Here is a 57416-nt window from a genome sequence, read left to right on the forward strand (position 1 = left end):
ACGTCCGGCACCGTCTCCAGCGCCAGCACATCGGGTCCGGCGGCGGCCAGGGCCTCGATCCGGGGACGATGGAAGCGCTCCAACTCCCGGGCCGTGAGCCCGTACCGGCCGCGGTACTCCGCCCCGTCCGCCGTTACCGCCCCGTACGGGCCGACCGAGGCGGCGACCCAGATGTCCCGGTCCACCGCCCCGGCCGCCCGACGGGCCAGCTCCACGCTGCGGGCGAAGAGCCCTGCCGCCTCCGCCCGCCCGATCCCGCGCTGCCGGAACCCTTCGAAACTCGCCTGATAGCTGGCGGTGATGAGGACCTGCGCGCCCGCCCGCACATACGCCGTGTGCGCAGCCTCGATCTGCTCCGGCCCGTCGGCGAGCAGCCGAGCGGACCACAGGGCGTCGGACAGATCGCAGCCCTGCGCCTCCAACTGGTTGGAGAGTCCGCCGTCGAGCAGGACCGGCCCCTCCGCGAGGGTGGCGGCGAGGGTGCGGGAGGGCGTCCCGGAGGGGCGGTGGGGATGGCGCGCGGGGGACACAAGGGGCTTCTTTCTCGGTTGAGCTGGGACCGGTTTCTCAGTTGAGCTGGGACTGGACCTGCGACGAGATCAGCTCCAGGTGCTCCAGATCTTCGAGGTCCAGTACCTGGAGGTAGATGCGCGACGCTCCGATCGCGCCGAACCGGCCGATCTTGTCGACGACTTCCGCCGGCGAACCGGCCAGTCCGTTCGCCTTCAGCTCCGCCACGTCCCGCCCGATGACGGCGGCCCGGCGCGCCACCTCCGCGTCGTCCTTGCCGACGCAGACGACCAGGGCGTTGGAGTACACCAGGTCGTTGGGACCGCGGCCTGCTTCCGCGGCTGCCTGCCTGACCCGGCCGAACTGCCTCTCGCTGTCCTCCAGCGAGGCGAACGGGATGTTGAACTCGTCGGCGTACTGAGCGGCGAGCCGCGGCGTCCGCTTCGCGCCGTGCCCGCCGATCAGCACCGGTACCTTGGCCTGCGCGGGCTTGGGCAGCGCGGGCGAGTCCGTGAGCTGGTAGTACGTGCCGTCGTAGCTGAACGTCTTGCCGACCTCCGTGGCCCACAGACCGGTGACGATCGCCAGCTGCTCCTCCAGCCGGCCGAACTTCTCCTTGGGGAAGGGGATGCCATAGGCCTTGTGTTCCTGCTCGAACCAGCCTGCGCCCAGGCCCAGTTCGACGCGGCCGCCGGACATCTGGTCGACCTGCGCCACCTGGATGGCGAGCACCCCGGGAAGCCGGAACGTCCCCGCCGTCATCAGTGTGCCGAGGCGGATCCGCTTGGTCTCACGCGCCAGCCCGGCCAGCGTGATCCATGCGTCCGTCGGGCCGGGAAGGCCATCGCCCTGCCCCATGCGCAAATAGTGGTCGGACCGGTAGAAGGCGTCGAAGCCGAGGTCCTCGGCCGCCTTCGCGACGGTGAGCAGTGTGTCGTAGCTCGCCCCTTGCTGGGGCTCGGTGAAGATTCGAAGATCCATGCATCCATCCTGCACCTCCGGATGCCGCGCACTCATCTTCGGCCGGACTCCCCACGCCGCCGCGCGCCGGGCAAACCCGATGCCGGACGCTCAACCGACATCGGCGGCCGGGCCCACCGGTCCGTGCAGAACGCCGTGCGGGCCGGCCCGCTCCCGGCCGCGCTCCAGATCCTCCCGGCGCTCCCGGTCACGCTCGTCCAGCAGTCGGAGCATGCCGTGCACCCGGTCCGTCGACTCGTCGGCGGCGTCGATCGCCTCCATGCACTGCCAGTACAAGCCCTGCTCATCGGTCTCGCACGCCACTCCGACCAGTGCTATCCCCACTTCCCCGAGCAGCGCCCCGAGGCCGGACAGGGCCGCTCGCGGATCGGCGACGCCGGAGAGCTGGGCGGCCCGGGCCACGCCGGCCCGGGCCGCCGGGTGGTCCAGCGCTCCGTTGCTCCGGCCGCCGATCTCACTGAGTCCGCTCGCCTCGCCCCGTAACTCCTTGGGGCCGCTCGCCGCCAGCCGGCTGCCGATCGCCTGCGCGAGCGCCTGGGCCTGCCATGCCTCGGCGATGATGTCCGGCGTGCCCCGGCTCTGCGCCAACGCCCACCGGATGACTGCTACAAGCCGCTCCGCTTCCATCCCTTGCCCCCGTCCGATCCGAAAACCCGCTCACCTCTTTCATTACCCACAGTGAGGGCGGTGGTACCGAAAGGCCAGGGGATTTCGGAAATCTGTGGACACGAAATCGACTGTGAACAATTCGATCACTCCGAAGAGTGACGGAAAGGGGGATCTGACGGCTGCGGCAGCGGAAAGCGCCCCTCGTTCCGCTCGATCTTGGCCGCCAGCGCCGCCAGCACATCGATGCCCAGCACTTCGCAGAACTGCAGCAGATAGGCGAGAACGTCCGCGACCTCGTCCGCCACTCTGGGCGCCGTGCCTGGGTCCTCCATCACCCGCGCCGACTGTTCCGGTGTCAGCCACTGGAAGATCTCCATGAGTTCGGCGGCCTCGACGCTCAGCGCCGACGCGAGGTTCTTCGGGGTGTGGTACTGCTGCCAGTCGCGTGCGGCCGCGAACGCGACGAGCCGTTGCTGGAGCACCTGTACGTCGAGTTCTGTCACGGCCCCAGGTCTACCACCGCCGCTCAGGCGGGAGACGGGCAGGCGGCAGACGGGCAGGCGAGAGACAGGGAGTCGGCGCTCCGGCCGGCCGCGCCCGGTACGGCGTCCCGGATCCCACGCCGTACCGAGCACAGTGCCGTCCCGAAGCCGGGCCCTCCTGACGCCGGGCCCTCCCGATGCCCGGCCGTACCGAAGCCCGGCCGGCACCGAAGCCAGTCCGCACCGAAGCCCTGCCGTGCGCGAAGCCCTGCCTCAGCGGATGCCGGCAGGGCCGGAAGAGCGGCTATGCCCCCGGTACGCCCGCCGCCGTCACACCCTCGACCTCCATGCCGACCGGGGAGAGCAGGAAGACGTTCCGGTCGACGCGGTGCATCCCACTGCCCAGCCCGAAGACGACCCCACTGGTGAAGTCCAGGATCCGCTTGGCCACATCGCTCTCGGCACTGGTCAGATCGAGGAGCACCGGGATCTGCGCGACCAGGTACTCGGCGACCTCCCGCGCGTCCGCGAAGATCTGGACCCGCAGCACCACCATGCGCCGCTGCTCGGCCCGCTCCTGCTCGTCCTGGACCGTGCGGTGGTCCACTCGGGAGGGCCACTCGTTGCGACTGCGCAGCGGTACGACCTGGGCCAGCCCTTCCCACTGCTCGTCCGTGACGTCATACCTGTCGTACCTGCTCACCGGACCACCCCGTCTGTGCATCGGTTGGCGTTGCGCCGGCTGCGCTCTCTGTTCATCGGGCGATTCTCTCGCTCCTCACCCGTTCGGCCTACCAGCGACACGGTTCAGGGACCGATCGGAACCGCCGGCTGCCCTTCGGGCTCCCGCTCCGGGTCGACGGACGTGGTGGTGTCGAGGGGGGTGAAACGTACGGGAAGGTGCACCAGGGCCCGATGGAACGGCCCCGGCCGCCAGAGCAGTTCGCTCACCGGGACAGCTAGTTCCGCGTCGCACAGCTGACTGGTGAGCTGCTCGATCGCGGTCATCGCGATGAGCAGGGCCGGCTGCTTCGCCGGGCACCGGTGGGGGCCGGCCGACCAGGCCAGGTGGGCGCTGCCCCCGGAGCGCACCCCGGTGTCCGAAGTGGGCTGTCCCGACTGGGTGTTGGCTGCGCCGAAGGAGACCAGCACGAGCTGCCCGGCGCGCAGCCGGACCCCGTGGAACTCGGTGTCGTGACGCGGGTAGTGCGCCGCCAGATTGGCGATCGGCGGGTCCTGCCACAGGACCTCGTTGACCGCCTCGTGGGCGGTCATCGCGCCTCCGTGCAGTGAGCCCGCGTACCGCTCGTCGGTGAGCATGTGCAGGGTCGCGTTGCCGATGAGGTTGGTCGTCGGGTCGTGACCCGCGCTCATCAGCAACGTGATCTGACGCACAGTCTCGTCGTTGTCCAGGTTCGCCGGATGTGCGAGGAAGTACGAGGTGAGGTCGCGGCGTGGGCGGGCGCGCCGGTCGGCGACGAGACGGGTGACGACGTCGACGAGGTCGGCGTACGCGGCGGCGGCACCCTGGGCCGAGTTCATCATGCCGCCGATGCCGTCGACGATCCGTTCGGCGTCCGCCGGATCGACGCCGAACCAGGTGACGAAGACGTGCAGCGGGAGTCGCCGGGCGTACTGGGCGATGAGGTCGCCGCTGCCGGACCCCGCGAACGCCCCGATGAGCTGCTGGGCGACCCTGGCCACCTCGGCCCGCAGGAGGTGCGGCTCGATCAGGGCGAGGGTGTCATTGATGGCGTCGCGGTAGCGGGCGTGCTCCGCACCGTCGCTGAACAGCGCGGTGGGGCGGTGCCCGAGCACGGGCAGCACCGGGGAGTCCGCGGGGACCGTCTCCTGCCAGGCGCGCGGATCCTTGCTGAAGGTGTGGGTGTCCCGCAGCAGGTCGACTGCCGCCTGGTAGTCGGTGACGAGCATCGCCTCGACGCCGGGGGCGATCCGGACCGGCGCGAGCGGGCCGTGCTCGCGCAGTCTGCGGTAGTGGCCGTGCGGGTCGGCGGCGAAGTCGGGGCCGTACAGCGCCAGGGGCTGCGGCGGCTGCGGGTGCGGTGTCATGACGCGTCCTCGGGCTGCGGCAGTCGGGTCAGCACGTGTTCGGCCAGCGCGATCAGGGCGTCGATGCTGCCGCGTCGCTCCCTTGCGTCGCACTGGACCAGCGGGGTTCCGGAGTCGAGGTCCAGGTGCGCGCGCAGGACCTCGTCGCTGTGGGCGGGGGCGTCGGGGAAGTGGTTGACCGCGACGGCGTACGGCAGTCCCTGCTCCTCGACCATGTCCATGACGGCGAAGGAGTCGGCGAGCCGTCGGGTGTCCACGAGGACGAGCGCCCCCAGTGCCCCGCGCGCGATGTCCTCCCACAGGGGCAGGAACCGTTCCTGGCCGGGGGTTCCGAACATGTACAGCACGAGGTCGTCCAGCACGGTGAGGCGCCCGAAGTCGATCGCGACCGTGGTCGTGGTCTTTTCGGGGAGTCCGGCGGTGTCGTCCAGCAGGGTGCTGGACTGGGTCATCGCCTCTTCCGTGTGGAGCGTGGGGATCTCCGAGAGGGTACGGATCAGGGTCGTCTTGCCCACGCCGAAGGGACCCGTGACGACGAGTTTCATCAGGGTCCGGGCGGCAGTCGGCAGATAGCCGACGTCCGTCCGGTCAGTGGAGGGAGCGGAGTCCAACGAGCAGCCTCTCGACGAGCGACCGGTCGATCTCCCCGGCACTGGGTATCGGCGGTCGCGTGAGCAGAAGTCCGGCGGCCGCGAGGTCCGTGGCCAGGAATACGGTGGCGCTGACCGGCAGGTCCAGATGAGCCGCGCACTCGACGACGGTGAGGGCGCCCGGCTCCAGCAGGTCGCAGAGCCTGCGCTGCTCCGAGCCGGTGTCCTGCGGCAGGGCCTCCTCGGTGCGCACGAGCACGGCGAGCCGGTCGAGCGCGGGACCGGTGGGCCGGGACCGGCCTCCGGTGACGAGGTAGGCGGGGATCAGACGGCGTCCTGGGCCCGCGGTCATGGCCGGGCGGCGGTGTCCGGTTGGCGGGCGGGCGCGTGCATCGCCCGCGTCAGCGCGGTGACCTGCACCTGCATCTGGTAGGCGATGTCGCCGAGCTTGGCGCCGGGTTCGGCGAACAGGGCGAGCGTGGTGTTCTTGCCCGCCGGTACGACGATGGCGAAGCCCAGGTCCGATTCGACGACCGTCTGGGCCAGCTGCGGTGCCTCCGCGTCGGTGAAGGCGGTGGTGAAGGCGCGGGCCGCGGCGTGCAGCGTGGCCGTCATCGCGGCGACCCGTTCGCCGGAAGCCCGGTCGAGTCCGGGCGAGGCGCCCTCCACGAGGCCGTCGCCGGTGGCGACCACGGCGTGCTGGACTCCGGGCAGTTCCAGCAGCGGGGTCAGCACCCATGCGAGGTCACCGGTGCTGGGGCTGGGTGCGCTCACTTCTCGTCGTCTCCTTGGTCGTCCTGGTCTCCCAGGTGGTCGTGGCCGTCGGCATCCGGTGCGGGGGCCCGCCCGGTGACGCTCCTGCCGATCAGGGTGCCCTGCTGGAGTGCCGCCCAGGAAGACTCGGCCTGCTCGGGTGTACGGGACACCTGTTCGGCGGCCGGGGCGGCGGGGGCCGTTACGGCAGCCGCGGGCCGCGGTGCGCGCCGGCGTCTGCTGGGCAGTCCCGAGGTCGCCGCGGCGGGCGGCGGCTCCTGCGGTCCGGGCTCCGTGGGAGCAGCCGGCCTGTCCGGAGCAGGGGCGGCCGACACGGGCACCGGAGCCAGGACGGAAAGGGTGTGGTCGTCCTCCAGCACGGTCAGCAGGTGGGCGGGGACCCGCAGGATCGTGCGCATGCCGCCGAACGGCGATGCCTCGATGTGGCAGTGGAAGCCGTACTGCACGACCAGCCGCCCGACGACCGCGAACCCGGTCTGGGGCGGGTCGCCCAGCTCGGTCAACAGGACCTGGGCGGGCCCGGCCAGCAGCGTACGAGCACGGGTGAGTGCGTCGTCGTCCATGCCGATGCCCGCGTCGTCGACCACCAGGAACGCTCCCCGGCCGCCGCTCTGCTGGACCGTCACCTGTACATCGGTGTCGGGGTGGGAGTACGCGGTGGCGTTGGCCAGCAGTTCGGCGAGGGCGATCGCGAGGGGTTCGGCGGCCCGGGCGGCGAGCGCGAGGCGCTCGTCGCGCAGGTGGTTGGCCACCTTGATCCGCTCGTAGCCGGCGACCCGGGACTGTGCGCCGAGCACGATCTCGACGAGGGGCGAGCTCTGCCGGGCCAGGCCCGGCCAGGCGTCGCAGAGCACGGCGGTGGACTGGGTGCGGCGCAGCGCGAGTTCGTTGCGGAAGTCCAGTTGCAGGATGCGCGGGTCGTCGTACTCGTGCTGGAGTTCGTGCAGGAGCTGCTGGGACTGGTTGAGCAGGGACTGGATCTTGGCCGAGGTGCCGCGCATCGCCGCGCGGGCGGCGGCGTCGACGCGCTGCCGCTCCTCCATGACCGCGGTCCTGGCCGCCTGGACGGCCTCGGTGAGCAGCCGGGCCGCGCCACCGTCGACCTCGGCCGCCTCGCGCAGCCCGGGGACCTGGGCGCTGGGGTGGGAGAGGGCGAGCGCGGCGGCGGGGATCCGCTTGTGTGCCAGCTGCCGGATCTCGTCGACGAGGGCCGCGGTGCGGGCCTCGGCCGCCTTCGCCTGGCGTTCGGCCAGCTCGGCGTGGGCGACGGCCAGCTGTTCCGAGCGGGCGGCCCGGTAGAAGCGGGTCGTTGCTGCCACGGCGGCTATGACGGCGACCACCGCCACGATCCATCCCATGCCGTTACCGCGTTTCTGTCGTCGGGTCGGTCCTGTGGCCGGGGCGGCGGAAGCCGGTCCCGTGCCCGGGAGGGCCAAGGCCGGTCCCGGGGCGGGGGCAGCGGTGTGCCGGGCGGTCAGTCCGCCCGGGCCGCCGTCTCACGGGCCTGCTCCACTTCTTGCGCCACCGCTGCGACGTCGGTCATGACCTGGAGCACGCCGGGGAGTTCGGAGCCGTCGAGCTGCCGGTACTCGCTGCCGATCGTGACCACCAGCCTCTCGGGGAGTCCGAGTTCGGGGTGACGCCCCTCCCCGATGACCCGGCGGGCCGCCTCCACGGCCGGCACCCCGGCGGCGTGGAAGGCGTGGGCGCGCTCCCGCACGTACTCCAGGTAGACGATGTGGTCGCGTACGCCGGATCGGTCCAGGACCGGGCCATGCCCCGGCACGACGGTGTCGGCGCCGGTGTCCAGTACCTGTTCGCAGGCCGCGATCACATTGCTCAGCGGGCCCGCCCAGTGGATGGGGTGGTCACCCGGCTGCTGCGGCGTCGAGGAGAAGATGATGTCGCCACTGAACACGACCCCCTGTGCGGGCAGGTGGACCATGAGGTCCCCCGTGGTGTGCGCGGACGGCAGTGACGTGATCCGGACGGGGTACTCCCCCAGGGTCAGTTCGAGCTCCCCGGTGAAGTAGGTCGTCGGCCGGACCGGTTCGGTCTGCGACCAGTCGAACGGGCCGAAGTGGCGTCCGAGGTACGCGCCGAGCGCGGTGGCCGGATCGCTCCCGTTGACCAGGGCGTGCTGCTGCTGCGGAGTGGGCTCGTAGTGGATGTGCTCGCGGGCCTCACGCGTCGCGATGATCTCCGCGTCCGGGAGTACTCCGGCGCCCCAGAAGTGGTCCCCGTTGGCGTGCGTGACGATCACGCGGTCGATGGAGACACCGTCGGGCAGTCGTTTCGTGCTCTCGGCCAGGAACTGGCCCGCCAGCACCGTGTCGTACGGGGTGTCGATCCAGAGCGCGCCGCGGGGCGAGACGAGCAGGCCGCAGTTGGCCAGCCCCCAGCCCCGTTTCGGCGGGAGCCATGCGTGCAGGCCCCGCCCCAGGTCAACGACGTCTCCACCCGTGATCGACATGGACGCGATTATGCCGACCGGTTTCCGGTCTCGCGTTCGAACCCGGCCAGGGTGGCACCCGGTTGGCGTGAAATCGACCCTCTACCACTCCGGAGACGACCGACTGGTGACCGTACGAGAGCAATCGAGCCGGACACCGCGGGGAACCATCGGAATACTTCCTCTCAAATCCCCTGGATGCACGCTCCCCGGTCACCGATGTACAGCGGCCCGTCGTCAAACCGGCAGAGGCCGATTACCCACCGAGCATGGCTCAAAACAGACGCAGAAAACCCCCGGTCGAGACCGCTGGAAGCGGCCCGCCGGGGGCTTGTGGCTCACGTACTAGTAGGTCGCGGGCACGTTCCACTGCTGGTTGGCGCCGCCGTGGCAGTCCCACAGGCCGAGCGGGGTCCCGTCCGCGGTGGCGCTGCCCGGGACGTCCAGGCATCGGCCCGACGCCTTGTTGACGAGGGTGTGCGTGGAGCTGTTGTACGTCCACTGCCTGGCCGGGTCGGTGACGGCTCCGCCGGTACCCGTACCCGCACAGTCACGTACCCGTACGGCCGCGCCATTGCCCGTGCCGCCTGCGGTGAGGCAGTAGTCGGAGGGCAGCCGCAGGGTGCCGTCGGCCGCTCTCACCCAGGCCTGGTTGGCGCCGCCCGAGCAGGTGTACAGGTCGGCGACGGCGCCGTTCGAGACGCCTCCCGCCGCGTCCGCGCACTTTCCGCCCAGCCCCGTCACCGGGCCACGCACCGAGTTGCCGATCGCGAGATTCTGCACCGTGGAGCCGGCGACGACGTCGGTCCGGGTCGTGGACGCGCACGCGTTGCCGCTGTTGGACGTGCCCGAGACCGCGCCGGTGACTGCGCCGCCGTTTCCTGTGGGCGTCCCGAAGCGAGCGTCGCTGAACGGCTGGTCGTAGCAGTTGGCGCGGGAGTCGTTCCATTCGAAGTACTCGGTCCAGTCGACCATCCCGTTGGGCGAGATGGCGGTGGCCGGGGTCTTGATGGTGCCGAGCTTGTACGAGGCGCCCGTCGTGGTGTCCGCGACGGTGGCCCCGAACCAGCCGTCGCCCTCGGCCGCGACCTTGAAGGTGTAGCGGTGGCCCGCTGTCCAGGCGAGGTTCATCCGGCAGCTCATGCCCTCACCCTCGCCGCCGAAGCCCTGACACCAGCTGCCGGTGGAGCCGGCCTTGGCCTCGGAGACGTCCCAGGCGGAGAAGAGGAGCACCCGGCTCTTGCCTCCGTTGGACTGCATTCCGATGTACGCGCCGTTGCCCTGGTCGAAGCCGAACTGGTGGCTCCAGAAGACGTTCGCCTGGTATCCGGGGTCGTGCAGGACGGTGGTGGACCAGGTGACGTCGGTCAGCTTCGGCGCACCGGGGAACGAGTAGTTGGTGTAGGTGCCGGGAGTCGTCCCGATACCTGCTGCCTGCGTGGGGGCGGCCGTGCCGAGCAGGGCCAGAGCGGCTGCGGCGGCGGTGGCGGCGATGGTTCCGAACAAGTGGCGCAGAGTCATGCGTTGCACCTGCTTCTGATGGGGGGGATGGGGATCGTTGCCTCGCATGCACCGGACCGGTGCACTTCTTGCGGTGAAACCCGCCGGACAGGGCGTTGACCCTGTCCGGCCCTTCCCGGTCAGATCCCTCGGGAGCGGACCTGCCCGCGTTCGAAGTACGCGACCAGCTCGGGGTCGAGTGCCGGTACGTCGTACGGCGCACCGCCCTCGCGCAGGGAACGGGTCGCGAGGACACCGGCGGCGACGCTCATCCGGGCGGCGACCGGCGAGGTGTCGGTGACGCCCCCGTCGCGCACGAACCGGCAGAACTCCTCCATGATCCGGGTGTCGCCGCCGCCGTGCGAGCCGCCGGCCTCCGGCACCCGGTAGGTGATGTCGGCGTCGGCGCGGTATCCGCTCGGGCCGGTGTTCCAGACCTTGACCTCGTCACCGGGGCTGTCGCCGAAGTTCTCCAGCCGCCCCTCGGTGCCGATGACGGTGTAGTTGCGCCAGTAGTCGGGCGTGAAGTGGCACTGCTGGTAGGCGGCCACGACGCCGTTGTCGAGCTGCATGTTCATCACCGAGACGTCCTCGACGTCGACGATGTGGTGCAGGTCCTTGCGTGCCGTCGGCGGCCAGTCGAACTCGCGCAGCCAGTTGTCCGGGCGCGGGGTGTCCGCCTCACGGCGCGGCAGGCTGCCGTAGACGAGCAGGTCGCCCAGCGCGTTGACGCGCTGTGTGTAGCCGCCGGCCAGCCAGTGCAGCACGTCGATGTCGTGCGCGGCCTTCTGCAGGAGCAGCCCGGTGGTCCGGGTCCGGTCGGCGTGCCAGTCCTTGAAGTAGTAGTCGCCGCCGTAGCCGACGAAGTGCCGCACCCAGACCGCCTTGGGCTCCCCGATGTCACCACGGGCGATGATGTCGCGCATCAGCCGCACGACGCCCATGTGCCGCATGTTGTGGCCGACGTAGAGCCGGGTCCCGGTCTCGTAGGCGGCGCGCAGGACGTTGTCGCAGCTCTCGACGGTGATTCCCAGCGGCTTCTCCACGAAGACCGCCTTGCCGGCGCGCAGCGCGTCGATCGCGATGACCTCGTGGGTGTCGTCCGGGGTGGCGATGATGACCGCGTCGAGGTCGTCCCGGTCGAGGAGCAGCTTGTAGTCCTCGACCGCGACATCGGTGCCGAAGCGCTCGGCCTCGCGCCGGCGGACCTCGGGGTCGAGGTCGCAGACGGCGGTGACCGCCGATCCCTGCCCGGGGTGGTGGGCGGACGTCGCGATGGAACGGCGCAGGCCGAGTCCGATGACGCCGAGGCGCAGGTCTGACACGGGAGTCCCTTTCTCTGGTTGTGCTGGTCGTGCGGGCGGAGACTACTTACCGGCGAGCGAGGCCTCGAACTCGGCGCGCATCTTGTCGCCACCGCCGGAGCGCCACTTGCGCAGCTGCTCCTTGTAGGCGGAGATCGGCTTGCGGCCCGCGATGATGTCGAGCTGCACATCGGCCATGGCGGTGGTGAGCGAGGGGCTCTTGCTGGTCGACGTGTCGGAGAAGTGCCCGCTCGTCGGGTTCGTCTGGCTGATCTTGAGGAGCTCCTGCTGCCAGCCGTGGATGTTCCCGGCGAGTTCCGACTTGCCGGGCAGGTAGACGTACTCGGGGCCCGCGGCGAGGAAGGCCAGCGGCATGGCCGTGGTCACCGCCTCCGAGTTCCCCTTGGCCGTGAGCTTGACGTCGCCCTTCGCCGTGCGGGTGAAGTGCTTGCCCTCGATGCCGTTGTCGAGGAAGAGCCGCTCCTCGGTGCCGAAGGGGGCGGCCAGGTAGTCCATGACGCCCAGCAGCATCTTCACGCGCTGCTCGTCCGCCTTCTTGTTGATGGCGGTGTAACCGACCGAGCCGTAACCCATGTTGTACCTCGGCTGCGCACCGGCCTTCGCGGCGAAGGGCACGATGACGCCGAACGGGAAGTCGTACGTCTTGGCGTCCACCAGGAAGCTGGGGAAGGACTGCACATAGGCGCCGAGCGAGCCCTGGGCCATCTTCTCCATCGTGGTGCTGAGGTTGGGGTCCGGCCAGAAGAGTCCGGCCTTGGCCACCTTGACGGCGAAGGCGACGGCCTCCTGGTACTCCTCCGTCTCGTACATGTGGGTCAGCTTTCCGCCCTCCAGCCGCCAGCCGCTGGGCGCGCCGAACCACTGTCCGAACATGCCGATGTGGTTCACGTACGCCGGTTCCAGCACGTACTTGTTGCGTTTGGCGTCCAGGAGCTCCCTGCCCTTGGCGAGGAAGTCCTCGGCGCTGCTGAACTCGGCGCCGCCGACCGGCTTCCAGAAGTCCTGGTTGACCACGTAGACCTGGCCCATGGAGCCGTACGCCACGGTGACCCCGCGGATCTTGCCGTTGACCACGGCGGTCTTCCAGGCGGTGGTCGGCAGGTTCGCCAGGTTGGGGTACGCCTTCACCGCGTCGCCCGAGAGGTAGGGAGTGAGGTCGTGGAACTTGGCGTCCAGCAGCTCGGGCACGCGCTGGATGCCCTGGTTCGGCGGGAACCAGACCAGGTCGGGTATGTCGCCGCCGGCCATCATGGCGTTGAACTTGGTGAGGTACGCGTCGACGCCCTGGTCCACCACGATCGTCATGTCGAACCGCGCGCCGAGGCGCGTGTTCAGCTCCTGCCAGTAGGCGTTCCTGGCCTGTGGCGGGGCGGGGGTGGTGAAGGTCTCGGTGAGCGCCGTGATGCTGCTGCCGTCACCGGGCGGCTTGGCCACCGACCTGGTGAGGGCCTTGGGGTAGCGCAGATACGTGGCGTCCAGACCCGCGGCGTTGCCCGCCAGGTCCGCGGGGGCGGTCTGCGCGGCCACGTACGTGGGCAGCTTGAGCTTGGCCGACGCCTTGGCGCCACCCTTGCTGACGGTGGCACCGCTGCCGCAGGCGCTCAGGGTCGAGAGACCGGCCACGGTCAGACCGGCGATTCCCGCGGCGCCCATGAATCCGCGCCGGGACATGTGGGTGGACATGGGGCTCCTAGAAGTAGGTGAGGTGCGTGGGTGGGGCGATGCCGGGGTGGGCGGATCAGCCCTTGATCGCCCCGGTGAGGACGCCCTTGACGAAGAACTTCTGCAGGAAGGGGTAGACGCAGAAGATGGGCACGATGGCGATGATCAGCACGGCCATCTGCAGCGAGGTCGCGGGCGGCACCGCATGGACGCCCATGGCCGAGGCGTTGATGCTCTGGCCGTTCAGCACGTAACTGCGCAGGATGACCTGGATGGGGAACTTGCTGGAGTCGTTGAGGTACAGCACCGCGTTGAAGAAGCTGTTCCAGTACCCGACCGCGTAGAACAGGCCGACCACCGCGAGAACCGCCTTGGACAGCGGGAGGACGATCCGGAAGAGGACCGTGACCTCCCCGGCACCGTCGATCCGCGCCGCGTCGTAGAGCTCCTCGGGGATGCTCTGGAAGAAGGAGCGGACGACGACGATGTTGAACGCGTTGAGCAGCACCGGAAGGATCAGGGAGGCGTACGTGTCCAGCATCTTGAACTGCTGGACCGCCAGGTACGTCGGGATGATGCCGGGGGCGAAGAGGAACGTCCCCAGCACCAGCAGCAGGATCGGCTTGCCGAGAACCGTTCCGGGGCGCGAGGTGCCGTACGCGATCATCACGGTGCAGGCCAGGCTGAGCGCGGTGCCGATCAGCGTGATGAAGATGGAGACCAGTGCCGCCTGTGTGACGATCCCGCCGGAGAGGATGACCCGGTAGGCCTCCAGCGTCGGGTGGTGCGGCAGGAGGACGTAACCACCGTTGGCGTTCAGTTCCTCGCGCCCGGCCAGGCTGGTCCCGATGGCCAGGACGAACGGGTAGAGCACGATCACGGTGAGGACGACCAGGGCCGCCGCCTTCGCACCCTGTCCGTACCAGTGGGGCTGCTCCATCCACGGCGGCCTGCCGTGGGAGGCGCGGGGGCCTGAGCCGCCCCGCGGGCCGAATCGCGCCCTGCGAAGCCGGCCGGCGACGGACTGCTGACTCATCGGTACACTCCCTGCTCGCCGAAGCGGTGGGCCAGCTTGTTGGCGGCGAGGATGAGCGCGAATCCGATGACGCCCTTCATCAGCCCTGCGGCGGTGCTCATGCCCCAGTCGCCGTCGACGACGCCGTGGAAGTAGACGTAGGTGTCCATGACTTCGGAGGCGTCCGGGCCCACGGCGTCGCGTTGCAGGATGATCTGCTCGAAGCCGACCGAGAGGATGTCGCCGAGCCGCAGGATCAACAGCATCAGGATCACCGGCCGGATGCCCGGGAGAGTCACGTGCCAGATCCTGCGGAGCCAGCCGGCGCCGTCCATCGCGGCGGACTCGTACTGGCCCATGTCGATCGAGGCGATGGCGGCCAGGAAGATGATCGTGCCCCAGCCACAGTCCTTCCAGATGGCCTGGGCCGTGATCAGCAGCTTGAACGTGCCGGGATCCGTCATCACGTTGCCGATGCCGATGCCGTGCTCCATCAGCAGTGTGGTGACGGAGCCCGCGCCGCCGAGCACCTGCTTGAACATGGCGACGACGACGACCCAGGACAGGAAGTGCGGGAGGTAGACGACGGTCTGGATGAACCGCTTGATCTTCTCGCTGATGAGCGAGTTCAGCAGCAGCGCCAGGGCGATCGGCGCGGGAAAGTACAGCAGCAGCTGGATCGCGGTGATCTGCAGGGTGTTGGAGACGGCGCTCCAGAACTCGGGTTCGGCGAGCAGCGCGGTGAAGTTCGCGAGGCCGACGAACGGGCTCTGCTTGAAGCCCAGGAACGGCTGGTAGTCCTGGAAGGCGATGACGTTGCCCGCGAGCGGCAGGTAGAAGAAGAGCGCGAAGTACAGCACACCCGGCAGACAGAGAAGCAGAAGCGCCTTGTCCCGTTTCAGCCGGTATCGGAGCGGCTGCCTTATTCGGCTCTTCCTGCGCTTCTTCCCGGCGGGGTGGTCCGCGTCGCCGGGGGCGCGCGGCTGCGGTACGGGCGACCGCACGGCTGTGACCGGCGTATCTGCCATCGTCACAGGTACCTCCAGGGCTGATGAAGAAAGAGAGCGTTGGCGTCCTCGGAGGTGGCGCACACCTGTGGCGGGCGCGTCCACGACTCCTTCGCGGCGATAGCCACATAGTTCACGACCACCTCCTCCGATGGCAAGAGTTGTTCATTTCACAGAGATAACGAACATCTATTGGCATTCAAAAATCGCGGTACACGCACGAAGGGTGGCGACGGGTCCGCCAAACAGGCACAGAAGCGGCACAGGGACGTCGCGAAGAGGCCCTCACGCGTCTGCGGGACCGTCAGAAGGGGGCTCACCGTGCATGGTTGTGGATGTTGTTGCACGCATGTGCGCACCTTGCAGCATGCGACTGGCCTACAGGAGGCACGCATGACGGCGGGCCGCCCACATGTCGTGTGGCGGCCCGCCTTCATGCGTGCGCGTCAGGGCGCGTTCGGTGTGCGTCAGACGGCGATGACCGTCACTCCGGCCTCGGTGAAGCGCGCGGAGGCCTCGGGCGAGATGCCCTTGTCGGTGACCAGGAAGTCGACCGCTCCCAGGCCGCAGACCCGGGCGAAGGCCCGCTTGCCGATCTTCGACGAGTCGGCCGCCACGACCACGCGCTGGGCCTGCTGGGCGAGGAGCCGGTTGATGCTGGCCTCGCCCTCGTGGTGGACGTACGCACCGCGTTCGGTGTCGATCGCGTTGACGCCCAGCACGGCGACGTCCAGCGTGATCTCACCCAGCACGCCGCTGGCCAGCGGGCCCGTCAGTTCGTACGACTGAGGCCTGGCCACGCCCCCGGTCACCACGATCTTGATCTGCGGCCGGATCACCAGTTCGTTGGCGATGTTGAGGGCGTTGGTGACCACCGTCAGCGTCGGCTGACCGGACGACCCGCCCGCGCCCTCACCCACGAGGTCGGAGCGCACGGCAAGCGACCGCGCCACCTCCGTGATGGTGGTGCCGCCGGTCAGCCCCACCACCTCGCCGACCGCGACCAGTTCGGCCACGGCACGACCGATGGCCTGCTTCTCCGGGGCGTTGCGCCCCGTCTTGTAGCGCAGCGCCAGCTCGTAGCTGACACCGTGCGCAACCGCGCCGCCCCGGGTACGGGTGAGCAGGTGCTGCTCGGCCAGCCGGTCCAGGTCCCGGCGGATGGTCGCGGCCGAGACGTCGAGGGTGCCGGCGGCATCCTCGACGTCCACCCTGCCGTGTTTACCGACGAGCTCCAGCAGCGCGTTCCACCGGGCATCCCTGGACAAGAGAACTCTCCTTTACGGGTCCGGTCTGCGAGCACCCATCCCCTTGGGCGCGATCACCGGACACGCGCAAGCGTCGCACAAGGCTCCGGCGAGTCAAGCCATCTGCAAGGAAGATGCTTGATAATGCGCGCGCATCGCAGGTAACGTGCGTAACCGAGCATCCCATCCCCAGTACGGAGTGCAAAAGTGTCATTTGTCGAGATCGAGACAGCCAGCCAGCCGGCCTGCTGGCGCCGCGCCGCAGACCTCGCTCCCAGCTACGCCGCCGCGCTGCCCGCCCCCGGGGAGCGCATCGCCGTGGTCGGCTGCGGCACCTCGTTCTACATGGCTCAGGCGTACGCCTCGCTTCGTGAGGAATCCGGGCAGGGCGAGTCCGATGCCTTCGCCGCCTCTGAGTTCCCCGCCCGCCGCCGCTACGACCGGGTCGTCGCCCTCACCCGCTCGGGCACCACGACCGAGGTGCTCGAACTGCTGGACCAGCTGCGTGGGACGACCCCCACGGTGGCCATCACCGCCGACCCGAACACGCCGGTGATGGCGTCCGCCGACACCGTCGTGGTGCTCGATTTCGCGGACGAACAGTCCGTGGTGCAGACCCGGTTCGCGACCACCTTGCTCACTCTGCTGCGCGCCCACCTCGGCCTGCACACCGACGCCGTGGTCCGCGATGCGGAGGCCGCGCTGGCCGAGCCGCTGCCCGAAGGGCTGCTGGACTGCGCCCAGTTCACCTTCCTCGGCCGTGGCTGGACGGCCGGCCTCGCCAACGAGGCGGCCCTGAAGATGAAGGAGGCCTCGCTGTCCTGGACCGAGGCGTACGCCTCGATGGAGTACCGCCACGGCCCCATCAGCATCGCCACCGACGGCACCGCGACCTGGACGTTCGGCGCCGCCCCCGAGGGTCTGCGCGAACAGGTCCTCGCCACCGGCGCCCGCTGGGTGGAGAGCGGCCTGGACCCGCTGGCCGATCTGGTCCGTGTCCAGCGCCTGGCCATCGCCCGCGCCGCCGCCCGCGGCCTGGACCCGGACAGCCCGCGCCACTTGACGCGTTCGGTGGTCCTGGCCGAAGCCTGACACTGATCGGGACATGGAGATCGCAGAACGCACGGTGCGGGCCGGACCGGGCGGCGGTGCGGACGCCTGGACGGGTTTCCTCGCCGCCCCCGCGCACGGCAGCGACGTCGGTGTGCTCGTCCTCGCCGGGTCCAGCGGCCGCACGGAGGACGCGCGGTGCCGGCTGCTGGCCCGGGAGGGCATGACCGCGCTGTCGGTCCAGTGGTTCGGAGGCCCGGGTCAGCCGCCGGGCATCTGCGAAGTCCCGCTGGAGACCCTCGTGTCCGCGATCGAGTGGCTTCGCAGGGAGGGCGCGCGGCGCGTCGGGGTCCTGGGCACCTCCAAGGGCGCCGAGGCCGCCCTGCACCTGGCCGGCCACCACGGCGGCGTCAACGCCGTCGTGGCGCTCTCGCCGACCTCCGTGACCTGGGCGAACGTGGGACCGGGCCGCGACGGCAGGGCCCAGCCCCCTCGGTCGTCCTGGAGCCTGCGGGGCACGCCCTTGCCGTTCGTCCCCTACGACGACACCTGGACGCCTGCCGAGCCCGCGGGCGCGCCCGTATCGATTCTCGGCTGGTACGAGCAGAGCCTGCGGACCTGCGCAGACCGCGTCCCGGCCGCGGCGGTCCCGGTGGGCGGCCCCGGCACCGAACTCGTGCTGGTCACCGGAGGCCACGACCTGATGTGGCCCTCGCTCCGGTTCGCCGAAGAGCTGGCCGCCCGTCGCAGGGCGGCCGGTCTCCCCGTACGCCTGGTCTCCCGTGCGGACGCGGGACACCGCCCCCGACTGCCCGGTGAGGGCCCCGCGGCCCCGTCCGACCGCTACCGGTACGGAGGTTCGCCCGCCGCCGACGCCGCGCTCGGGGCGGAGGCCTGGCCGCACCTGCTCGACGCACTGCACGGGGTCCGTCCCGCCGGCCGGTCAGGCCCCCCGCGCTCCGGGCACCCTTCCGCAGGCAGGACCGTCGGGCCTCAGGACTCCTCGAAGTAGGCGTCCAGCACCGCGTCGAAGCCCTCCGTCCACTCCTTGAGGCTGCTCCGGGCAGGCGCCTCGACCTCGGCGTTGAACCAGCGCCGGGTCGACATGTGGACCGTCATCGTGAACCGCCGCCCGAACCGGGCCGGCTTCAGTTCGACGGCGCCGATCTCGTCCCAGTGGAAGTCGGCCTCCTGGTCGTCCAGCGTGTACCGGATGCCCGCGCGGTCCGCGGAGATCGAGCCACGTCGGTCGCTCACTTCGAACGACGGGCCGTCCTCGGCCTCGTTCTCGCTCGTGTCCTCCTCGTCGTCCGCCGCCGCGCCGGCGGCGGGCTCGCCGTCGGGCACGGCATCCTCGAATGCGGCCTCCACGACGGCATCTTCGGGTGCGGCACCCTCGGGTGCGGGCACCTCGGTCTGTTCCGGCTCCTCGTCCGCCTTCGCGGCGGTTCGGGGGGCCGTGAGACCAGGTATGTACGCCGGGTCTGTCCCTGCGGCGTACGCGGGCTGAGTGTTCGGATCTATGCGCTGCTCCACGGCGGGCAGTATGGCCGACGAACCTGTACGGGGCCAGTGAAGCCGCCGTTCACCGGGGGCCGGGGCCCGAGTCGGAGCCGGGGAGATGGACGGCGCGGCCCGGGGCGGGCCCATGCGCTCGGCCCGCCCCTCCCCCCGTCCCCCGTTCCCGCTCCGCCCGTCGGTCAGCCGGTGGAGCAGGTTTCGTCCCCCAGGGCGAACGCGGCCGGCACGGCGTTGCCTCCCGTCAGCGTGCCGGTGAAGCCGAAGCCCACCGAAGCGCCCGGCGCCACCTTGCCGTTCCAGGAGATGCTGGCGGCCGTCACCTTCGCCCCGTCCTGCGCGGGGGTCGCGTTCCACATCTGGGTGACCTTCTGACCGTCCGCGAACGTCCAGCCGAGCTGCCAGCCCTCCAGGGCCGCGGTCCCGGTGTTGGTGAGCGTCACATCGGCCTGGAAGCCGCCGGACCACTGGTTGGTGACCTTGTACGTCACCGAACAGGCGGCGTCCTCGGGCGGGTTGCCCGGGTCGGTGCCTGGATCCGTTCCCGGGTCCGTACCGCCCCCGTCGCCGTCCGAGGAGTCGCCGTACATGATTCCGCGCCCGTTGGTCGAGACGTACACCCGCCCGTAGATCCTCGGATCACCCGTGATGGACGCACCGATCCAGCCCCACTGGTGGGCGTCGTCGTTGATCCGGGTCCAGGTGGTGCCCGCGTCCGTGGAACGGAAGACACCGCGCACGCCACCGATCTTCGCGGTGACGAAGAGCGTCTGGTACGAGGCTCCCGCGGCCGCCTTGCCGAAGCCGACCGAGTCCGCCTGCTCGATTCCGGGCAGCTTGGTGAAGGTCGCTCCCGAGTCGGTCGAGTGCCACAGGCCGTAGGTCCCGGTCGCGCTGCCTCCGGCGAGCCACACATCTCCCTCGGTGCCCGGCACGGCCTTGAAGCGGACGTTGCCCTCGGCGGGCAGACCGTTCGACGCCTTCGCGGTGAAGGTGGTACCGCCGTCCGTCGAGACGTAGAAGGTGCCGGCCTTGTACCCGTAGAACTTCTTCGGGTTCTTCCGGTCGGACTCGACGGTCGCCCCGGCCGGTATCCCGGTGGAGGCCGACCACGAACTCCCGTACCCGGTGGTGTGGTGCACGCCCGCACCCTCCGGGCTCCACACGAATCCGCTGCCGTCCGCCGCCGCCGCGACCGTGCCGCCTCCGGTCACTCCGGCGGGCTCGGAACCCTGGAACCAGTTGGACCCGTTGTCCGTGGAGAAGCCGATGTGCGGGGCGGCGTCGGCGCTGCCGACCCGTACGACCGTGTTGGGGCTGCTCTCCGCGAAGTCGAGGCTCGTGGTCGAAGTGAGGTTGGGCGAGGTGAACATCATGCCCGGCACGGCGTCGAGGTCGGTGTGGCGGAAGCCCCCGATGTCGCCGAGCGCGCTGAGCAGCGGGGCGCCGGAGGGCGGGCTCGCCAGGTCGTTGACGGCCGTCTCCTCAAGGCCCTTCACCATGGGGGTGATCTTGAACTGGCTGCCGGCGTCCCAGTTCTTGAGGTTCTCCGTTCCGTAGATCGTGGCGCCGGTGCCATACATCATCCGGTTCGAGTCGAACGGGTCGATCTCCAGCGCCTCCGTCATCCAGCCCAGCTTGGGCGAGGTCTCCGGCGGCGTCGGGTTGGCACCCCAGGTCAGCCAGGGCACGGAGGAGACGTCCTGGGTGAAGCGGTTGGTGCGGTTCGGGTAGCTGCTGTAGTCCCAGGCCTGCGTCCACGTCGCCCCGCTGTCCGTGGAGCGGAAGATCTGGGTGTCCGGCCACCAGGAGCTGTACGCCGTCGCCATCAGGGTGCCGGGCCGCTGCCGGTCCACGGACAGCCCGCTGAAGCCGTAGTAGGTGTCCGCCTCGGCCACCGGGCTGACGTCCTTCCACTCGCCGGTCGCGGTGGTGTACCGCCAGATCCGGCCCTTGCCGCCGTCGTACGGACCGCCGGTGTCGCTCAGCGTCAGGTACAGATAGCCGTTCTCCGAGTCGAGCACCCCCTTGTGGGCCAGGTACCCGGTCGGCTGACCGGCGATCCGCGACCAGGTGGCTCCGCCGTCCGTGGAGCGGTAGACGGTGTTCTCCTTGTCGGCGACCCCGACGTAGATGTCCTTGGTCGCGCTGCCCGCGCTGCCGGTGCGCTCGTCGAAGGTCACCCAGACGATGCCCTGGTTGTCGCTTCCGTATCCGCTGGTGTCGGTCGGGTCCTGGGAGTAGTTACCGGGGTTGGGGAAGGCCGTCACCTGGGACCAGGTCACTCCCGAGTCGGTGGAGCGCCACAGGCCCTTGCCGCTGGGCGCGCCCAGGTACAGCACGGAGTTCTTGTTCGGGTCGACCGCGAGGCGCTCGCCCATGCCCCGGCCCGGCATGTTGCCTCCGAGCTTGAAGGGCAGGGTGCCGGCCTTCCAGCTGGCGCCCCGGTCCGAGGAGCGCAGAACCGCACCGTTGGTCGGGTCCCAGCTGTTGGTGTACGTACCCACGGCGGCGTACACGTTGTCCGGATCGGCCGAGTCGGAGGCGAGACTCACCACTCCGGACCAGCCCCAGTGGTCCCAGTCCACCCAGTCGAGCAGCGGAGTCCACTGCTTGCCCGACTGGTCCCAGCGGTAGGCGCCGCCGATGTCGGTGCGGGCGTAGGCGAGGTTCTTCTCCGACCGGTTGAAGACGATACCGGGGACGAAACCTCCGCCGTCGATGCGGACGTTCTTCCAGTCGTACGTGTCTGCGGCCAGGGACACATCGGATGCTTCGGCAGCCGACACGAGCTCGTTGGCTCGTGCCGATGCCGGGGAGCCGGCAGCGAACAGGCCGGCGGTGAGAGTGAGTGCCGCCAGGAGGGTGGCAAGGGGTCTAGCGCTTGAGCGCACGGAAACGTCCTCTCCGAACGAGACCGCCGACAGCGGCGGTACAGGGCGGGTACAGATGTGGGAGCGCTCCCATTCGCGTCCCGATGGTAGCGGCGCGGGCCCGCCGGGAGAAGGGTGAAGGGGAGGGTTCATCGGATGACTTCGCGACCCCGCGGAGAGACCATTGCGGCAGCGTCAGGCAATTCACCCGTCACACGGTCAGCGAAGCTTCGACCGGTGGCCCTCCACGCCAATTGCCGGCGGGAACAACCGTGTTGCCGATATCGGCCCACCCCGACGAAGGCGCCCAGGTCGCCCTCGCCCGGTGCGGCATCGGAGAGTCCGGCTGCCCGTCCGGGGGCCGCCGGGACCGGACGATCCTCACCCCGAGGGCGTACGGCCCAACCGGCTAGGGTTCCTCCGCGTGCATGTGTGCAACAGGGGGTGTGGATGGGTGAGGTCGCGTTGATCGATGCGGTGCGGAGCGGGGACGCGGGGGCCGTGAGCAGGCTCCTGGAGGCGGGCGCCGACCCGGAATCGGCCGACGCGCGGGGCGTCCCGGCTCTCTGCCTGGCCATCGCGGCGTTCGACGAACCGGTTGCCACCGCCCTGACCGAGGGAGGCGCCGATCCGCAGCGCCCCCTCCCCGACGGGTCCACTCCGCTGCTCCGGGCAGTCGACTGCGGCACGGTCTCGGTCGTCCTGGCGGTGCTGCCCGGCCTCGGGGAGCACCTCACCGAGACCGGGCGGGCGGAACTGCTGGCACGCGCACGGCACTGGCACGAGGCAGGCGCGGTAGCCGAGTTGCGTCGCAGAACGGGCGACTTGGGCCCGCCGTGCCGGACCCGGGTGCGGGACGGCGACTGGTGGACCGACTACGACGAGATCACGCTCGGCGGCCTGACCGTGCGCGACGGGCACGCCGCAGTACTCAGCAATCTCGAAGAGTGGTTCGAGCGACATCGGCCCATGGATGAACTGCTCGCGCGTGCCCTCGCGCATCCCGATCCGGAGCACGCCGACTGGTCCGAGACCGTGAACGTTCTCGCCCGCCGCAACGACGAGGAGACCTGGGCGGCGGCGGTGGGGCTGCGGTCCCACCCCGACCCCCTTCACCGGCTGTTCGCCGCGGATGTCCTGCGCGGCCTCGTTCTGCGGGAGGCGTCGGCCGATGCGCGGCCGGTCGTGTTCGAACCGCGGGCACCGGTGGTCTTCCTCCCCTGGGCCGTCGAGGAAACGGACCCGGCCGTCCTCCGCCTCGTCCTGCGTGCACTGTCCGAGTCGGACTCCCCGGACCCTCGGGTCGAAGAGGTGGGACTCTCCTGCGTCACCCACCCGGACGCGGAGGTGCGGCGCGAGGCGGCCTCGCTCCTCCAGCGATTCGAGGGCTCTTACACCCTCGTGGCGCTGCGGGCGCTGTTCGCCCTCACGCGCGACGCCGACAACGGCGTGCGGGCACACGCGTGTGCACTCCTCGGCGGCCATCAGGGCCACACCCAGGACATCACGGACGTACTGGCCGAACGCCTCGGCGACGAGGACCAGATGGTGCGCATCTGGGCCGTCTACGGGCTGGCCGAACGGGATGACCCGCGATGCCTGGCGGGCAACGAGCACGAGGGGCCGGTCGACTGGCGGTCCTGGCCGGACAGCCACATCGTGGAGGCCGGTCGGCGATACCGGTGGCGGATGGGCGCCGGAGCGGGATCCGAGGGACCTCGGACCGCCCCGGGCGCGCGGCCCTGATCCCTTGCACGCCGCGACGAGCTCCCAGGCGGTGACGGCCGCACCGGGGTGCTCACCCTGCCGCAGGTGGAGTGCGCCTGCGCCGCCCCATTGCCCGCCTCGAACGCGGAGGAGATCCCTGACCCGCTGGAGCGGATCCATACGGACGGGGCCGTCTTCGACTCCGAGGTCGTACGCCGGTTGGTCACGCGCACCCCGCACGGCGACCCCCTGTCGAGGCCGACGCCGTGCGAGCGCATCGCCCTCGCGGCGCCGGGCTCACGCGTACCAGTCGGCCATCCCGGGCGGATCGCACAGTTCGAGTACCACCTCGCCCGCCTCGGACGTCATGCCTCCGAAGGGGCGCACCCTGTCGCCGACGCTCACCAGGTGCGGAGCCGCGCCCACGATGCGGCACCGGTACACGAAGCCTTCCGGGAACCTGACCAGGGACTCGTTGCGCATGACACGCGAGTACCGGTTGACGACACTGGACCGCACGACGACACCGTGGCCGTCGCTGCGCTCCGCCTCCAGATCGCTCGACGCGCAGACGGGACACAGGAGTTTGCGGAAGGAAGCGGTGCCGCACCACCGGCACACCTGGTACACCAGGCCTTCCGTACTGTGCGACCCCGCTACGTCGTGAGCAGTGGGTTCCACGTCGATTCCGGTCATGGACACGTCTCGGCCTCCCGCGCTCGGCTCGGTGCGCCGCACCTGCGGCGACGGCACTTCGGCACCGTATGGCACTTGGTTCCACGAAGTAAAGGTACTGAGTGCCGAGGAGTGGTGAACCGCCGAGTGAACTACCTCTCAGTCGGGCCTCGTTCCTCTCCCAGTGCCGATTCGATGCGCTGCACCACCCGCCACATCGGGGCACCTTTCGGCGCGATCATCACGATCACCTCGTCCTCGGCGGCCGGCGCGGGGGGACGCTCGACCGCCGCCCCCCATACGGAGCGGACCAGTTCGAGCGCCCGGTCCACCTCTGCGCCCGCATCACCCCGTCCGCCCGAACGCAGCCAGGACCGCAGCCCGTTGTTGTGCGCCGCGACCACCGAGGCCGCGATCACCTCGGCACGCAGGGCCGCGTCCGGAGCCCCCGACCACCGCCGCTCCAGATACCCGGCCATGGTCCGCTCGTAGCGGCGCACCACGGAGAGTTCGTACGTACGCAGGCCGGGCACCTCACGGGTGAGCCGGTAGCGCTGTACGGAGAACTCCGGCTTCTCCGCGTACATCCGCAGGACCAGCCGGGCCGCCTCGCACACCGCCTCCACCGGCTCGCCCTCCCCGGCCGCGTCCAGGAACGCGGTCATGTCCGCGAGGCACCGCTCGTGGTCGGGGAAGACTGCATCCTCCTTGGAAGGGAAGTAGCGGAAGAACGACCGCCGGCCCACCCCCGCGCTGGCAACGATGTCGTCCACCGTGGTCCGCTCGAACCCGCGCTCCATGAAGAGTGCGAAGGCGGCCTCGGCGAGCACGTCACGCATGGGGGGCTTCTTGGCCGGCCCGCGGTCATCGGTCATGCCGGAAACGTAGCACCGGAAACGCATATCCGGCACTGAGTACCTTTACGCGGGGTACTGGGTATCATAGGGTCGTCGCAGAGTCACCACGAAGTACAGGGAGAGCCGGCGTGAGCTTGAGGATCGTTGTCTGTGTGAAGTACGTGCCCGACGCGACCGGTGACCGGCATTTCGCCGATGACCTGACGTTGGATCGTGAGGATGTCGACGGTCTGCTGTCGGAGCTGGATGAGTACGCGGTCGAGCAGGCGTTGCAGATCGCGGACGCGGCGGACGATGCGGAGGTCACCGTGTTGACGGTGGGTCCGGAGGACGCCAAGGACGCGTTGCGCAAGGCGTTGTCGATGGGTGCGGACAAGGCTGTTCACGTCGAGGACGACGATCTGCACGGTACGGACGCGATCGGTACGTCGTTGGTACTGGCGAAGGCGCTCGAGAAGACGGGTTACGACCTGGTGATCTCGGGGATGGCGTCGACGGACGGCACGATGGGTGTGGTTCCGGCGCTGGTCGCGGAGCGTCTGGGTGTGCCGCAGGTGACGCTGCTGTCGGAGGTGTCGGTGGCGGGCGGTGTCGTGCGGGGCCGTCGTGACGGCGACTCGGCGTCGGAGCAGCTGGAGGCGTCGTTGCCGGCGGTGGTGTCGGTGACCGACCAGTCGGGCGAGGCGCGCTACCCGTCGTTCAAGGGGATCATGGCGGCGAAGAAGAAGCCGGTCGAGTCGCTGGATCTGGATGATCTGGGGATCGACGCGGACGAGGTGGGCCTGGCCGGCGCGTGGAGCGCGGTCGAGTCCGCGGCACAGCGTCCGGCCCGCACCGCGGGCACGATCGTCAAGGACGAGGGCGAGGGCGGCAAGCAGCTGGCCGAGTTCCTGGCCGGCCAGAAGTTCATCTGAGCCCCGGCTGTTCCCTCACCCCCGCCTACCTCGCACACGCAGGAGATTGAAGTCCCATGGCTGAAGTTCTCGTCTATGTCGATCACGTGGACGGTGCCGTCCGCAAGCCCACCCTGGAGCTGCTGACGCTCGCCCGCCGCCTCGGCGAGCCCGTCGCCGTCGCTCTGGGCGCCGGTGCGGCGGACACCGCCGCGGTGCTCGCCGAGCACGGCGCGGTCAGGGTGCTGACCGCCGAGGCCTCCGAGTTCGCCGACTACCTCGTCGTGCCGAAGGTCGACGCGCTCCAGGCCGCCTATGACGCGGTGTCCCCGGCTGCCGTGCTGCTGCCCTCCTCCGCGGAGGCCAAGGAGATCGCGGCCCGTCTGGCGGTACGCATCGGCTCCGGGATCATCACCGACGCCGTCGACCTGGAGGCCGGTGATCAGGGTCCGGTCGCCACGCAGTCCGCTTTCGCCGCCTCGTACACCACCAAGTCCCGTGTCTCCAGGGGTGCCCCGGTCGTCACGGTCAAGCCGAACTCGGCCCCGGTCGAGCCGGCACCGGCCGCCGGCGCGGTCGAGGCCCTCACGGTCTCGTTCTCCGAGCAGGCCACCGGCACCAAGGTCCTCTCCCGCACTCCGCGTGAGTCGACGGGGCGTCCGGAGCTGACCGAGGCCGCGATCGTCGTGTCCGGCGGCCGTGGCGTCAACGGCGCGGAGAACTTCCACGTCATCGAGGCGCTCGCGGACTCGCTGGGTGCCGCGGTCGGCGCCTCGCGTGCGGCGGTCGACGCGGGCTGGTACCCGCACACCAACCAGGTCGGCCAGACGGGCAAGTCCGTCTCGCCGCAGCTGTACATCGCCTCGGGCATCTCGGGCGCCATCCAGCACCGGGCGGGCATGCAGACCTCGAAGACGATCGTCGCGATCAACAAGGACGCCGAGGCCCCGATCTTCGACCTCGTCGACTACGGCGTCGTCGGCGACCTCTTCAACGTCGTCCCGCAGCTCACCGGCGAGATCACCGCCCGCAAGGGCTGACCCGCCGGCCACACACGCACACGGCACGGCCAACGGCCCGGGGCCGCACGGTGGAACCCACCGCGCGGCCCCGGGCCGTTTCCGGTCGATCAGCCCAGCAGTTCCTCGATGAGGCCGGCCGCCCGCGGGGTGCCGCCCTCGGCCCGCGCCTCGGCCCTCAGCCGCGCGGAACGGCCGGCGACCTCCGGATCGGCGAGAAGTTCGGTCAGTGCCGTACGCAGCGCCTCGGCGGTGGCGTCCGCGGTGTCGAGGCGGCGGGCGACGCCGAGTTCCACGAGCCGGTCGGCGTTCATGAACTGCTCGGCACCCTGCGGTACGGCGATCATCGGAACCCCGGTGTACAGCCCTTCGGAACTGCCGCCCATCCCGGCATGGGTGACGAAGGCGTCCGCCTGCTCCAGGATCGCGAACTGCGGTACCCAGGAATGCACTTCGACGTTGTCGGGGATAGCACCGAGCTCCGCCCGGTCGGTGTGCCTGCCGACCTGCAGAACGACATGCCAGCCGGGCAGGTCCCCGTACGCGGCCAGACACTGGCGGTAGAACTCCGGCCGGTTGGTGTACGCCGAACCCAGCGAGACCAGCAGCACCCGCTCCGCGTCCGTCGGGCGGGCCCAGGTCTGCTCGGCGGCACGCCCGCCGAAGCAGGGGCCGACGAACGTCACGGTGTCCGTGTCGACGTTCTCCCCGTGCGGCTGCATCGCCCGGGGGATCAGGGCGAGGGTGTGCTGGGGGCGCCCGGAGAAGGCGTCCATGTCGGTGGTGGACGCGCCGCAGCCGGCGAGCCACCGGGTGAACTTCGCCCGGTACGCGTCGGCACCGGGAAGCGCCCACAGGTGGGCCGCCACGTCCTGCTCGTAGCCCTTCCAGGCGACGAGGGTCGGGGACAACTGCATGAGAGGACGCTTCTGCGACTCGGCCAGCGCACGCGCCGCGTACGCGCCGATGTCGTACAGGTACAGGTCCGCGGGATCGTCGTCGTAGAAGGCCCTCAGCTGAGGAAGGGCCTGGACGGCGTCGTCGAGGAAGAGGCTCATCGCCCCGATGGGGTCGTCGGGCCAGTTGTTGTCGGCCACGGGCAGGACGGAACCGTAGGGGACGAATTCGGCACCGGTGGCCTCGATCCGGTCGGCCACGGCCGGGCCGTTGGCGTACGTCACCCGGTGGCCGCGGGCCACCAGTTCCCGGATGACTTCGAGACCCGGCAGTACGTGGCTGACGGCGGGGATGCCGATCATGGCGATGTGGGCACGGCGACGTGACATGGAAGATCACTCGATTCAGGTCTGCGGCGGGAGCCCTTCGTCGGGATCAGGCGTGAGCCCAGCTTGATCCGCACGAGAGGCCCGGAAGGACACGGCGCACCCGCGCGCGTCGACCGCTGCGGCCCGGGGGCCGGGTCGTGGTCGCGCACTGGGCATACCGGACGGAGTCGGGGCACTGCCCCGCCCTGCGTCAGCCGTAGAGCTGCTGGAAGAACATGCGAAGGACGATAGCCGGTTGCCCCGGCCCGCGCACATGGAATTTCGACGGACCGGGGCAGCCACCGTCACGCGGACGGGGCGGCGGCTTCGAGCGCGTCGACGGTGCCCGACATGATGGTGCGCACATGGGCTGTGATGTGTTCCGCCGGCCAGTCCCACCAGGCCACGGCGAGCAGCCGGGCGACGTCCTCCTGGTCGTAGCGCGTGCGCAGGAGGCGGGCCGGGTTGCCGCCGACGATTCCGTAGTCCGGCACGTCCTTGGTGACCACGGAACCGGCGCCGATGATCGCGCCGTTCCCGATGCTCACCCCGGGCAGCACGGTGGCGCCGTGACCGAACCAGACGTCATGACCGACGACGGTGTCCCCCCGGTTGGGCAGCCCGGTCAGCAGGTCGAAGTGGTCCGCCCACGATCCGCCCATCGTCGGGAACGGAAAGGTGGAGGGGCCGTCCATGCGGTGGTTGGCGCCGTTCATGATGAACCGCACCCCTGTGCCCAGGGCGCAGAACCGGCCGATGACCAGCTTCTCCGGGCCGTAGTGGTAGAGCACGTTCCGGGTCTCGAACGCGGTGGCGTCGTCCGGGTCGTCGTAGTACGAGTACTCCCCCACCTCGATCAGCGGGGACTTCACCAGAGGGCGCAGCTGAACCACTCGCGGCTGGCCGGGCATCGGGTGGAGGACGGTCGGATCGGCCGGTACCAACATGTCGTGCGGTTCCTCACGGGCGGCGGGCAGGACCGGTCCATGATCGTGCCCGCCGCCCCGCGGTGACAACGGTTTACCGGACGGCCCCGGAAGGAGGCCGCCCGGCACTCCGGCCGGGGATCAGGGCTGGAGCGGCATCGTCCAGCAGTTGGACGACGTGCCCTTGCCCGAGAGGCGGTCGGTCATCCAGGAGATCGCATCGCCCTGGTCGGTGATCAGCGGGACCATGTGGTTGGTGAGGAGCTTGTCCCCGAGGTTCGGCAGAACGATGGCGTCGTACGTGACGTCGGCGCCCTTGCGGCACCAGTCCACGGCGAGTTGGCGCGCCTGGGCGTGGGGGACGATGTCGTCCTGCACACCGGTGGCCAGGCGCACCGGGCCGGTGGGCTTCAGGGTGCCGATGCGCTGCCTGTCGAGGGCGGCCTGCGCCTTCGGCTCGGCGGCTATGACGGCGCCGAGGGACTTCCCGCTGGTCGTCCATTTGGTGCTCTTGGTGAAGCCGTAGCCGAAGATCGCATCGCCGACGCACATGGTGGAGGCGTCCTTCAGCGCGGCCCGGCCGGCGTCGTTGACGTTGGCTTCGACGACGTTCCTCAGATCGGGGTCGGCCTGGGCGAAGCCGTTGATCGACCAGGCCAGGGCGCCGGCGAGGGCGCTGCCGTCGATGCCCTTCATGGTCGCGGTCAGGTCGGCGGGCGGTGCACCGGCGTAGGTGCCGGCGAGCTTGACGTCGGGTGCGTAGGAGGGCTGGAGTTCGGCCGCGGACGCGCTGGCTCCGCCGCCCTGGCTGTACCCGTACAGACCGGTGCGAGAGTCGGCCGTGATCGAGGTGCCGGGCAGTTGGTGTGCGGCGCGGGCCGCGTCCAGCAGGGCGTGGCCCTGGTCGAGCCGGTTGACGTAGGTGTGGAGCCGGTCCGTCGTGCCGAGGCCGACGTAGTCGGTGACCACGACGGCGACGCCTGCCGAGAGCAGCCGGTAGATGGCCAGGGTCTCGTAGCCGACCGACACGGTCTCACCGCTCAGGGTCAGCGGGTGCTGAAGGGTCATGGAGGGTGCGCACTGGTCGCCCTGGCCCACGGTGCCCGAGGCCAGCGCCACCAGGGGACGCGGGCCGGAGCCCTTCCAGGCGGCGGAGGGTTCGATGTAGGCGCCGGTCACCGCGACGGCCTGCCCGCCCGAGTCGGTGGAGCGATACATCAGCCGGGTCGCCGTACCCGGCATCGGACGGCCGTCCAGACCCGGCAGGCTCAGCCCGAGCGGCAGCGGCTCGTGGCGGATCACCGCGCCGTTCGCGGAGGGCAGTTGGGCCGGCGGGTTGTAGAAGTCGGGGATGGTGACCCCCCGGGACACCACGGGCTGCGCGCCGTCGGTGGCGGACGCGGGTGCGGCGTACGCGGCCACACAGGCCGCGGCGGTCACGGCGACGGCCACCGCGCGCATGCCACCGGCGCGTGGCCCGCGTGCAGCGGAAACCATGGGGGACGTCGTGGGGGAGGTGGAAGGCGAACGGGTGCTCTTGCGGCTCACAGCTCACTCCTCGCTCTGCTCGGAATGCGGGTGAACGCAAGCTAGCAGCGGCCCTTACCGAAGGTAACCCGTCAGTAAGTTACGCTGTGGTAACTGTCGTGGAGGCGGCGTTCGGCAGGGGACGACACCTCGCGCCCCCGGCAGGGCGGTAGCGACAGCCCCGGCACGCCGGTCGCCCTCGCCCCCCATCCCCGCCCGCATGAGTGGCCGGCCCCACCACGCGTCGGTCCACACCGACGCCGGTAGCACCGGACCCCTGCGGTCATGGTCCGGGCACCCACGGAGAGGCATCCGGCCGGCGGGCGGCGCGGGGGCCGGCGCAGAGGTGAACGAGTCCGCCCTCACCAGCACGGGCCCGAAAGCCACCCGCCGAACTCCCCCTCCGCGCAGGTGCTTTGATCGGTTCTCCCCGGGATGCTGGGCAGCAAGGAGCCCTCACACACGGTCTTCCGCGCTATTCGACGGCCCTCAACATGGTTGAGAAATCGCCGAATTCACAACAACATCTCCCATCAGGCACAGGAGCCCCGTGCGCAACATGACTTATTCCAACTAGAGTTCTGTCATGCCCATCTCGCCGGCCACACGATTAGATCGCCGGCAGACGGCCGACTGCGGCATTCCCGCCCGGCCGGACGCTACTGATACATCCGGAAACAGCAGCGCACAGCCTCGCGGAAGCTTCCCGAGGGCTCCTGCGAAGCGCGAGGTGCCGCCGGCCGGACCGCGAGGAAGCACCCGGGCAGGCCCCGCCGCAAACCGGCGCGCGCGCCGAAACCCGCCATCTCGCGGACGCCCGGGAACCTCCTTCCCTCCCGCGTACACGGCGGCAGGGAAGTCGGCCGATTGCCGACCCGCCGCCCGGAGCCGACCGTCTCCACCCCCGTCCCCGTCCCCCCGCAGTCGGTCTAGGCAGCCAACAGACCCCCGAACCCGGGCACTACGGAGTACAGACACGATGGAATCCCACCCCCATGGCGAGCAGCACGGCCCGACCGGAGACATACGCACCGGAACCGTCTCCCCGATTCTCGTGAGGGCCTGATGACCGAACTGATACTGATCATCGCCGCGTTGGCGGCCGGCGCCGGTGCGACGCTCTACTTCCACTTCAAGGCCCGCGCCCAGAAGCGCCGCGCGGACGGCCTCCAGCAGCACATCGAACAGTTCGGGCAGCAATTGCGTGCAGCCGAACAGTTCGCCGGACACATCGCGCACACCGTCATTCCGGCCGCCGCGGCACATACCCGGGCCGGACAGACCTATCATCCCGACCTGGCCGTTCCGCCCCAGCTGGTGCACACCCAGATGGCGGGTGCTCTCGCTGCTGTCGCGGGTCAGGCCTGCTCCGCCATCGATCAGACCCAACAACTGGCGCAGAACGCCGCACAGGACCAGCTCGCGCAGGTGTGGGCTGAAGCCGAGCAGCGCATCGCCCAGGCACGGCAGGAGTCTGTGGACGTGGCCCGGGCAGCAGTACGCGCCTTCGCCTCCAGCACCGTGCAGCGGGCCGCGAAGCTGAGCAGCGCGATCAGCGCCGGCGTGCGCCGCCATGTCTCGGACGAGGCGTACGCCACGCTGGTCGAGATGGACCACCTGGCCCAGCAGATGCTGCTCACCGCGTCCGGGTACGGCGTCCTGGCCGGCGACAAGCTGTCGCGTCGCTGGCCGGCGACCACACTCACCGACGTCGTCCGCACGGCCATGGGCCGGGTCGAGGGCTATCAGCGCATCCAGCACACGGACCTGGAATCGTTCGCCGTGCAGAGCCGCGCCGTGGAAGCCGTCGTCCACGCTCTCGCGGTGCTGCTGGACAACGCGCTGCGGTACTCCCCGCCGAACGCCCGCGTACACGTCTCGCTGGAGCACGGGGCGAACGCGGCCTTCCTCGTCGTGGACGATGCCGGACTGCGGATCGAGGACGAGCGGCTGACCTGGGCGCGCGAGGTGATGTCCGGCAAGCAGCGGGACGACATCACCCAGCTCGGTGCCTACCCGCAGACCGGACTGCGCGTCGCGTCCGTGCTCGCCGACCAGTACGGCTTCCGTGTCGAGCTGACGGCGCCCAACCTGTACGGCGGCACCCGCGCGATCATCGTGCTCCCCCAGGCCCTGCTGACGACGCCCCAGCCTCCGCGTCCGTCGTCCGTGCAGAGCATGCCGGCCGCCCGCCCGGCCGCCGCCCCGGAACCGGCGCCGGCGCCGGCGGCCACGTCCACCACGGCCAGCGGGCTCACCGTCCGGCGGCGCACCGCGCGCCCGGCCGACGAGACGGGGCCCGCCGCCGGGACGCGCCCGGGCCCCGCTCCCGTGGAGCCGGGAACCCCCGCCGTGGCCGCCGCGTGGATGGCAGGCAGCCGCCGCAGCCGGGACAACGAGAACACCGCCAGCACTGACGAAGGACGTTGATCATGTCGGACACCCACTCGAACGCCCTGGGCTGGCTGCTGGACGAGCAGCTGGGATCCGTGGAGGGCGTCCGGTACGCAGTGCTGATGAGCGGCGACGGCCTGCTCAAGGCCCGGACGCAGACCATCGGTCAGGAGGACGGCGAGAAGCTGGCCGCCCTGACCGCCTCGCTGCGGGCCTCGGGCCGGGCGTGGGACGCCTTCACCGGTGGCAACGGCGTGCGCCAGCAACTGATCGAGAGCGTCGAGCGGATCGGCCTGACGACGGCGGCCGGTCAGAACACGATGCTCTCGGTCGTCACGACGGGACCCCACGCCGACGTCGGTCTGATCAGCCATCACATGGCGCTGCTGGTGGTCCGCCTGGGCGAGCAGCTCGGCACCACGGAACGCAGGCCCGTCCTCCATCCGGACGGAGGCACCGCCGTATGACCGGTCCGCGGCATGACCCCGACATGGTGAGGCCCTACGTCCGCACGGGCGGACGGGTCCGCCCGCGCCGGAACGTCCTTCTGGAGAGCGTGGTCATCGCCGCGCCCAGCCCCACCGGCGAGCTCGGGCCCGACGCCCGGCGGGTGATGAGCCTGTTCGTCGTGGGCGGTGGCGGGCTGGCCGTTGCGGACATCGCCGCCGCGTTGCAGCTGCCGCCCTCCACCATCCGGATCCTCGTCTCCTCCCTCATGGACAGCGGCCATCTGGCAAGCCCGGCGGCCGCTGTGAACGATCAGCCCGAAAACGACCTCCTGCAGAAGGTGCTTGATGGACTGCGAGAACTGGTCTGACACGGCGAACACCGTCTCGTACGTGCCTGCCACGGTGACCCGGTCCGCCAAGATCGTGATCGCCGGCGGATTCGGCGTCGGCAAGACGACCCTCATCGGCAGTGTGTCCGAGGTGCGGCCGCTGCGGATGGAAGAGCCGATCACCGAGGACAGCGTCGGGATAGACGATCTGCGCGGCACACCGAAGAAGACCACGACGACCGTGGGCATGGACTTCGGCCGCATCCACCTGGCCGGCGGTGCCCTTGCCCTGTATCTGTTCGGACTCCCCGGACAGGTCCGCTTCCAGCCCCTGTGGGAGGACCTCGCACAGGGCGCTCTCGGCTGCCTCGTCCTGGCCGACACCCGCGATCTGGAGGCGAGCCACGAGGCTCTGAGTCTGCTGGAGAGCGAGGGCATCCCCTACGCGGTCGCGATCAACACCTTCCCCGACGCTCCCGTCTACGACCCCGACGAACTGCGCCAGGCCCTCGCCCTGGACCCTCACACGCCGCTGACCACCTGCGACGCACGCGACCGTACCTCCGCCCTCCAAGCCCTGATCACGCTCACGGAGTACTTGATCGCGCACCGCGCAGCCCTCTCCCTGGAGCCCACCCCATGACCTTCGCCAGCTCCGTGCCCCCGGTCGCACCGGGCAGGGTCGCTCTGTACGAGCCGGGCTTCGCCGCCGACCCGCACGCCGCCTACGAGCGGATGCGCAGGACCTACGGTCCCCTGGTGCCCGTGGAGTTGTCCCCCGGCATCCCGGCCACACTGGTGATCGGCTACCGCCAGGCGCGCCGCATCCTCAACGACCCCATGTACTTCCCGCCCGACCCGCGCATCTGGGAGCAGCAGGTCCCGGCCTCGTGCCCGGTGCGGCCGATGATGGAGTGGCGCCCCAACGCCCTGCGCAACGGCGGGGCGGAACACGCCCGTTACCGCTCGGCCAACACCGCCGCCATCAACGCCGTCGACCAGCACCACCTGCGCGCCCAGGTGGAGAAGATCGCCTCGGAGTCCATCGGTGATTTCCTCACCACCGGCAGCGCCGATCTGCTCACCCAGTACGCCTGGCCGATCGCCTTCCGGATCCTGAGTGCTCTGCTGGGCTGCCCCGACGAGATCGGGGCCCGTATCGCCGACGGGATGGCGCGCATCTTCGACACCACCGACGCCCATCAGGGCAACCAGATCCTCGGCCAGGCCCTCGCCGACCTCGTCGCCCTCCGTCGGCGCGATCCCGCGGACGACATCACCTCGCGTCTCCTGGCCCACCCGGCGGAGTTGACCGACGAGGAGCTCAGCCACCAGCTCGTCACCCTCTACGGCGCCGGTATCGAGCCGCTGACCAACCTCATTGCCAACACCCAGCTGAAGATCCTCACCGACGAGGAGTTCTCCGCCGGGCTGCACGCGGGCCAGTCCACGGTGCGCGACGCGCTCGACACCGTCCTGTACACCGACCCGCCGATGGCGAACTACTGCATCACCTATCCGCCCTATCCCGCGGACATCGACGGCTTCCTGCTCCCGGCCCACCAGCCCGTCGTCATCTCCATGGCGGCCTGCAACAACGACCCCGAACTCACCCAGGGGCCGGCCGGGATCTCGGGCAACCGTGCTCACCTGGCCTGGAGCATCGGTCCGCACACCTGCCCGGCCCGCTCCCACGCCTACCTCATCGCCGAGACCGCGGTGACCTGTCTGCTCGACGCCCTGCCGGAGATGGATCTCGCCGTCCCCGCCGCCGAACTGCGCTGGCGTCCAGGCCCCTTCCACCGCGCCCTGGAATCCCTCCCCGTCCGCTTCGCCACCGCTCGCTGAAGGAGAGACACCATGTCCGAGCAGCCCATACTCGTCCTCGATCCCACCGGCTCCGACCGCCACGCCGAATACCAGGCGCTGCGCGATCGCGGTCCGGCCACCCGTGTGGACGTTCTCGGTGTGACCGCGTGGTCGGTCACCGACCCGACGCTCCTCAAGGAACTCCTCACGAGTCCGGAGGTCTCCAAGGACGCCCGCGCCCACTGGCCGGCCTTCGCCGAGACCGTGGCCACCTGGCCGCTGGCCCTCTGGGTCGCCGTGAGCAACATGTTCACCGCCTACGGAGGCGACCACCGACGGCTCCGGCGGATGGTGGCCCCGGCGTTCAGCGCCCGCCGTATCCAGGACCTGCGCGCATCGGTCGAGAAGATCGTCGCCACGCTTCTCGACGACCTCGAATCCCGCCCTGCCGGTGAAGTGGCCGACCTGCGCAAGGACCTCGCCTATCCGTTGCCGATCGCGGTGATCGGACAGCTCATGGGCGTCCCCGAGCACCAGCTCGACGGCTTCCGCACGCTGGTCGACGGAGTCTTCGACACCACTCTCACCGTCGAGCAGGCCACCGCGAACACGGCCGCGCTGTACGGGGCCCTCAACGGACTGATCGCGGCCAAGCGCGCGGATCCCGGCGACGACATGACCTCGCTCCTCATCGCTTCCCGCGACGACGAGGGGGACGGCGGCGCCCTCACCGACGACGAACTGCGCGACACGCTGCTCCTGATGGTCTCCGCCGGATACGACACCACCGTCAACGTGATCGACCAGGCCATCAGCGCCCTGTTGAGCGATCCCGCGCAGCTGGCCCATCTGCGGGCCGGGCGCGCCGACTGGAACAGCGTCGTCGAGGAGGCCCTTCGGCACGAGCCCGCCGTCAAGCACCTGCCCATGCGCTTCGCCCTGGCGGACATCCCCCTGCCCGACGGACAGACGATCGCCCGGGGCGAGGCGATCCTGGCTTCCTACGCCGCCGCCAACCGCCACCCCGGCCTGCACGGGGACTCCGCGGACCTCTTCGACGTCACCCGGCCCACGAAGGAACACCTGGCCTTCGGCCACGGCGTGCACTTCTGTCTCGGCGCCCCGCTCGCCCGCCTGGAGATCGCGACCGCGCTCCAGCAGCTCTTCGAACGGTTCCCCGAGGCCGAACTCGCCGTTCCCGCAGCCGAGCTGCAACCGCTGCCCTCCCTGATCAGCAACGGCCACCAGACCCTCCCGGTACGCCTGCGCCCGGCCGCCGGCTGACCCTGCGTCACGGCAGGCGCGTCACGGCGCGAAACGGTACGAGCGGGCTCCGCACGGGTCCCCACCACGCGAGTGGTGCGGGCCCGTGCGGAGCCCGTTCCTGCTTCGCGCCGGCCACCGCAGGCATGGAGGAGGGGGACCCCGATGCGGGGTCCGGTCCGGGGCCTCGGCGCCCACCCCACACCTGCGCCCGGAGGCGGCCCACCCGGCGACCGTTGACAGCACACTGCCCGCATGCCACTTTCGAAGCGCTTCGACGATTGTGGCGGTCGGGCGGGCGACCGCTGCCGCCACCCGGTCACACCCTGGGACGGACATGGCACTCTTCGACAACCCCGTGATACCCGGCTTCAGTCCGGACCCGAGCATCTGCCGGGTGGGCGACGACTACTACGTGGCGACGTCCAGCTTCGAGTACGTGCCCGGGGTGCCCGTGTGGCACAGCCGCGACCTGGTGAACTGGCGGCTGATCGGTCACGCGCTCGGCCGGCCGGACCAGTTGGAGCTGCCGGACACGGTTCCGGCCTCGTGCGGTGTGTACGCGCCCACCCTGCGGCACCACGACGGCCGCTTCTGGATGATCACGACCGTGGTCACCGACGCCGGCACCGTCCTGGTGACCGCGAAGGACCCCGCCGGCCCCTGGTCCGACCCGGTGTCGGTCGGCGTACCCGGCATCGACCCCGATCTGGCCTGGGACGAGGACGGCACCTGCTGGTGCGTGTACTCGGACGACGGCATCCGCGCCGTGCGCATCGATCCGGAGACGGGCCACGTGCTGGACGAGCCGGTGGCGTTGTGGTCCGGCACCGGTCTGCAGTACCCCGAAGGGCCACACCTGTACCGGATCGGCGACTGGTGGTACCTGCTGCTGTCGGAGGGCGGCACCGAGCGCGGTCACGCGATGTCGGTGGCCAGGGCCCGCAGCCTGCCGGGGCCGTTCGAACCGCACCCGGACAACCCCGTGCTCTCGCACCGCAGCACGAGCCACCCGGTGCAGAACCTCGGCCACGGGGACCTCGTACAGGCGCATGACGGCACCTGGTGGATGGTGCTGCTGGGTACCCGGCCCCGCGGCGACACCCCCAAGTACCACGGTCTGGGCCGGGAGACCTTCTTGGCGCCCGTCCGCTGGGAGGACGAGTGGCCGCTGCCGGGGCCGGTGGACCTGCGGGCCGAGGCTCCCGCACTGTCCCCGCACCCGTGGCCCGACGAGGCGGACCTGGACGACTTCGACTCCCCCGCGCTCGCGCCGTGCTGGGTGTCGCTGAGGCGGCACGACCCGGCCGCCGTCCGCCTGGACGAGCGCCCGGGGCACCTGGTGCTCCACGCCCGCGCGGACAGTCTCGACATGCCCGGCGCGCTCTTCGTGGGGCGGCGCCAGCAGGACCCCGACTGCACCGCCCGTACGCGGATCGACGTCGCCCCGGGAGGCCTGGGCGGGCTCGTCGCACGGCTCGACGAGGCACACCACTACCGCGTGGAGACGGACGGCGCCGGTACGGTCCACGTCGTCGCGAGGATCGGCCCACTGAGCCACAGCGTGGCCGAACGGACGGTGCCGACAGGCCCGTTGACCCTGCGGATAGACGTCACCTCCACCGTGACCCTGCCCCCCTCCCTCACGGACCCGGAGGCGACGGCCCCGCCCGGCCTCCGGGTCGGCGGGCCCGACACCTTCCATCTGGGGTACGAGACGGCCGAGGGCGACTTCGAGATACTCGCCGCACTGGACGGCCGCTACCTCACGACGGAGGTCGCCGGGGGGTTCACCGGTCGGGTCGTCGGCATGTACGCGACCCGGGGCAGTGCGGCATTCGACTGGTTCGGGCTGCGCCCTGCCTGACGCCGGGCACGGAACGCGCGCCCGGGGAGGGCGCGCGTTCCGTCCGCCCGCACTGTGCAGCCCTCAGTTCTGGTTCACCGGCCAGACCGCTGCCGGGTCGCAGTGGGCCGGGCACGCCAGGAGATAGACCTCGTTGCCGAGGAACATCCCGTAGGTGTCGGCCCGGACGCTGTAGGGCTGCTCCGGCAGGCCGGGGCGGACAGCGAATTCCATGCCTTCCGGCACCTGGCAGAGGTACTCCAGCTCGGCGCCGCACGCGCATGTGTAGTACTCGGGATCCTGCGCCCAGGACGGCGTGCCGCCCAGCTTGAAGGCCTGGGCTCCGATGCCCCGCGCGTCGGGGGCGTCCACGAAGGACCGCAGCGTCAAAGGAAGCGCGCACACCGACGGTTCGGGATCCGCGGCCGGACGATTCGCCTGCCGTTGAAGCAGAATGCGCCAGAAGGGCCGCGGGTAGGGCACCTGCGGAGCGTCCCAGTACTGAGGGACGAGGCGGCCACCGGCCGTCGCGGGCTCGGAGGCGTCGTTGTGCGCCCGGCAATGGAAGACGAGCAGATGGTCCCCGCCGAAGGGCTCCAGGTCCGCGGGCACGTCGAGCTGGAAGAGCAGAGCCAGCTTCTCCCCGCAGAAACACGAGGGCCACTCCTGCGCTGCGTCGAGGAAGGGCCACCCGCCGACGGAGTCACGGGCGGGCCGGTCCAGCGGGTCGGCCCCGACCTCGATCATGTGAGCAGGCAGTGCCGCCCGCGGCTTCCCCACGTCCAGTCCGTTCATCCGCTCACCCTATGGCCCGCCTGCGACCGTCGGCCGCGGGCAGTCAGGTCCGGCCGTGACGGGCGCGATCCGCCCTGTCCGGCCCGTCCCGGACCGACCGTTCGACCCCCATTCGCGCCGCCCGCGGGTCAGCGGATTTCGCGGTCGGCCCTCGCAGCGACGCGATATGCTGATGCAGATTGTGCAAGCGATGTGCAAAACGAGGAGGGTCATGGCTACTCGGGCGACCGACGCCGGGACGAACCAGAGCGTCGAACGAGCAGTCTCGGTGCTGCGCGCACTCGACTCCGGCCGCGCCGAACTACGCGTCTCCGACGTCGCCGAACTCACCGGGCTGGGCTCCTCCACCACCTCCCGCCTCCTGTCCACCCTCGAACGCCTCGACATGGTCGAGCGCGACCCGGTCAGCAACCTCTACCGGCTCAGCCTCGGCATCCTCCCCCTGGCCGCCACGGCCACCAATCGCCACCCCGTCCACCGCGCCGCCCGCATGGTCCTGCAGGAACTCGCCACCCGCACCGGACTGGGGGCCAACGTGGCCATCCGCCGCGGCACCGAGCTGATGTTCCTGTGCAATTTCGAGGGAGCGCGCGCCCCCAAGTCGTACACGCAGGCCGGACACACCGCCCCGCTGCACGCCACCAGCATCGGCAAGTGCCTCCTCACCGGGCTCACGCCCAAGGAGCGCCGCACGCTGCTCCCGGAACCGCTCGCGGCGCACACGGACTACACGACCACCAGCCACGACCTGCTCGACACCGAGATCGACACCGTCCGCCGCACGGGTTACGCCGTCGAGGCCGAAGAGCGCGCCCTGGGCCGCGCCTCCCTCGCCGCACCGGTCCGCGACGCCTCGGGGGACGTCGTGGCCGCCATCTCCCTGTGGGGCCCCACCTCCCTCCTCGGCGGGCACGCCGAAGAGGAAGGGCAGCGCCTCGCGCTGATCCGCGAGGTCATCGAAGCCGCCGACGCCATCAGCCAGGCGCTGGGCGCCGTCTGAGCCGGCGCGCGAGGGGCCCGGTACAGATCGGTCGACCTGTACCGGGCCCCTCGCGCCGCACCTACGCGCCGTACGCCTTGAACGCGATCACATGGGCGTGCGGCGCTCCGTGCGTCGCGTCCACCACGAGCCGCAGTGCGTCGGTGCTCACGGGCCTGCCGTCCTCGCCGCGCAGATCGTGTATGCGGTGCCGGCGGCGGTTGCCCGTCACCGTCACCAGCGTGCGCCAGCTGCCGTCCGGATCGCGGCTCTGGATGCGGTAGTCGCGAACCAGCTCCGGCATGACCTCGAAGGGGGTCCGGTGACGGTGCAGGTTGTTGAGGTACTCGTCCACGTCGTCGTCGAACACCACGCGCGTTTCGGTCAGCCGGCGCGCCTCCTCCCAGTCGAGGCGCAGCCACTGCGCCGCCTGGCCGGGGGCGGCCGGCAGCTGCGACGACCACATCTGCGGTCCGCCGTAGGGGCGCTGGAAACCGCCGACCGCCCGCTCGGGCAGGAACGCCGCGGTTTCCGGGGTGGCCCGGAAACCGAAGGTCCGGCGGCGCAGGCCGCGTGCCTGCCACTCCAGGACCAGCTGGCCGTCCTCCTCGGGAATGTCGTGGTCGACGGCCACGTCACCCTCGGCCCTGCTCCGCAGCGCGAGGACGCCGTCGGTGCGTACGGGGAGGAGGACGAGTGCCGCGCCCGGGCAGGCGCGCACGATCAGGACGACGTTCTCCGGGGCGGCCGGACGGTGGCCGAGCTGTGCCGTCACCCAGTGGGGGCCGCCGGCCGGCACGGTCACCTCCGTGGTGAGCAGATGGCCGACCGGGACGGCGTTCTCGGGGCGGCCGGTGCTCCACAGCTCCACGGTGAGTTCGCCCGGCCGCTCGCCCGGGGCGCCGTGCACCAGCAGGTCGACCGCGTCGAGCGCGGGATCGACCGGCAGCAGCAGCGCGAGGTCGCGGGTGAGCGGGTACGGCTCGCCGGGCGCGGCAGGCGTCGGCTCAGCGGCGAGACGGCTCAGGTGCGACGAGGCGCTGACCCGGGCCGTACGCGCCAGGTTGTCGGGGTCGTCGTCGGACAGACCGATCACCGAGGCGTCCTGCCGCAGCAGGGTGCGGCGCACCAGTTCGGGGCGGGTCGCGGTGAGTTCGCGGGGGCTGACGCCCTCGGCGACGCACAGCGCGGCGGCCGTGCCCGCGGCCTCACCGAGGGTGGCGCAGGTGGCCATCACGCGGGTGGCGCCGAAGGCGATGTGGGTGGCGGATATGTTGCGCCCGGCGAACAGGAGGTTGGTGACGTTCACCGAGTACAGGGAGCGCAGCGGGATGTGGAAGATGCCGTCCGCGTAGCGCTGGCGGGCGCCGGGCTCGTCGGCGTACATCCCCTGTACCGGGTGGAGGTCGACGGACCAGCCGCCGAAGGCGACACGGTCGTCGAACTGCCGCTGTTCCAGGACGTCCTGCTGGCTCAGCATGTGCTCGCCCAGGAAGCGGCGGTACTCGCGCTTGCCCGGGAGGCTGCCGACCCACTCCAGCGTCAGGTTCTCGGCGTCCGGGAACTCACCGGAGTTCTTGATGTGGTCCCAGATGCCCATCACCACGGCCTGGAGCTCGTCGCGGATGCGCTCGTTGTCGTGGACCGTGTCGATCTCGCCGCCCCACTCGACCCACCAGTAGTCGCAGCCGTTGTCGCCGGTGCGCAGCACACGGTTGCGCAGGATGGGCGTGGTGGTGAGGTCACTGGCGTACGCGGGCGGCACGAACTTCACCGGCCGGCCCGTGTCCTTGGTGTGGAACAGGATCGTCGACCCGAGCAGCGCCTCGTCCCCTTCCTCGGGCGCCCAGGGCTCGTCGAACTCCGCGCGCGCCTCACGGCCTATGCGGTAGCGGGCGCCCGCGAGGTGGCCGAGCAGACCGTCGCCCGTGCAGTCGAGGAACTGCCGGGCGTGGAAGGTGATGCGCCGCTCGGAACCCATCATCCAGCCGGTGCAGGAGTGCACCTCGCGCGCGTCGTCCGGACCGCTCGCGTCGACCTCCCGCACGTCGGTGTTGAGGTACAGGTCGATGCCAGGTTCGGCCCGGACCGCGTCGAGGACCACCTGGTCCCAGTAGTACGGGTTCCCCTCGGGGTTGCGGTACTGGTTCTCGGTGTACAGCTCGCCCATGACGCCGGTCTCCCGGGCCCAGCGGTGCACGCCGTGGGCGGTGGCTCCGCAGACCCAGACCCGGACCTCGCTACTGGCGTTGCCGCCCAGCACCGGGCGGTTGTTGACCAGGGCGACGCGCCGGCCGAGGCGGGCCGCGGCGATGGCTGCGCAGGTCCCCGCCAGTCCACCGCCGATGACGGCGATGTCGTAATGGACCTCTTCTTCCCGCACGGGGCGGCCTCCTCGATGTGAAGCACGGACTCTCTCCGCCGCAGCGGAGCGACCATGAACGTACATCACATCCATATTGTGCAACCACTGTTCAGTCAGTGGGATGTGTTGTAAGTTTCCGGCGCAGTCGACGAGACCGTCGCCGTGGGCCGTTGATCGAGCTCACGGCAGGTGCGCCGACCACATCGGCTCAGCACAGAAGTGGTGATTCACCGACCAATGGGGTTGACGCCTTCGCACGATATGGAGAACGATCCCGCATGCTGCAACTTGCGTTCAATGGAGCATGCATGGCATTCAGACAGGACCTCGGTCGAAGCAGGGGACGAGGGGGCTCACCGCCCACGCCCGGCCACGGCGTACCGGCCCGACGGCGCACGACCTACCGCGCCACGCCCAGCATCACCGCTCCCGCCCCGTTCGAGAGGACAGACCCATGAGTACGGCCGCACCTCCCCAGAAGGCCGCTCCACCCCGCGAGCGGACCGGCGGACGGCTCTCGAACGGCGCGTTCGCACTGCTGCTGACCGCACCGGGGCTCGCCCTGTTCGCCGCGATCATCTTCTATCCGCTGCTGTCGGCCCTGTTCACCGGCTTCTTCAAGCAGGACCTGCGGCTGCCGGGCCGCGAGTTCGTCGGCCTGGACAACTTCGCCTACTGGCTGGACGGCGACTTCCTCACGATCCTCAAGCAGACGCTGGTCTTCACCGTCGGCGCCACACTCGCCCCGTTCGTGCTCGGCTTCGCACTGGCGCTCGCGCTGAACACGGGCCTGAAGGGCAGCGGCTTCCTGCGCGGCCTCTTCCTGTTCCCGTGGGTGATCCCGGGCGTAGTGGTGTCCTTCCTCTGGATGTGGATCTTCAACGCGAACTACGGCGTGCTGAACGGGATCCTCATGGACGCCGGGATCATCGAGGAGTCCGTGTCCTGGCTCGGCCGGCCGGGCACCGCCATGCTCGCCGTCATCGTCACCAAGACCTGGGCGAGCTTCCCCTGGATGATGGTGATGCTCCTGGCCGGTCTGCAGACCGTGCCCAGAGAGCTGCACGAGGCGGCCTCGATGGACGGGGCGGGCTCGGTCCGGCGCTTCTTCGCCGTCACCTGGCCGCAGGTCCGCGGTGTCGCCTCGATCGTGCTGCTCCTGGAGTTCATCTGGAACTTCCAGCATTTCGACACCATCTACGTGCTCACCGGCGGCGGCCCGGCCGGCGCCACCGAGACCTTCGCGACCGCTGTGTACCAGACCGCCTTCAAGGGCTTCGACATCGGCCGGGCGACCGCGCTGGGCGGCCTGTGGATGCTGCTCCTGCTGCTCCTGGTCGTCGTCTACCTCAGGATCACCGAGCGGAAGGGCGACGCCTGATGACTTCCACGACCTCCACCCCGCTGTCCGGCGCCGACCGGCTGAAGCGGTCCGCCACGTCCGCCGGGCCCAGCGCCCGCCGCCGGATACGCAAGGATCTGCTGCGCTCACGGATCGCCGCCTGGACCGCGGTCCTGGTGATCGGCGCCTTCGGCCTCCTGCCGGTCTACTGGCTGCTGGCCACCGCCCTGAGCAGCCCCGAGCAGGCCTTCCAGTTCCCGCCCAGGCTCATCCCCACCGAAATCACCTTCAGCAACTTCACGGCTCTCGCCGAGAACGACCAGCTGATCACGTACCTGGTCAACTCGCTCGTCGTGGCCTCGATCACCGCCGTCCTGAGCGTGGTCGTCGCCACGTACATGGGGTACTCGTTCTCCAAGTTCCGCTACCGCGGGCGGCGCTCGCTGATGCACATGGTGCTGGCCTCCCAGATGTTCCCCCAGGCGCTCCTGCTGGTGACGCTGTACGCCGTCTTCTCCAGCTTCGGCCTGCTGAACACGTACACCGCCCTGGTGCTGTCCTTCACCACCTTCACGATGCCGCTGTGCGTCTGGATGCTGAAGGGCATCTTCGACACCATCCCGGACGCCCTCCTGGAGGCCGCGTCCATCGACGGCGCGTCCCGGTGGCGGACGCTGCACTCCATCGTGGCGCCCCTGGCCGCGCCGGGAATGATCGCAGCCGGGCTGTTCGCCTTCGTCCGCGGCTGGAACGACTTCATCTTCGCGGTGACCCTGGCCGACAAGGAGAAGCAGACCCTGCCTCCCGGCCTCGTCTCCACCTACATCGGCGAGTTCCAGGCCGCCTGGCCCGAGCTGATGGCCGCCTCGCTCGTGGTGTCCGTCCCGGTCGTCGTCGCCTTCATGTTCCTGCAGCGCTACCTCGTCGGCGGCATGACGGCCGGCTCGGTCAAGAGCTGAGAGCCCGCGGGATCCGCAGTTGGGTCGCGAACCGAACCCGCGGGATCCGCCCCCGCCCTCCCCCACGCATCTCCCTCCCGCCCACTCCCCATGGAGACACCATGACCACCTCTGGCATCAGCCGCCGCGGCGCGCTGCGCATGTTCGGTATCGGCGCGCTCGGTGTGGCCGGCGTCGGCGCGCTCGGTGCCTGCGCGCCGGCACCGTCCAACTCCGGCAGCTCCTCCAACGGAGGCGACACGAAGTCCAAGGACTTCGACTTCACCTCGTGGTCGCTCAACGAGGAGGCCGCCAGGCCCTCGATCGAGAAGATCATCGCCGCATGGGAGAAGGCCGAGCACTCCAAGGTCCGCGCGGTCTCCTACCCGTACAACGAGTACCTGAGCCAGCTCACCCTCAAGCTCGGCGGCGGGGAGACGACCGGCGCGGTGCACCTCGACATCGCCTGGCTCGCCGCGGTGGCGCAGATGGGCAAGCTCGCCGATCTCGGTTCCGTGGCCCCCAAGGGCGGCTACACCGATGTGGCGCTCAAGAGCGGTGTGTACGACGGCAAGCAGTACGGCCTGCCGTGGAACACCGGGTCGATCGGTGTCATAGCCAACTCCAAGCTCCTGGAGAAGGCCGGTATCAGGAAGCACCCCACCACCGTCGAGGAGTTCGAGGACGCGCTGCGGGCGCTGAAGGGGCTCGGAGGCGGTGTCGTGCCCTACGCCGCCGCCACCAAGGTCGCCCAGCTCAAGGACATCTTCCCGTGGATGCAGACCTTCGGCTGCACGCTGATGGAGGGCGGGAAGGTCACCATCGGGGATGACGCCTCCGTCGACGCGGTCACCTGGTACAAGAAGCTGCACGACGCGAAGCTGATCGCCGCCGATGTGGACCGGTTCGACGCGCGCGCCCTGTTCGGGCAGGGCAAGGCCGCCTTCTACGACGACGCCGTCATCGGCAAGGGCGTGACCTCGGCCCAGTCCAAGGACAAGACGCTGGCCGACACCATGCAGCCGATGAAGCGACCGGTGCTGAGCGCCGGAGACACACCGCAGGCACTGCTCTGGGGCGGTGTGATCGCGATCGTCAACGGCATGGGGCAGGACGCGGCGACGCAGTTCGCGCTGCACACCACCTCCGACCTCGCCACCACCTCCGAGTACTTCGCGACGCGGGCCCTGCCGCCGTCCACGACCGCGGGACTGGCCGACCCGAAGGTGGCCGAGGACACCTTCACCACCGAGTGGACCGAGAAGATCACCAAGACGGCGACCGGCAGCCCGTTCTGGCAGTTCGCGCAGAACGCGCAGATGGAGGAGGCCGTGGCCAAGCAGGTCCAGGCCGTACTGGTCGGCAAGTCGAAGCCGAAGGACGCGATGAAGAAGGCCGGCGAGGAGATCACCGCGCTCATCAAGCGCTGACCCGGCGAGCGGTCTTCCGGGGCTCGGTGAAGGCAGACGGCCTGCACCGAGCCCTTCGCCATGCCCCCATGATTCCGCATCAGACTTCCTGCATGCGTATCTCAACCGCTCATTGTGCATACCCTGTTCACCATATGGGATCTGTTGTAAATTCCGGCACAGCGGAGCAACGGACCGCCGAAGGTCCGGCCCCGTTCCCCCAGCCATCACGCCCGCGAAGGAGTCCACCTTGCGACGTCCCACGGCACGCGCGTACGCCGCCTCGGCCGCGGCCCTGGCCGCCCTGCTCGCCCCCGGCCCGGCCGCCCAGGCCGACAGCGCGGAGCCCTCGGCGGCCGCGGCGACGGTGATCGAGAAGGTCCCGTACGCGATGGACTCGTCGAACCAAGCAGCCTGGTGGACGCCCGCCGCCACCTACGAGGGCCGCGGCCAGTACACGTACTTCGCCTTCAACGAGCCCGGCACGACGGCTGCCACCCATCGCCCGGCCATCGCGCGTCGCGACCCCGACGGCGTATGGAGCCGGCTGCCGCTGCTCGGCACGAGCGGACAGCAGGCCGAGTTCCCCGACGACAACGGCCACAACCAGCCGTCCGTCGCACGCGACGGCAGTGGCCGCCTGCATGTGTTCACCTCCATGCACGCCAATCCGTGGCGCTACTTCCGCACCGAGGCCCCCGGTGGGGATGTCACGGACCACGCGGCCGAACTGCCCGACCAGGGCGAAGCCATCACCTACCCGGTCGTGACCACCGCACCCAATGGCGACCTGTACCTGGCCGCTCGCGTCGGCGCCGGCTCCGACCAGCGCCCCGGCCGCCTGTACCGCTGGGACAACTCCTCCGCGCAGTGGAGCGTGGTCGCCACGTTCGCCGGCGCACTGAACCGCTCGGTGTACCCCGACGACCTGACGGTGGACAGCGCTGGGCGCGTGCACCTCCTGTACGAGTGGGCCAAGGCCCCGGCGACCGCCTTCCGGCACCAGCTCTCCTACCTGCGCTACGACCCGTCGACCGGCACCTTCGCCGACAGCGCGGGGGCTACGGTCGCCACCCCGGTGACACCCGGCACGTCCGACGTGATCCAGGACCTCACCGCAGGTGAGGAGTGGAGCATCGACAACGCCTACACCGGCCCGGCGGTGCAGAGCGCCAAACTCACTCTCGACGGCTCCACTCCCAAGGTCGCCTACCGCTACCGCTCGGCCGACAGTGGCGGCAACTTCCGTGTGTACTACGCGTATCCGAGCGGTGACAGCTGGATCCGCCAGACCGTGTACGCCGGCGGCCAGACGGCCGCGGCTCTCGGGATCACCAGGGACGACACGGGCGCCGGACGCGTCTACTACGTGACCACCTCCGGCACCGACCGCGTCTTCGCCGCGACCCGGTCGGGCAGCACATGGGATTCGCTGTCCGCCGCACCGGGCGTGAGCGCGGACCGGCTCGCGGTGCGCCGTGACTCGGACGGGAAGGACGTGCTGTACCTCCCGGACACGGCGCACAACGCCCTCTACTACGGGCTGCTTTGAGGGCACGCCCCACCCGGTACTCGGGCGCTGTTGGCGAATTCAGATGTTGAGCCCGGTGTGAGTTGAAGCTCGCGCCTGGCTCTCCTGTGCTGAGGTGCGAGGATGCGTAAGTGGTGGCGGAAGCAGAGTGGGAGCGAGTGCAAGGCGAGCTGCGCTTCGGTCAGGTCTTCACGGGCACTGTCGTCCGGGTGCCCAGGCCGGGGGCGATCGGTGTCTTCGTGGACATTGGCCTCAGTGTCGGAGGGTTCGTCGACGTCGTGCTCTTGCCTCGTCGGCGAAGCGAGGACTGGCCTGTCGAGGGAACAGTGACCGATTTCGAGGTCTGGTGGGTGCACAGCGGTCACCAGCAGATACGGCTGAAGCCCTCTGACCCGCATTACCTGTGCGAGGACTTCGCCGACTTCGTTGCCCGATACAGGCCCAATTGGCCATCCGACATCGGCAAAGCTGTAAGCGGTTCTGGGGCCATCAATCCGTGAGCACTGCTCAGCGCTCGCTCTGCTGAAGAGCCGCACAGTGTGAGACGCGCGTGCGGGCATGACAGGCACCAGAGAGCCAGGCGTCGATGCGGGCGAGGTTGATGGCACCGAGCCCCGAATTGACCAACAGCGTCCGGTACTCGGGCGGGGCGACCGCCACCCCGCCGGACCTGCTCATACCCCTGACAGCACACCCCCGGTCCACGGCCTCAGCTTCTCGGGGTTGCGCACGGCCCAGATGTGCGTGATCCGTTCACCGTCGATCCCGAACGCGTACACGGTCACGATGGCCCCGTCCTGCTGGGCGACGAGGCCGGGCTGCCCGTTGACGTGACGTTCCTCGATCGTCGGGGCACCCGGCCTGACGACCAGCCCGACGGGGGCACGCGCCAGCCGGGCGGCTCCTGCGACCGGAAGGGGCACCGTACGGGCGAGGCCGCCGCTGTCAGCGCTCGCCGCGACGCCCGGATCGAGGAGGACCACGAGGGCGTCGATGTCCTTGGCTTCCCAGGCCCGCTTGAACTCCCTCACTAGAGAGGCCTGTTGAGGGCTCGGTTGGGTGGTGGGTGCCCGCGAGTCGCGAACGCGCCGCCGGGCCGATGAGGCCAGCTGACGGCAGGCAGCCGGCGTGCGGCCGACGATCTCGGCGACTTCGGCGAAGGGATAGCGGAAGACGTCGTGAAGGATGAATGCGACGCGTTCGGCCGGCGTCGTCGATTCGAGCACGACGAGGAAGGCCATACCGACGGACTCGTCGAGGGTGACGCGCTCGGCGGGGTCGACGGCGGCGCCACCCGGCCGGCCGCCCGACCACTCCGCGACCTCGGGAAGGGGCTCGGGAAGCCAGTCGCCGACGTAGCTCTCCCGCCGGGCTCGTGCGGAGTCGAGCAGAGTGAGGCAGATGCGACCGGTGACCTTGGCCAGCCAGGCGCCCGGGCGCTCGATGGCCCGCCGCTGCTGCGGAGTCGTGCCGCTCCCTCCGCTGTGCGCCCCGCCGTGCGGCGGGGGGTGCCTCTATGTCGTTCGTCAAGGCATCCCTGTCGGGTTTGGGGTGGTTCGGGTGGGGGGCTATGCGGCGAGTTCGACGTCCTTCGGTGTCCGAGATTCGTAGAAGGTGCCGTCTCGGAGCATGGCGAACAGGACGCTGATGCGCTGGCGGGCGAGTCGGAGGAGGGCTTGGGTGTGGGTTTTGCCGCGGGCTCGCTGTTTGTCGTAGTAGGTCCGGGAGGCCGGATCGGCGTTCATGCAGGCGAAGGCGGAGAGGAACATGGCCCGTTTGAGCTGCCGGTTGCCGCCTCGGGGCGCGTGTTCGCCGTGGATCGAGGTTCCGGATTGCCGGGTGTTCGGGGCAAGGCCGGCGTAGGAGGCGAGGTGGGCGGCGGTGGGGAAGTTGGTGCCGTCGCCGACGGTGGTCAGCAGGACTGCGGCGGTCCTGACGCCGACGCCGGGCATCGAGGTCAGGACCTGGGAAAGAGGGTGGGCCTCCAGCAGGGTGCTGATCTGGGTTTCCAGGGCCCGGCGCTGTTCGTGGACGGCGCCGAGGGAGCGGGCCAGGGAGGGAATGACGGTGCCGAGGGTGCTGGTTCCAGGCACGATCACGGTCTGCTCGTCCAGGGCGTCGAAGACCTCGTCGATCAGCCGTGCGGCCATGCGCGGGGCCTTGGGGCGGATGAGCTCGACGAGTTTGCGGCGGCCGGCTTTCCGCAAGGCGGCTGGGGATCCGTGGCGTTCCAGCAGCCAGGTGACGGCCCGGTGGTCCAGGCGCGGGCCAAGGACACGTTCCAGGCTGGGGTGAAACTGGGTGAGAAGGCCGCGTATGCGGTTGCTGGTGCGGGTGGCCTCGGCGGCGAGGTCCTGGTCGAAGCCGACCAGGACGTTCAGCTCGGCGGTGATCTCGTCGGTCAGTTCCAGCGAGCGCAGGGTGTGGGGCAGGGTGCGGGCGGCGTCCGCGATGACTGCGGCGTCCTTCGCGTCGGTCTTCGCCTCGCCCGGGTAGAGATCGGCGATCCGGCGCATCGCCAGGCCGGGCAGGTAAGCGACCCGGCAGCCGGCGTCCCGGGCCACGGTCAGGGGCAGAGCCCCGATGGAGGCGGGCTGGTCCACGATCACCAGCACTGTGCCGAACTTCGCGGCCAGCTTCTCGAAGACGGCCCGCAGCTTCGGCTCGCTGTTGGGCAGCTGCTTGTCGAAGACCTTCTTCCCGACCGGGGTCAGCCCGTGGCCGTGATGGGCACTCTTGCCGACATCCAGGCCCAGGAAGACGCCCACCTCAGTGGTGTCGAACATCGATACTCCCTCTCCCCAAAGGGTGTTCACGGTGCCGGCCTCGGCGTTGGTGTCGTACGCGCGCATCCACGTTATGCAGACCTGCCGCCCGCGAGCCGTCCGGCATTGCGCCGGACCGGGCAGTGGCCGGACCTCTCATCAGCGTCTCCGACGGCACCTCCCGGGCCCGGTGACACCACCCCCCAGGTCATGCCTTCGACAGGGGGACACAGTCATGCCGGGCCCGGAGGCCAGCGGTCCCATTGCAGGACCGCCAAGAACATAACGGGGGACCCCTTCGGGCGCCCCGGGCGGGAAGGCGTTCGACGATGATGCGCACGCCTCACTTTCCGCAAAGTAGATATTTTGACATAGCTATGTCTTGTTACCTATCTTGTGCGATGTGCCCAAGCCCAGTGCGTCCGTACAGGACATCGACCTCGTAGCCTCCGGGCTCGTGTCGTGCCTGCCCGCGCTGGCCAGGGCCATCGAGCGGCAGGTCGGCGCGCGGTACGAGCACCCGAAGCCGCCCGAGGCGCAGCTTGCGCTGTTGCGTCATGTGGAGGCCAACGACGGGGTCACCGTGCGTCGAGCCGCGGACGCTCTGCTGATGAAGCCCAACAACGTCAGCGCCCTGGTCACGCAGTTGACCGACCAGGGGCTGCTGGAGCGGCGGCAGGACCCGGCGGACAAGCGCATCGCACACCTGCACCTCACCCGGACCTCCCGACGCCAGTTGAACGAGGTCCAGCACCTGATGCGCGATGTGGTCGCCCAGGCGCTGCACACGATGACCGAGGGCGAACTCAGCGCCATCGGATCGGCGTTGACCGCGCTCAGCGCGCTGGACGCGCGCCTGCACCCCGCCGGCTGATCCGGACCCGTTGACCGCGCTGCGTGCACGGGATGAACGCCCGCACTGCGCCGTCGACTGATTCTGCGTGCCGGCTCGACCGGCAGCGGCGGCGTCGGACGCTCCCCCTCTGATCTGCCGATCCGTCATGTCCTGGCGCTGCGGCGTCGGTTGTCGCCTGCGCTCTTCCTCGGGGCCGGACTCCGGCGCCCCCATCGCGCCTTCCATCCCCCTGTCTCACGAAGGAAAGACGCCTTCATGCCTTCCGATGTCCTCAACTCCGCGCCGAAGCCCACCCGCTCGGCGCCCACGGCGCCGCCCCGGAGCCGGCGCACCAATCCGTGGCTGACGCTGGTCGCCGTCGCGTTCGGCCTCTTCATGGTCGGCCTCGACGGTTCGGTCGTCTCGATCGCGAATCCGGAGATCGGCCGCGATCTCAACGCCTCCACCGCGGAACTGCAGTGGGTCACCAACGCCTACCTGCTCGCACTGGCCGGGGCTCTGATCTTCGGCGGCAAGCTCGGCGACCGCTTCGGCCGGCGCACCTTCTATCTGATCGGCGTGGCCGGCTTCACCCTGGCGTCCGTGGCCATCGGCCTGTCGGGCTCCATCGAGGGGGTCATCGCCTTCCGCTCGCTCCAGGGATTCTTCGGCGCGCTGCTGATGCCCAACACGCTCGGACTGCTGCGGGCCGTCTTCCCGCCGAAGAAGTTCGGCATGGCCGTCGGAATCTGGGCCATGGTCTCGTCGGTGTCCACCGCGCTCGGCCCCATCGTGGGCGGTCTGCTCGTCGAGCACGTCAACTGGGAGTCGGTCTTCTACATCAACGCCCCCGTCGGCGTCCTCGCGATCGCCTTCAGCGTCGCCGTCCTTCCGCAGAGCAGGAACGAGGCGGCGGAGGAGGAGAAGTTCGACATCCCCGGCGTCATCCTGCTCGCCCTCGGCCTCCTCGCCGTCGTCTACGGTGTCGTCAAGGGCGAGACATGGGGCTGGACTTCGGGTGCCACCCTGGGGGCCATCGGTGCGGGCGTGCTGGTTCTCGCGGTCTTCTGCTGGTACGAGACGCGCGTGGCGCATCCTCTGCTGCCGATGCGTCTGTTCTCCAACCGGACGCTGACCATCGGTGCTGTCATCACCGCGCTGAACTTCTTCGTCCTGCTCGGCGTGATCTTCTTCGTGATGCTGTACCTGCAGAACGTGCGCGGCTTCACCCCGGTCGAGGCCGGCGTGCGCACCCTGCCGCTCAGCCTCGCCTCGGTCGTGGCCTCTCCGCTGGGCGCCGCACTCACCGAGAGGTTCGGCCCGCGCCTGACGATGCCGCTGGGCATGGTGCTCCAGGCAGCCGCCTGCTTCGCCATGCTCGGCTGGGGCACCGACTCGTCCTACACCGCCATGTGGCCCCCGTTCATCGCGCTCGGTCTCGGCGTCGGCATGGTGATGTCCTCTTCCTCCGCCGCCATCGTCGGGAGCGCGCCGGTCAAGGACGGCGGGGTCGCGGGCGGCCTTCAGGCGACGGCTCTCCAGGTCGGCGGCGCACTCGGCACGTCCGTGCTGATCTCCCTCATCAGCAGCCGCGTCGGCTCCACCCTGGCCGGCGAACTCACCTCCGCCGGGGTGCCCTCCGATGCGGCCAGCGGCCTGTCCGGGGCGAAGGACGCGGTGGCCTTGGGCGTCGCCCCGGTCCCGGGCGACCTGCCCGCCCGGCTCAGGTCCGCCGTGGTCGAAGGCAGTCACCAGGCGTTCATGAACGGCGTGCACACAGCGGTGCTGGTCTCCGGCGTCCTGTGCCTCCTAGGTGCCCTGCTTGCCGTGACCGGTGTACGGCGCACTCCCGAGACAGCCCGTCACTGAAGGGCACGCCGGTCCCGGCCCGGGCGGAGCAAGTGAGCATGCCGTGGCCACGGAGCTCCTCGTCTCCGCCCGGGCACCCCAGTGGGACCCGCGTCGCACGGTCGCCGGAGCCGTCCCGCAGTACGGGGCCGCGGATGCCGGCGGTGCCTGCGTGCCCGTGTCGCAGAGGGGGGTCAGCGCTGCCAGAGGAACGCGGCCTCGCTGCAGGGCGGGCAGTGGAAGACGTATCCCCGGCCCCCGCCACCGAAGTTGGCGGAGGTGGCGAAGTCGTGTCCCTCCTCCAGTTCGGCCGCGAACGTCATACGGCCGGCGCACCCGGGGCAGTCGGGAAATTCATCATCCTGAAGCCACTCGGGCTCGCCTCCCAGTCGTCCGAGGACCGGCTCCTGCGTGGGCTCGTCAGCGGGATGGAGACGCAAAGCGGTCACCGCGCCCAGGAGCGTCTCGCCGTCGGCCGGAACGGTGGCCGGGGTGAGGTCACCGAAGAACAGGTGGGCGCGGTTGGCGCCGGCGGTGGCATCCCAGTCGTCGCACATCCCGGGATCGTTCTGGCAGAAGAACACCGAGAGCACGCCGGTATCGAGAGGCAGATGAGCGAGGAACTGCATGGCCCCCTCACACGCACGGCACGCCGGCCAGACGAAGCCGTCCGGGACGAGCGGGACTCCACCGGTGCGGGGCGTGGGGGCGCCGGCAGCGGTCTCCCCGTCGTGGATCAGTAGCATGGCCCGAGAATAAGCTGAGCCGCTGGGCCAAGGGCTGTCCCGCAATTCCTGGTGGATCAGCGCGCGGCGTCGGATGCGGTGCATCGTAACGACCTGGGGAGCGATACCAGCTCCCGGATCTGCCTGGCGGTCTGGGCCCTGCGCGATCAGGACGCCTGAGGAAAAGTGGTGCCGTCAGGCGGATCGCGGTTCGCCGCTGTCCTGACCGGCGCGTCTCGGTCAATGAGTGGACCGCAGCGGCGGCGCCTGCCACGTCATCCCCGGGGGCTGGAGTAGGGGCGAGGGCTCGGGGCCGGGGTCATCGGTGTCGACGACTCCGGCGGCCGTGTGGTCGAAGTCGGCGGGCCAGCGGGTGTGCTCGCTGGCCACGGCGCCGGTCAGGCGTGCTTCGACAAGGTTGGCGGTTCTCAAGTCGGTGCCGCGCAAGTCGGCCATGCGGAGATCGGCGCGTCGGAAGACCGCGCCGTGGGCGACGGCCTTGCGCAGGTTCGCCTCGCGCAGGTCGGTCTCAGTGAAGTCCGCGTCACGCAGGTCGGTTTCGACCAGCTTCGCGCCCCGTAGGTCGGCCAGAATGCAGCGAGCCCGGCGGAGAATCGCAGTCGTGAGGTCGGCGTGCCGCAGATTGACCGAGACCAGGGACGCCTGGGTCAGATTGGCGTGGTACAGGCCCGCGGCCTCCAGGCAAGCGCGGTCGAAGTTGACCTCGGGGAACCAGAGTCCGTCGCAGTCGGCTCGGCGCAAGTCGGTGATGCCGAGATTGACCCAGGACTGCTCCCGGTGCTGGCACAGCACGCCGAGCGCGGTCAGCGCCACCTGGGCGTCGGCGGCGCGAGTCTCCAGGGGCGCGATGTCGTTGATGGGCACGTCTGCCGCCGGTGATCCCGGCCCGGCGAGTGGCCAGGGCAGGTGCGTACGCAGATACGCGGCCTGGATGGAGATGATGGCCTCCCGGTCGCGGGCGGACTGCTCCGCGATCCGCCACAGCGCGTGCAACCCGCCGATGCGCACATCCAGCTTGTCGCTGCCGAGCTGGTCGACGGCCCGGCTGAATCGGTCGGTGACGTAGCCCTCCTGGGTAGCGCGCAAACCGTCCTGACTCACCCGCAGTTGCCGCCAGGTGGCGTACGCGCCGAAGAGCACGACCAGGCCGCCGACCACCTGCAGAAGCGTCGTACGGACATCGTTCACCGCCTTCAGTCGATCCTGTGCGGCGACGCTCGCCCCGGCGAGATCGTGGTCGACCACCACACCCGGCAGTACGACGAACACCGTGCCCAGAACGACCAGCCCCGCCGCCCCGGCCAGCAGAGCCACGGCTGCACGACGCCTGACCAGCCCGTCGCGCCACGCCCGCCGCCCGCGGTCCGGTTCCCCCATCTCCATGGGCACAGGATCCTAGGCTCCACTCAGTAGACGATCAACAGTGCTGTGGCACTGGCCCGTGACGTGAGAACGGCCCTATGGGTTGGGTAAGTTGTGAGGTTTACCTGTGCCCGGGCGGGCTGTTCCCCTCTCCCGCGCGGCCTGCCATCGGGGATCGTGACGGTGAGGGCCGCCGAGACGGTCGCGTCTTCCAGGACCCGGTGCAGCCCGGCTCGTTGGGCATCGAGGCCATGTGCCGGCTGCTCCAGTTCCACCTGCTCAAAGCGGCGCGGCCGACGGCGCCCCCCACCCAGGATTCGAACCGGTCCTGCCCGGCCGCGAGGCGTCCTGGACGTACCGCGGCCAGATCACCCCGGCCAACCGGTTGATCCGGGTGGACATGGACATCGTGGAGAGCGGTACCGACGCACGGGGGCCTTACGCCGTGGCGGACGCCTCGCTGTGGGGCGACGACATGTGCGTCTAGCGGGCACGGGGGCTGGGCATGCGCGTGGTGTCGGAGACCGCGCGCCTGCCGTGAGACCTTCGTGGGCGCAACCGTGGCGTGGGTCATGCTCCGCACCGCGGTTGCGCCCGGACGGCCCGGCGCTCCCGTGTGACGCCGGCACGGCCCGCGAGACCGGCCGGCTGTCGAGTCGGCAGGCTACGGACCGGGGGAGGTGGCTGTCGACGCGTCGGGGTGGAGGGTGAAGACGCGGTCAAGGCCGATGATGCGCAGGATCCGGGCGGTGTTGGCGGGGACCGCTGCCAGGGCTATGTCGCCGCCCTTTTCCATGGCCAGGTTGCGTGCCGCCAGCAGGGCGGAGATGCCGCTGGAGTCGCAGAACTGGACGTCGGCCATGTCCAGGACCAGCAACTGCCCGCCGGTTACCGGGAGCCTGTCGACGACGCGGCGGAGCTCGGGGGCCGTCGAGTGATCGAGGTCGCCGGCGATCTCCAGGACGGGACCGGTGGCTGCGTCTCGGGCAGTGATCGTCAGCCGGCTCATGTCACGTCTTCGCTCGTGGGAGTGGAAGGCGGGGTGGGCACCCCGAGGGCGAGCAGCGCGGTGTCGTCGTCGAGTCCGTCACCGAAGCCGGCGAGCAGGCCGGTCAGGGCGCTGATCAGGGCCTGGGGTCCTGCGGCGGGCTGTTCGGCGGTGAAGGCGCGCAGGGCGTCGTCGCCGTAGAGCTCGTGCCCGGGGCCGGTACGCGCCTCGGTCAGCCCGTCGGTGTAGAGCAGCAGGGTGTCACCGGGGAACAGTCGGGTGCGCGCGGGCGTGAACTCTGCCTGGGGCAGGACGCCGATGAGCAAGCCGCCGGGAGTGGGCAGGTAGTGCGCGGTGCGGTCGGCGCGTTGGATCAGTGCGGAGGGGTGACCGCCGGAGGCCAGGTGAACGCTGACATGGCCGCTGCCGGGCTGGAGGACGCCGAAGACGGCGGTGCAGTAGCGGGTGTCGCCGCTCCGGTACCGCTCGTGCAGCACGGTGTTCAGGGTGGTCAGCACGGCGACGGGGTCCGGGTCGTGCAGGGCAGCCGCCCGCAGCGTGTAGCGGGTCAGGGAGGTGACCGCGGCAGCCTGGGGACCCTTGCCGCACACATCACCGAGGAAGAACGCCCACCGGTCTGCGCCGAGGGGGAACAGATCGTAGAAGTCTCCGCCGAGAAGATCCGGCGAGGCGGTGTGGTAGTAGGAGACGGCCTCCAGGCCCGGAACCATGGGCAGTTCGGCGGGCAGCAGGCTCTGTTGGAGGACGGCGAGGGCTTCCTGGAGCCGCTCGCGGTCGGCCTCGGCCTGCCGACGCGCTTCCTCGGCCGCCTGGCGTTCGCGCAGCAGCTCGGTCTCGTAGGCGCGACGGTCGCGGGCGTCGAAGACGG

The 57416-nt window shown here is 70.3% G+C and carries 54 protein-coding genes and 1 pseudogene (2 of these 55 only partly in view); 22 read left to right on the forward strand and 33 right to left on the reverse strand.

Annotation, left to right across the window (positions count from 1 at the left end; genetic code table 11):
- From mmuM to OG538_RS07915, 17 genes are all read right to left on the reverse strand, one after another.
- A protein-coding gene (gene mmuM, locus OG538_RS07835; RefSeq protein ID WP_406091473.1) for a homocysteine S-methyltransferase crosses the window boundary here: on the reverse strand, positions 1–530 show its 5' portion. 418 nt of this gene lie to the left of the window's left edge; the window shows 530 of its 948 coding nt (coding positions 1–530); it begins with the start codon at positions 528–530; the stop codon falls past the left edge of the window.
- A 37-nt stretch (positions 531–567) separates the two neighbouring features.
- A complete protein-coding gene (locus OG538_RS07840) occupies positions 568–1491 on the reverse strand; it encodes an LLM class F420-dependent oxidoreductase (protein WP_406091475.1) in 924 nt (307 codons plus the stop codon).
- Between the two features lie 90 nt (positions 1492–1581).
- Positions 1582–2118 carry a DUF6099 family protein gene (locus OG538_RS07845; RefSeq protein WP_406091477.1) on the reverse strand — a complete coding sequence of 179 codons (537 nt, stop codon included), beginning with the start codon at positions 2116–2118 and terminating at the stop codon, positions 1582–1584.
- A gap of 125 nt (positions 2119–2243) precedes the next feature.
- Positions 2244–2603: a nucleotide pyrophosphohydrolase gene (locus tag OG538_RS07850; protein WP_406091479.1), complete on the reverse strand. Its 360-nt coding sequence runs from the start codon at positions 2601–2603 to the stop codon at positions 2244–2246.
- Between the two features lie 283 nt (positions 2604–2886).
- On the reverse strand, positions 2887–3285 hold the full coding sequence (locus OG538_RS07855; protein ID WP_406091481.1) for a cell division protein SepF: 399 nt from the start codon (positions 3283–3285) through the stop codon (positions 2887–2889).
- A 104-nt stretch (positions 3286–3389) separates the two neighbouring features.
- On the reverse strand, positions 3390–4652 hold the full coding sequence (locus OG538_RS07860; RefSeq protein WP_406091483.1) for a cytochrome P450: 1263 nt from the start codon (positions 4650–4652) through the stop codon (positions 3390–3392).
- Positions 4649–5263, reverse strand: coding sequence for a GTP-binding protein (locus tag OG538_RS07865; protein ID WP_406091485.1), 615 nt, complete (start codon positions 5261–5263; stop codon positions 4649–4651). Before OG538_RS07865 ends, OG538_RS07860 begins: the two co-directional genes overlap by 4 nt.
- Positions 5241–5594 (reverse strand): DUF742 domain-containing protein, encoded by a 354-nt coding sequence (locus OG538_RS07870; RefSeq protein WP_399302591.1) that lies wholly within the window; start codon positions 5592–5594, stop codon positions 5241–5243. The genes OG538_RS07865 and OG538_RS07870 overlap by 23 nt, the downstream gene beginning before the upstream one ends.
- Positions 5591–6016 carry a roadblock/LC7 domain-containing protein gene (locus OG538_RS07875; protein WP_406091487.1) on the reverse strand — a complete coding sequence of 142 codons (426 nt, stop codon included), beginning with the start codon at positions 6014–6016 and terminating at the stop codon, positions 5591–5593. The genes OG538_RS07870 and OG538_RS07875 overlap by 4 nt, the downstream gene beginning before the upstream one ends.
- The gene (locus tag OG538_RS07880) at positions 6013–7374 is read right to left on the reverse strand and encodes an ATP-binding protein (RefSeq protein WP_406091489.1); all 1362 of its coding nucleotides are present in this window, start codon (positions 7372–7374) and stop codon (positions 6013–6015) included. Before OG538_RS07880 ends, OG538_RS07875 begins: the two co-directional genes overlap by 4 nt.
- 116 nt (positions 7375–7490) lie before the next feature.
- The gene (locus OG538_RS07885) at positions 7491–8489 is read right to left on the reverse strand and encodes an MBL fold metallo-hydrolase (RefSeq protein WP_406091491.1); all 999 of its coding nucleotides are present in this window, start codon (positions 8487–8489) and stop codon (positions 7491–7493) included.
- Positions 8490–8813: 324 nt separating this feature from the next.
- Positions 8814–9989 carry a ricin-type beta-trefoil lectin domain protein gene (locus OG538_RS07890; RefSeq protein ID WP_406091493.1) on the reverse strand — a complete coding sequence of 392 codons (1176 nt, stop codon included), beginning with the start codon at positions 9987–9989 and terminating at the stop codon, positions 8814–8816.
- 119 nt (positions 9990–10108) lie between these two features.
- Positions 10109–11293: a Gfo/Idh/MocA family protein gene (locus tag OG538_RS07895; protein WP_406091495.1), complete on the reverse strand. Its 1185-nt coding sequence runs from the start codon at positions 11291–11293 to the stop codon at positions 10109–10111.
- Between the two features lie 42 nt (positions 11294–11335).
- Positions 11336–12976 carry a hypothetical protein gene (locus OG538_RS07900; RefSeq protein ID WP_406091497.1) on the reverse strand — a complete coding sequence of 547 codons (1641 nt, stop codon included), beginning with the start codon at positions 12974–12976 and terminating at the stop codon, positions 11336–11338.
- A gap of 55 nt (positions 12977–13031) precedes the next feature.
- Positions 13032–13991: a carbohydrate ABC transporter permease gene (locus OG538_RS07905; protein ID WP_406091498.1), complete on the reverse strand. Its 960-nt coding sequence runs from the start codon at positions 13989–13991 to the stop codon at positions 13032–13034.
- Positions 13988–14998 (reverse strand): ABC transporter permease, encoded by a 1011-nt coding sequence (locus tag OG538_RS07910; protein ID WP_406091500.1) that lies wholly within the window; start codon positions 14996–14998, stop codon positions 13988–13990. Before OG538_RS07910 ends, OG538_RS07905 begins: the two co-directional genes overlap by 4 nt.
- 446 nt (positions 14999–15444) lie before the next feature.
- Positions 15445–16245, reverse strand: coding sequence for a DeoR/GlpR family DNA-binding transcription regulator (locus OG538_RS07915; RefSeq protein ID WP_406091502.1), 801 nt, complete (start codon positions 16243–16245; stop codon positions 15445–15447).
- A gap of 186 nt (positions 16246–16431) precedes the next feature.
- Here OG538_RS07915 and OG538_RS07920 point away from each other — a divergent pair, with 186 nt between their 5' ends.
- Together OG538_RS07920 and OG538_RS07925 are read left to right on the forward strand one after the other, a co-directional pair.
- Complete coding sequence (locus tag OG538_RS07920) at positions 16432–17316, forward strand: SIS domain-containing protein (RefSeq protein ID WP_406091504.1); 885 nt, start codon at positions 16432–16434, stop codon at positions 17314–17316.
- A 13-nt stretch (positions 17317–17329) separates the two neighbouring features.
- On the forward strand, positions 17330–18286 hold the full coding sequence (locus OG538_RS07925; RefSeq protein ID WP_406091506.1) for an acyl-CoA thioester hydrolase/BAAT C-terminal domain-containing protein: 957 nt from the start codon (positions 17330–17332) through the stop codon (positions 18284–18286).
- Here OG538_RS07925 and OG538_RS07930 read toward each other — a convergent pair.
- Entirely contained in the window at positions 18268–18810 is a 543-nt protein-coding gene (locus OG538_RS07930) for a hypothetical protein (RefSeq protein WP_406091508.1), read from the reverse strand. The genes OG538_RS07925 and OG538_RS07930 overlap by 19 nt on opposite strands.
- A 164-nt stretch (positions 18811–18974) precedes the next feature.
- Entirely contained in the window at positions 18975–21686 is a 2712-nt protein-coding gene (locus OG538_RS07935) for a cellulose binding domain-containing protein (protein WP_406091510.1), read from the reverse strand.
- 429 nt (positions 21687–22115) lie between these two features.
- Here OG538_RS07935 and OG538_RS07940 point away from each other — a divergent pair, with 429 nt between their 5' ends.
- The gene (locus tag OG538_RS07940; protein WP_406091512.1) at positions 22116–23411 is read left to right on the forward strand and encodes a HEAT repeat domain-containing protein; all 1296 of its coding nucleotides are present in this window, start codon (positions 22116–22118) and stop codon (positions 23409–23411) included.
- Positions 23412–23669: 258 nt separating this feature from the next.
- On the opposite strand, the gene OG538_RS07945 is transcribed toward OG538_RS07940, so the two are convergent.
- Both OG538_RS07945 and OG538_RS07950 read right to left on the reverse strand, forming a co-directional pair.
- Positions 23670–24074 (reverse strand): zinc ribbon domain-containing protein, encoded by a 405-nt coding sequence (locus OG538_RS07945; protein WP_406091514.1) that lies wholly within the window; start codon positions 24072–24074, stop codon positions 23670–23672.
- A 125-nt stretch (positions 24075–24199) separates the two neighbouring features.
- Positions 24200–24922, reverse strand: coding sequence for a TetR family transcriptional regulator (locus tag OG538_RS07950; protein ID WP_406091515.1), 723 nt, complete (start codon positions 24920–24922; stop codon positions 24200–24202).
- A 110-nt stretch (positions 24923–25032) separates the two neighbouring features.
- On the opposite strand from OG538_RS07950, the gene OG538_RS07955 reads away from it, so the two are divergent.
- Positions 25033–25818, forward strand: a complete 786-nt coding sequence (locus tag OG538_RS07955) for an electron transfer flavoprotein subunit beta/FixA family protein (protein ID WP_406091517.1) — start codon at positions 25033–25035, stop codon at positions 25816–25818.
- A 56-nt stretch (positions 25819–25874) separates the two neighbouring features.
- On the forward strand, positions 25875–26837 hold the full coding sequence (locus tag OG538_RS07960) for an electron transfer flavoprotein subunit alpha/FixB family protein (protein ID WP_406091519.1): 963 nt from the start codon (positions 25875–25877) through the stop codon (positions 26835–26837).
- Between the two features lie 89 nt (positions 26838–26926).
- Here the strand turns inward: OG538_RS07960 and OG538_RS07965 are convergent, their stop codons facing one another.
- From OG538_RS07965 to OG538_RS07975, 3 genes are all read right to left on the reverse strand, one after another.
- The gene (locus tag OG538_RS07965; protein ID WP_406091521.1) at positions 26927–28102 is read right to left on the reverse strand and encodes a macrolide family glycosyltransferase; all 1176 of its coding nucleotides are present in this window, start codon (positions 28100–28102) and stop codon (positions 26927–26929) included.
- A gap of 284 nt (positions 28103–28386) precedes the next feature.
- Positions 28387–29028 carry a CatB-related O-acetyltransferase gene (locus OG538_RS07970; protein ID WP_406091523.1) on the reverse strand — a complete coding sequence of 214 codons (642 nt, stop codon included), beginning with the start codon at positions 29026–29028 and terminating at the stop codon, positions 28387–28389.
- 120 nt (positions 29029–29148) lie between these two features.
- Positions 29149–30555: a lipase family protein gene (locus tag OG538_RS07975; protein ID WP_406091525.1), complete on the reverse strand. Its 1407-nt coding sequence runs from the start codon at positions 30553–30555 to the stop codon at positions 29149–29151.
- Positions 30556–31599: 1044 nt separating this feature from the next.
- On the opposite strand from OG538_RS07975, the gene OG538_RS07980 reads away from it, so the two are divergent.
- The 7 genes from OG538_RS07980 to OG538_RS08010 all read left to right on the forward strand — a co-directional run bounded on the left by OG538_RS07980 (position 31600) and on the right by OG538_RS08010 (position 38645).
- Complete coding sequence (locus OG538_RS07980) at positions 31600–32964, forward strand: ATP-binding protein (protein ID WP_406091527.1); 1365 nt, start codon at positions 31600–31602, stop codon at positions 32962–32964.
- A gap of 2 nt (positions 32965–32966) precedes the next feature.
- Positions 32967–33395 carry a roadblock/LC7 domain-containing protein gene (locus OG538_RS07985; RefSeq protein ID WP_406091529.1) on the forward strand — a complete coding sequence of 143 codons (429 nt, stop codon included), beginning with the start codon at positions 32967–32969 and terminating at the stop codon, positions 33393–33395.
- Between the two features lie 23 nt (positions 33396–33418).
- A complete protein-coding gene (locus tag OG538_RS07990) occupies positions 33419–33745 on the forward strand; it encodes a DUF742 domain-containing protein (protein ID WP_406100024.1) in 327 nt (108 codons plus the stop codon).
- Entirely contained in the window at positions 33723–34349 is a 627-nt protein-coding gene (locus OG538_RS07995; RefSeq protein WP_406091531.1) for a GTP-binding protein, read from the forward strand. The genes OG538_RS07990 and OG538_RS07995 overlap by 23 nt, the downstream gene beginning before the upstream one ends.
- The gene (locus OG538_RS08000) at positions 34346–35554 is read left to right on the forward strand and encodes a cytochrome P450 (RefSeq protein WP_406091533.1); all 1209 of its coding nucleotides are present in this window, start codon (positions 34346–34348) and stop codon (positions 35552–35554) included. Before OG538_RS07995 ends, OG538_RS08000 begins: the two co-directional genes overlap by 4 nt.
- Before the next feature lie 12 nt (positions 35555–35566).
- Positions 35567–36799: a cytochrome P450 gene (locus OG538_RS08005; protein WP_406091535.1), complete on the forward strand. Its 1233-nt coding sequence runs from the start codon at positions 35567–35569 to the stop codon at positions 36797–36799.
- A gap of 316 nt (positions 36800–37115) precedes the next feature.
- The gene (locus OG538_RS08010) at positions 37116–38645 is read left to right on the forward strand and encodes a glycoside hydrolase family 43 protein (protein WP_406091537.1); all 1530 of its coding nucleotides are present in this window, start codon (positions 37116–37118) and stop codon (positions 38643–38645) included.
- 63 nt (positions 38646–38708) lie between these two features.
- Here OG538_RS08010 and OG538_RS08015 read toward each other — a convergent pair whose 3' ends face one another.
- Positions 38709–39419, reverse strand: coding sequence for a hypothetical protein (locus OG538_RS08015; protein ID WP_406091539.1), 711 nt, complete (start codon positions 39417–39419; stop codon positions 38709–38711).
- Between the two features lie 211 nt (positions 39420–39630).
- Here OG538_RS08015 and OG538_RS08020 point away from each other — a divergent pair, with 211 nt between their 5' ends.
- Positions 39631–40419, forward strand: a complete 789-nt coding sequence (locus OG538_RS08020; protein WP_406091541.1) for an IclR family transcriptional regulator — start codon at positions 39631–39633, stop codon at positions 40417–40419.
- Between the two features lie 61 nt (positions 40420–40480).
- Here the strand turns inward: OG538_RS08020 and OG538_RS08025 are convergent, their stop codons facing one another.
- Positions 40481–42781 carry an FAD-dependent oxidoreductase gene (locus tag OG538_RS08025; RefSeq protein WP_406091542.1) on the reverse strand — a complete coding sequence of 767 codons (2301 nt, stop codon included), beginning with the start codon at positions 42779–42781 and terminating at the stop codon, positions 40481–40483.
- 436 nt (positions 42782–43217) lie between these two features.
- On the opposite strand from OG538_RS08025, the gene OG538_RS08030 reads away from it, so the two are divergent.
- The 5 genes from OG538_RS08030 (at position 43218) to OG538_RS08050 (ending at position 48483) form a co-directional block, all read left to right on the forward strand.
- Entirely contained in the window at positions 43218–44144 is a 927-nt protein-coding gene (locus OG538_RS08030; protein ID WP_406091544.1) for a carbohydrate ABC transporter permease, read from the forward strand.
- The gene (locus tag OG538_RS08035) at positions 44144–45064 is read left to right on the forward strand and encodes a carbohydrate ABC transporter permease (RefSeq protein ID WP_406091546.1); all 921 of its coding nucleotides are present in this window, start codon (positions 44144–44146) and stop codon (positions 45062–45064) included. Before OG538_RS08030 ends, OG538_RS08035 begins: the two co-directional genes overlap by 1 nt.
- 101 nt (positions 45065–45165) lie before the next feature.
- Positions 45166–46473 (forward strand): ABC transporter substrate-binding protein, encoded by a 1308-nt coding sequence (locus OG538_RS08040; RefSeq protein ID WP_406091548.1) that lies wholly within the window; start codon positions 45166–45168, stop codon positions 46471–46473.
- Positions 46474–46702: 229 nt separating this feature from the next.
- A complete protein-coding gene (locus OG538_RS08045) occupies positions 46703–48004 on the forward strand; it encodes a BNR-4 repeat-containing protein (protein WP_406091550.1) in 1302 nt (433 codons plus the stop codon).
- 110 nt (positions 48005–48114) lie between these two features.
- Positions 48115–48483, forward strand: coding sequence for a hypothetical protein (locus tag OG538_RS08050; RefSeq protein WP_406091552.1), 369 nt, complete (start codon positions 48115–48117; stop codon positions 48481–48483).
- A gap of 7 nt (positions 48484–48490) precedes the next feature.
- Here OG538_RS08050 and OG538_RS08055 read toward each other — a convergent pair whose 3' ends face one another.
- From OG538_RS08055 to OG538_RS08065, 3 genes are all read right to left on the reverse strand, one after another.
- Positions 48491–48661: a hypothetical protein gene (locus OG538_RS08055; protein WP_406091554.1), complete on the reverse strand. Its 171-nt coding sequence runs from the start codon at positions 48659–48661 to the stop codon at positions 48491–48493.
- Positions 48658–49224 (reverse strand): sigma factor-like helix-turn-helix DNA-binding protein, encoded by a 567-nt coding sequence (locus OG538_RS08060; protein WP_406091556.1) that lies wholly within the window; start codon positions 49222–49224, stop codon positions 48658–48660. Before OG538_RS08060 ends, OG538_RS08055 begins: the two co-directional genes overlap by 4 nt.
- A gap of 327 nt (positions 49225–49551) precedes the next feature.
- Positions 49552–50769, reverse strand: coding sequence for an IS110 family transposase (locus tag OG538_RS08065; RefSeq protein ID WP_406099985.1), 1218 nt, complete (start codon positions 50767–50769; stop codon positions 49552–49554).
- Between the two features lie 382 nt (positions 50770–51151).
- Here OG538_RS08065 and OG538_RS08070 point away from each other — a divergent pair, with 382 nt between their 5' ends.
- Both OG538_RS08070 and OG538_RS08075 read left to right on the forward strand, forming a co-directional pair.
- On the forward strand, positions 51152–51622 hold the full coding sequence (locus OG538_RS08070) for a MarR family winged helix-turn-helix transcriptional regulator (RefSeq protein WP_406091558.1): 471 nt from the start codon (positions 51152–51154) through the stop codon (positions 51620–51622).
- Positions 51623–51859: 237 nt separating this feature from the next.
- A complete protein-coding gene (locus tag OG538_RS08075) occupies positions 51860–53452 on the forward strand; it encodes an MFS transporter (protein WP_406091560.1) in 1593 nt (530 codons plus the stop codon).
- 173 nt (positions 53453–53625) lie between these two features.
- Here the strand turns inward: OG538_RS08075 and OG538_RS08080 are convergent, their stop codons facing one another.
- Positions 53626–54177, reverse strand: a complete 552-nt coding sequence (locus tag OG538_RS08080; protein WP_406091562.1) for a hypothetical protein — start codon at positions 54175–54177, stop codon at positions 53626–53628.
- A gap of 219 nt (positions 54178–54396) precedes the next feature.
- Positions 54397–55560, reverse strand: coding sequence for a pentapeptide repeat-containing protein (locus tag OG538_RS08085; protein ID WP_406091564.1), 1164 nt, complete (start codon positions 55558–55560; stop codon positions 54397–54399).
- 77 nt (positions 55561–55637) lie between these two features.
- On the opposite strand from OG538_RS08085, the pseudogene OG538_RS08090 reads away from it, so the two are divergent.
- Positions 55638–55790 (forward strand): annotated as a pseudogene (locus OG538_RS08090) (hypothetical protein); the annotation flags it as partial.
- Between the two features lie 2 nt (positions 55791–55792).
- Entirely contained in the window at positions 55793–56026 is a 234-nt protein-coding gene (locus tag OG538_RS08095) for a hypothetical protein (RefSeq protein WP_406091566.1), read from the forward strand.
- 177 nt (positions 56027–56203) lie between these two features.
- Here OG538_RS08095 and OG538_RS08100 read toward each other — a convergent pair whose 3' ends face one another.
- A complete protein-coding gene (locus OG538_RS08100; RefSeq protein WP_406091568.1) occupies positions 56204–56548 on the reverse strand; it encodes an STAS domain-containing protein in 345 nt (114 codons plus the stop codon).
- On the reverse strand, positions 56545–57416 hold the 3' portion of the coding sequence (locus tag OG538_RS08105; protein WP_406091570.1) for a PP2C family protein-serine/threonine phosphatase. The gene runs 412 nt beyond the window's last position; the window shows 872 of its 1284 coding nt (coding positions 413–1284); the start codon falls outside the window, past its right edge; the stop codon is at positions 56545–56547. Before OG538_RS08105 ends, OG538_RS08100 begins: the two co-directional genes overlap by 4 nt.

This window comes from Streptomyces sp. NBC_01013, assembly GCF_045162765.1.
Classification (GTDB): Bacteria; Actinomycetota; Actinomycetes; order Streptomycetales; family Streptomycetaceae; genus Streptomyces.

Coding starts and splice junctions, on each gene's coding strand:
- OG538_RS07840 (WP_406091475.1), bottom strand. CDS start 1,491: ATGGATCTTCGAATCTTCACCGAGCCCCAGCAAGGGGCGAGCTACGAC.
- OG538_RS07845 (WP_406091477.1), bottom strand. CDS start 2,118: ATGGAAGCGGAGCGGCTTGTAGCAGTCATCCGGTGGGCGTTGGCGCAG.
- OG538_RS07860 (WP_406091483.1), bottom strand. CDS start 4,652: ATGACACCGCACCCGCAGCCGCCGCAGCCCCTGGCGCTGTACGGCCCC.
- OG538_RS07870 (WP_399302591.1), bottom strand. CDS start 5,594: ATGACCGCGGGCCCAGGACGCCGTCTGATCCCCGCCTACCTCGTCACC.
- OG538_RS07880 (WP_406091489.1), bottom strand. CDS start 7,374: ATGGGATGGATCGTGGCGGTGGTCGCCGTCATAGCCGCCGTGGCAGCA.
- OG538_RS07885 (WP_406091491.1), bottom strand. CDS start 8,489: ATGTCGATCACGGGTGGAGACGTCGTTGACCTGGGGCGGGGCCTGCAC.
- OG538_RS07890 (WP_406091493.1), bottom strand. CDS start 9,989: ATGACTCTGCGCCACTTGTTCGGAACCATCGCCGCCACCGCCGCCGCA.
- OG538_RS07900 (WP_406091497.1), bottom strand. CDS start 12,976: ATGTCCACCCACATGTCCCGGCGCGGATTCATGGGCGCCGCGGGAATC.
- OG538_RS07905 (WP_406091498.1), bottom strand. CDS start 13,991: ATGAGTCAGCAGTCCGTCGCCGGCCGGCTTCGCAGGGCGCGATTCGGC.
- OG538_RS07910 (WP_406091500.1), bottom strand. CDS start 14,998: ATGGCAGATACGCCGGTCACAGCCGTGCGGTCGCCCGTACCGCAGCCG.
- OG538_RS07925 (WP_406091506.1), top strand. CDS start 17,330: ATGGAGATCGCAGAACGCACGGTGCGGGCCGGACCGGGCGGCGGTGCG.
- OG538_RS07940 (WP_406091512.1), top strand. CDS start 22,116: ATGGGTGAGGTCGCGTTGATCGATGCGGTGCGGAGCGGGGACGCGGGG.
- OG538_RS07950 (WP_406091515.1), bottom strand. CDS start 24,922: ATGACCGATGACCGCGGGCCGGCCAAGAAGCCCCCCATGCGTGACGTG.
- OG538_RS07960 (WP_406091519.1), top strand. CDS start 25,875: ATGGCTGAAGTTCTCGTCTATGTCGATCACGTGGACGGTGCCGTCCGC.
- OG538_RS07965 (WP_406091521.1), bottom strand. CDS start 28,102: ATGTCACGTCGCCGTGCCCACATCGCCATGATCGGCATCCCCGCCGTC.
- OG538_RS07970 (WP_406091523.1), bottom strand. CDS start 29,028: ATGTTGGTACCGGCCGATCCGACCGTCCTCCACCCGATGCCCGGCCAG.
- OG538_RS07980 (WP_406091527.1), top strand. CDS start 31,600: ATGACCGAACTGATACTGATCATCGCCGCGTTGGCGGCCGGCGCCGGT.
- OG538_RS07985 (WP_406091529.1), top strand. CDS start 32,967: ATGTCGGACACCCACTCGAACGCCCTGGGCTGGCTGCTGGACGAGCAG.
- OG538_RS07990 (WP_406100024.1), top strand. CDS start 33,419: ATGGTGAGGCCCTACGTCCGCACGGGCGGACGGGTCCGCCCGCGCCGG.
- OG538_RS07995 (WP_406091531.1), top strand. CDS start 33,723: ATGGACTGCGAGAACTGGTCTGACACGGCGAACACCGTCTCGTACGTG.
- OG538_RS08000 (WP_406091533.1), top strand. CDS start 34,346: ATGACCTTCGCCAGCTCCGTGCCCCCGGTCGCACCGGGCAGGGTCGCT.
- OG538_RS08005 (WP_406091535.1), top strand. CDS start 35,567: ATGTCCGAGCAGCCCATACTCGTCCTCGATCCCACCGGCTCCGACCGC.
- OG538_RS08010 (WP_406091537.1), top strand. CDS start 37,116: ATGGCACTCTTCGACAACCCCGTGATACCCGGCTTCAGTCCGGACCCG.
- OG538_RS08015 (WP_406091539.1), bottom strand. CDS start 39,419: ATGAACGGACTGGACGTGGGGAAGCCGCGGGCGGCACTGCCTGCTCAC.
- OG538_RS08020 (WP_406091541.1), top strand. CDS start 39,631: ATGGCTACTCGGGCGACCGACGCCGGGACGAACCAGAGCGTCGAACGA.
- OG538_RS08030 (WP_406091544.1), top strand. CDS start 43,218: ATGAGTACGGCCGCACCTCCCCAGAAGGCCGCTCCACCCCGCGAGCGG.
- OG538_RS08035 (WP_406091546.1), top strand. CDS start 44,144: ATGACTTCCACGACCTCCACCCCGCTGTCCGGCGCCGACCGGCTGAAG.
- OG538_RS08040 (WP_406091548.1), top strand. CDS start 45,166: ATGACCACCTCTGGCATCAGCCGCCGCGGCGCGCTGCGCATGTTCGGT.
- OG538_RS08055 (WP_406091554.1), bottom strand. CDS start 48,661: ATGAGCAGGTCCGGCGGGGTGGCGGTCGCCCCGCCCGAGTACCGGACG.
- OG538_RS08060 (WP_406091556.1), bottom strand. CDS start 49,224: ATGGCCTTCCTCGTCGTGCTCGAATCGACGACGCCGGCCGAACGCGTC.
- OG538_RS08065 (WP_406099985.1), bottom strand. CDS start 50,769: ATGTTCGACACCACTGAGGTGGGCGTCTTCCTGGGCCTGGATGTCGGC.
- OG538_RS08075 (WP_406091560.1), top strand. CDS start 51,860: ATGCCTTCCGATGTCCTCAACTCCGCGCCGAAGCCCACCCGCTCGGCG.
- OG538_RS08080 (WP_406091562.1), bottom strand. CDS start 54,177: ATGCTACTGATCCACGACGGGGAGACCGCTGCCGGCGCCCCCACGCCC.
- OG538_RS08085 (WP_406091564.1), bottom strand. CDS start 55,560: ATGGAGATGGGGGAACCGGACCGCGGGCGGCGGGCGTGGCGCGACGGG.
- OG538_RS08100 (WP_406091568.1), bottom strand. CDS start 56,548: ATGAGCCGGCTGACGATCACTGCCCGAGACGCAGCCACCGGTCCCGTC.